Source organism: Vibrio sp. 10N.239.311.G01 (genome assembly GCF_041465805.1).
Classification (GTDB): Bacteria; Pseudomonadota; Gammaproteobacteria; order Enterobacterales; family Vibrionaceae; genus Vibrio; species Vibrio crassostreae_C.
This window is the reverse complement of the sequence record NZ_JBFSRM010000026.1, coordinates 1-56,669: the sequence shown is the minus strand read 5'-3', so window position 1 is coordinate 56,669 and position 56,669 is coordinate 1. Positions and strand designations below refer to the sequence as shown.

Below are 56,669 nucleotides of genomic sequence, written 5' to 3'. Positions count from 1 at the left end.
TGTTTGGTGCCAGTGCCAGTTTTATCTCTCCATACGGCTACCAAACCAACTTACTTGTTTATAGCGTAGGTAATTACCATTTAACGGATTATCTGCGTATCGGCATTCCAATCTCGATTGTATATTCGGGCTTGGTGCTGACCCTAATTCCTTATTTTTTCCCATTTTAATGCTGTTTATTTAAAGGACTAATTATGACCGCAGTACTCAAACCCAAAGATGAGAATGTTGTGTGGCATCAACACTCGATTGATAAAACATTTCGCGCGGATCTGAAATCACAAAAGCCAGCCGTGCTCTGGTTCACGGGGTTGTCTGGTTCTGGTAAATCGACAGTCGCTGGAGCATTAGAAAATCGTTTGGCACAGCTTGGTTACCATACTTATTTATTGGATGGTGACAATGTGCGTCATGGCTTATGTAGCGACCTTGGCTTCTCTGAGCAAGATCGTCGAGAGAACATCCGTCGTATTGGTGAGCTTGCTAAATTGATGGCAGATGCAGGCTTGATCGTGTTGTCAGCCTTTATTTCTCCGCATCAAGCTGAAAGGCAACTCGTGAGAGATTTATTGCCGGAAGGTGAGTTTCTTGAGGTGTTCGTCAATACTCCATTAGAGGTTTGCGAACAGCGTGACCCTAAAGGTCTGTATAAGAAAGCACGTGCCGGAGAGATCCCGAACTTTACAGGTATTAGTTCAGTGTACGAAGCGCCTCAGAACCCTGAGATTGATCTACCTGCAGGTGAGAAGACACTCGATGAATTGGTCGAACTGTGTATTGATGCGTTGGAGAAGCGAAATATCTTAGCCAACTGAGATCGTTGGTATGACTAAGGCTACTCAGCTGTTTATCTGTTTATTCACGACCGATAAATAGTGCAGCCTTAGTTTACCGAGACAAGAAACCTATCCTCTAGATTCTCTTTATTCCTCTCTATACTTCACTTTTTACACCGTCTATTTTAGCTCCGTCGAGTGTCTAGACGGTGTAATTTACGCTGCTTTTCACTTCTGTCTGTACTGTGAATTTCTGGCTCAATAGTGCAATCAGTTGATCGTAATACTGCGTGTTTGGCTTGTTACCGAGCAAGGTACAAAGCTCATTGCCTGTAGGGCTGAATCGGTAGTAAACCAGCTTCACGCCTTTTGATAATGGTGCCAGTGACATGCTCTTACCTTGATAGGTTAGGTGCAGGGCTGGATCGAAATCAATCTCTCCGGATTCTAATTCTGTGCCCAGAATAATCCCGAGCTCTATCAAGTGGAGCAAGCTGGAGTAGGGCAGGTTGTGCCCACCAAGGTTGATGGTGTTGGTGGTGTCCCTTTTGCCAAAGTTGAATAGCCCAGCATGAGATTTAAAGCCGAGTAAGAGCTTTCTGCTGTTATCGCTACCAAAGCTACAACCCAGTGATGCTGCCCTTTGTAGGGTTAACGCTTCTTTTGGTGTCATGTCTTTTAAGATTTGCAGTGCCTTCATCGACGTCGAGCCTGGGTTGGTGACTTCTCGTTTCAGTACTTGAGCCCATAGCCTCTGCATCGATGTATTGTGGATCTCTTGGGCCATGTCGAAGAAACGGTATAACCAGTCCTGATCCGGGTCTCCAGCCGCTTCATCCTTACATGAAGAGTGCGCCAACTTTAGAATCTGTTCTAGGTTCTTTTGGCGAAGCTCTCTACGTTTTTTCTCTCGCAATAGTGCCCGTTCGATAAGCGTACTCTCAGCTTTATCCTTTGGCTTGGCACTATGACTAATTAAGGAATCGAGGCCGAAGCTTTGTGCGATGTGCAGCATTCTGCTGGCACTGTCGGCAATATGAGGCTTTTTCTCATGCTTATGCTGTGTGTCGCTAGCATGCTCAATGATCACTGGCTGTTTGGTTTCTGACATAAGAGTACCGTTAGGAGACGACTCAAGACCAATCGTAGTAAATAATTGCTCGCTCTAGCTTGTTAAAACGCTCGATAACGGCGTTAGAACTTTTGATTGTAGAATAACTACTTATCAAAAAGCTCCGCCTTGTTCTCAAGGCTTTTTCCTACGCTATTTCTGAACACTTACTTATTGTGATTGGTATAACTGTCTAAAATGTAACTCTTTATCTTATTGGTGGCTAGATTTTGCGAGCATAGTTGAAGGTTTCAACAAAATTTTACTTTTGTTAATGATAATAAAATGTTAAATTTGTTGTAATTCTCAAGGAGGAGTTATGAATCAAGTCAATGATAACAAGCTGAAGAAACAGCTTAGTATAGGGTTATTACTCGCGATTTATGTCGCTGTTCTAGCTTACTTATCTAATTACATCGCGTAATTCAGAAGAAAATTATCGTTATTAAACTGTTATTGAATAATCACACTCGTTCAGTGACGGCAGCTCATCCTTGAGCCACCCTTCTAATGACTACATGTCGTCATACTCTTCAATCGCAGTACCTTCAATAAGATAACCGGTTTGCGCTAAGTCATGGCTGATTGACTCAGTTTTCAGCGTTCCGACCAAATAGATCACATCCCATAACTGCTGTATTGGTGCACCTTTCGGGAACTTCACGTAGATGATTTGGTTCGGTGGCGGCGGTGGCACGTGGATACATGCGCCAAAGTACGGTACCAGCAGAAACTCAGTGATCATATTCTCATCACCTTCCAATGGAATCACAAAGCCAGGAATCTTCACTGTGCTGCCATTCAGCTCTGGGCGAACAGCACCAAGTGTCGATTGTTGAGGTTTGTCCATACTATTGTGGTCAACCATCGGCATACCAAATGAATCTAGCTGAGCACGTTCTGATTCTGGAATCAAATCAATCCATTCAAGTGTTAATACCGATTCGTCATTCTGAGTGGTTTCAGCGTGAGCTGTACTGATAAATGGGAACAGAAGTAGCCCAAGTATCAGTAGGAATTTGCGTTGCATCGTAGGTTCCTATTTTAGATTCGAATCGTCATGCCATCAGACAATGACTGGCGGTAAGCCCTGAAAGCGGGAATAAAGCCGATAATGATTCCGGCAACTTGTACCAGCATAAGCAGTTTCCACTCATGCGGTGTGATTGCGGATATCGATATGTTGATACCATAACTTTGTTGCACAATAGGAGCAACCACTGCGATCAGCGCAAACAGCACTGCAACACCTAGTGTAATGCCAAGGAAGGTTAGTGCACTGGCTTCACTGATCAGTAAACCAAACACATGACGAGGTCTTGCGCCCATCGCACGTAGGATAGCCATCTCTCGACGCCTTTCTTGCAAGCTAGTGAGTAGGCTACTGAGCATACCCAATAATCCGGCGACAACAACAAACCCTGAAACAATCAGTAATGCTTGTTCTGCTACAGCCATCATTCCCCACAATTCGTGAAGCGCAATGCCCGGCATAATGGCGCTTAAAGGTTCTTGGCGGTAGTTATTGATTTCTCGTTGCAGTGCGAAGGTTTGGATCTTCGATTTAAGGCCAACCATCATCGCGGTAATCTGCTTCGGTTGGAAGTCACGTTGCTTTAGCGCTTCAGCATTCGGTGTGTGCCCGAGGTTGGCACCTGATTCCCAGCCAACATGAATTGCTTCGATTGCCTCTAGCGATACGTGTACGGTTTTGTCTACTGGTGTTCCTGTTGGCGCGAGTATTCCCACAATCTTGAAGGGCAGATTATCGTGACGGCTAAACGCAACATCACTGATACCGTGCGCAAGAATGATTTGATCACCTATTTTGTAATCTAGCTTCTTCGCGACGTCGGCACCAATCACTACGTCAAATAGCTGATTAAACTCTTTACCTTGTTGGAAAGTAAGTAATTGCTTACTTCCATAGCGATAGTTTTCAAAGTAACTATGATTTGTACCCATCACACGGAAGCCTTTGTGTGAATCGCCCAATGATATTGGTATCGCCCACTTTACTGCGTTGTGCTGGCTAAATTCTTCATAGCTTTTCCAGTCGATGTTGTTGGTCGCATTACCGATTCTAAATACGGAATAAAGCAGCAGGTTTACCTGACCAGAGCGGCCACCGACGATAAGGTCAGTACCTGAAATCGTATTGGCGAAGCTGCTCTTAGCTTCGGTTCTTACACGTTCCACACCGAGTAATAGAATGACGGATACAGCCACAGTGAGAATAGTTAGAATGGCTGTGGCTTTACGGTTGAGTACGCTTTTTAAGGCTAAGTGAGTAATTACTTTCATACGACAACCTTAGCTTGGTTAACGGTTTTTAAATCTATGGTTCGAGTGAACAACTTTTCTAGTGTTGGATCATGGCTAACAAAGATAAGAGTAGAACCTGCCTGGTTGGCTTGTTCTAACAACAGTTCGATAAAAGCTTCTCGGTTGTCATGATCCAAAGCCGAGGTTGGCTCGTCGGCAATAATGATTTTGGGTTGGCCGATCAAAGCACGAGCGGCAGCAACACGTTGTTGTTGACCGATGCTCAACTCGGTAACGGGCTTGTCCATTAAAGCTTGAGGTAGCTTTAATCGGAGTAACAACTCTCGAGCCGTCTCTTGTAAGCTTTTCTGGCTTTCAGCGACTTGCTGTTTACGAATCTGTGAAAACTGGCAAGGAAGCGTCACGTTATCGATAACTGATAGATAAGGAAGCAGGTTAAATTGTTGGAAAATATAACCAATATGATCGGCTCTGAATTTATCTCTTTGACGAGGTGTAAGCTGAGTGAGGTCTTGATCAAGGATAGAGACTTCTCCTTGCTCAGCTTGGTTGATTCCGGTCAGTAGCCCTAACAAAGTTGATTTTCCACAACCACTTGGCCCTTTAATAAAAAGGTGCTCTTGGGCTTGGATGTGAAGAGAGGGGATCTCTAGCGTTGGTGGTAATTCAGGCTTCCAACGAAAGCTGATATTTTCGAGTTTGACCACAAGTGATGAACTGTCAGAAGACATGCTAGCTCCAATAATTAAAGCGGTGTATCTACTGGACAGTAATTTGAAACATAAATTCCCAGGAACACACCGATTTGAACAGCCAAGTAAGCGATGACTTACCTGGCTGTTTATTTTACGTTTAATCCGATCTAGGAGTGATTAGAATCGGAAACTAATACGCTCTGCGTTAAGCACTTCTTGTACTTGAGCTGTGTCTGTTAGTAGGTTCACCGTCATTTTTTCAGTGTTGCTGAACTTAGAGAACCACTGAGTGCTAACTGTGTCTAGCTTAGCAACATCTGAACATTCATAGTGGTACTCAACAGTGAACTCACCGTGGCCACCTTCTGAGTGATCGTGGCCTTCATGATCGTGGTGGTCGTGACCTTCGTGGTCATCATGATCGTGCTCAGCGTGGTCATGGTCTTTGTGGTCATCATGATCGTGTTCAGCGTGGTCATGGTCTTTGTGGTCGTCATGATCGTGTTCAGCGTGATCATGGTCTTTGTGGTCGCCATGACCGTGTTCCGCATGGTCATGGCCTTCATGGTCGTCATGACCGCCTTCTAAGGTGTTTGCTACTGACTTGAACTTCAGAGTACAACTCGCATTGTTAAAACTAAACAGCTCTTCTGGCTTGTTTAATTGTGCGATAGCCTGTTCAAACACTTTCTTCTGTTCTGCAGTTTTTGGAGCATGTTCAAACCCAACCACATCTGCGCCTGGAGCTGTTACTTCAACAAGCAATTCTTGCCCATCTTGCGCGATGTTTACTTCAACTTGGCCATGTACGTGTGCATCATGAGAGCGGAATTCTTCGTTAGCTAGAGCATTTGTAGAGACAGTCATGCCGATAACAACGGCTAAAAAAGTAGGTTTCATGTTTTTTCCTGAATAAAGGTTAATTAAAAAGTAGTGGTAATTAAGCGATATTTACAGGAGGTGAGCGTGCCAAATAAGCGAAATATAGCCGCTGTAGTGAAGTTACTGACTCTGTAATAGCGACAGTAAATTCCGAATGTAACTCTGGAATCTGTGGTAGTGAGTGCGCTGTGATGAACTGATTAAGCGAAAACAGCTCACAATGGTGTGAAGTGTGGTGCTCTGGTGCGATATCCACAATGTGTGTTGCGGCTAACACGCTTAACATGAGCATAAGCCCAAGCAAGAAGCCTGTTTTTCGTTTCACATTGTTGGGTGTGTTTTGCCACATCAGGATGATTAACCACAGAATTAAAAAAAGGATACTGTTATAATATAACAATATCCTTTGGTTAGGTCTCGAAAAAGACGCGAATATCTTATTAAAGGCTCGCTTTAATCAACTCAATGACTTGAGTGACTTCTGATTCGTTTAATGCACCTTCTTTTACAAACAAGATTTTACCTTGCTTGTCTTGAACGATAATCGCTGAGCTTTCTTCTTTTAGAGCCCATGTTGACGCAACGGCGCCGTCTTCATCTAGGACCATAGAAGACCATGGAAATTCTTCTTTGCTGCTTTCGGCAGACGACTTAACAAAAGACCCAGTACCCCAAATCGCATCATCTTGGTTGATGATAGTGGTGGTTTGGTAGCTGTCTTCTGAGAATTTCGATGCGGTAATGGCTGCCATCAGTGGTGCGTTGAGCTCTTTAGAGCTGCTGCGGCCAGCGATAGCTTGAACGACGCGAACTTTTCCTAGAAGATCATTGGTTGCCCAAGCTTGATATCCAGTATTTCCGTCGTTTAGAACAATCTCACCATAGTTACTCACATCAACGGCAGGCAGGGTAGCGCCTACTGATAGGTTGTGAGCATTGGCGAAGAGTGGAGAGGCTGCGGCTAGAAAAGCCAGTAGAGTTTTGTTTTTCATTATATTTTTGTTCCGCTTATTGGTTTGCACAGGAAGTATAATATGAAATTTGAAAAATGCCTCTTTAACTTTTTTATCGTACGACGTAGAAAGAAGTTGCAGGCTTGTTACCAAAAGGTATAATGCATCAATATCAAGATGAACAATAGATTATCTTGCTGTTTGCTAAAGGAATTAGCGATTAAATGTGCTTTGAACAGCGACGCTGTTCAGGTATGTGACTGTAGTACTCAAATGGAATTGAGGTTGTATTATGTTAAGAAAATTTTCTACTTACCGTCCACGTCAGGTGGCGCGTTTCGTTAAAGTCCTGTTCAAAGGCCAATTTGCTATTGAAGGTGTTGGAGAGTTTCGCTTCGACCAAGGCAAGGTGCTACTTCCTGAAGTTTCAGACAAACAAAAGCTCACTATTTTTAAAGAAGTTAACGGCACCATTGCAGCGTTGCCGGTGTAACTGAGCTTTATCGATTTGTCTTGCACCGAATAGATTAACAATGAAAAGGGCTTCCTGATGGAAGCCCTTTTTTAATGCGTGTCGTTCACGATGGTATGTCGAACGGCACTTTATTGTGGAGGGAAGCACACACCTGTTCCACCCAACCCGCAATACCCATTCGGATTTTTAGCTAGGTATTGTTGGTGGTAGGTTTCTGCGAAAAAATATTTTCCAGCAGGCAGAACTTCCGTCGTGATCTCGTTGCCTAAAGATTCAGTCATTGCTCGTTGATATTCACGTTTAGAGTGCTCAGCGATAGATTGTTGTTCTTCACTGAAGGTGTAAATCGCAGAACGGTACTGAGTCCCTAAATCGTTGCCTTGGCGCATCCCTTGAGTTGGGTCATGACGCTCCCAAAAGGTTTCAAGTATTCGAGCTAGAGAGGTTTGTTCACTATCAAATATGACACGAACGACCTCGGTATGGCCGGTTTGCCCAGTACATACTTGTTCATAAGTGGGATTAACTGTGTATCCGCCAGCGTAACCAACGGATGTTGAAATAACGCCATCCAATTGCCAAAACAAACGCTCAGCTCCCCAGAAGCACCCCATACCAAACAGGACTTCTTGTTGAGAGCCCGTGGGTGCATCGAGCAGGTCGGTTTGATTGACGAAATGGCGCTCAGTGATTCGAATTGGGTCAGCATTTCCCGGTAGTGCGGTTGCTGCAGAAACCAGTTGTTGTTTGTTTAGCATGTTATATTCCTTTTCGCATACGTTTACCGCGCTGGCTTTTATTTAACGTGGGTTCATATTAACTGTTGGTCAATATTGAATAAGTCTTTAAATTAGACCGTGTTATTCCAGGATTTATTACAGACTCAATGCCTATTTAGCGGTATTATTTCTTTTCACTTATTAACGTATTGATAACTTCTTCACCAATTAAACATGATAAGAAAAACTTTACCAGTTCTGATTGGCACTCTATTGTCATCGACGCTTGCTTTCGCTGACGTTTCCCTTGAAATCAAAGGGCTAGATGGAGCGCTTGAGGATAATGTTGATGCTTATCTGAGTGCGATCCCTGAAGAAGAGTATTCGGTTTCACTAAGATTCCAATCCCGCTTGGAATCTATGATTAAAGAAGCCCTGAATGCGTTAGGCTACTACCACCCTAAAATCACATTTACTCACTCCGAAGATGATACCGAAATGACCGTTACGGTTGAGCCGGGAGAGCCTGTTGTTATTTATACTTCAGATATCGTTCTAACTGGTGAAGCCAAGGATGACCCAGACTTTTTAGCCTTGATAGCGAAGAGTAGCTTGTCTAAAGGTTCGACTCTGAATCATGGTAATTATGACTCTTTGAAATCGTCGATCCGCAACCTTGGCTTAGCGAAAGGCTACTTCGATGGTGCTTATGATCTTAGTAAGCTAGAAGTCGCTCCTGAATTGAACCGCGCTTATGTTCGTCTTCATTATAACAGTGGTATCCGCTATCACTTTGGTACTACTCAGGTTACTGGTAGCCAGATAGAAGAAGATAAGGTGCAGTCACTTAAACCATTTGAGGATGGCGAACCTTACTCAATCACCAAAGTCGGTGAGTACAACCAAAACCTGTCCAATACGGATTGGTTCTCCTCGGTATTTGTTGAACCAGATTTAAGCCAGTTAGGCGAAGGCCGAGAGATCCCGATGAAGGTTAGCCTTGCTCCGCAAGCTCGTAACCAAATCGAAACGGGTATCGGTGTCTCAACCGACCTTGGCGTAAAAGGCACTCTGAAGTGGAAAAAACCTTGGGTTAATGAACAAGGCCATAGCTTCAATAGCAGCCTGTCGATTTCTAAACCTGAACAGACGATTACCGCTACCTATAAAATCCCTCTGGATGACGTGCTGAACGACTACTATCAAGTTAAGTACGGTATGAAAAACTTGGATAATCGTGATACCAAGAGTTTGGAGTCAAACTTAGCGCTAGAAAGATATTGGCGACTGGATAACGGTTGGCAACGCACGGTCTTCATTCGATACTTGGTCGAAAACTATGAGCAAGGTTTGCAGGATGATTTAGCGCAATTTGTGCTGCCGGGTATCTCTTTCTCACGCACTCGAACGCGAGGCGGTTCGATGCCGATGTGGGGCGATAAACAAACCATTATGGTTGAAGCGGGTGATGATACCTTGTTATCTGAAACTAAGGTTGTTCGTTTTCAAGGTCAAACCGCTTGGATTCGAAGCATTGGCGACAATCACCGAGGCTTAACTCGACTTCAATTTGGCGGCAACTTTGCCGACGAGTTTGATAAGCTATCTCCCTCCCTAAGATTCTTTGCTGGTGGTGACAATAGCATTCGTGGTTATGGTTATGAGTCGATCTCTCCTCGAGATGAAAGTGGCGCACTAACGGGTGCCAAATTCATTGCAACCAGCTCGTTTGAATACCAATACCGCTTGGTTGGAAACTGGTGGGGTGCAGCATTCTACGACATTGGTGATGCATTTAATGACAAACCCGAATGGAAACACGGCACCGGTGTCGGCGTTCGTTGGGCGTCACCTGTTGGTCCAGTGAGTTTAGATTTTGCTTGGGGTCTAGATGCAGAAAAAGGTGATGAGTTCCAGTTACACTTTAGTTTAGGGCCAGAATTATGATCAAAGTGATGGGCAAGTGCATCAAGTGGACGTCGATCTCATTGACGTCTATTTTGCTGTTGTTGATAGCCTTGCTAGGTTTTGTTTTGTTCACCAATCCAGGGTTGAACACTGTGTTGTGGGGCGCTGAAAAAGCGTTGCCACAGCTTAAAGTGGAAAGCACTAAAGGGGCTCTGTTCCCGAGTTTTACGCTTAATAATGTTCAGTTTAAAGATGACAGCCTGCATATCGACACCAAAGTTCAAAAGCTGAACTTGGCTATTAACCCTCGCTGTCTGCTCGACCCTAAGCTGTGTGTCGATCGTTTAGCGATTCAAGGGTTGGACTTCGCATTTACTGAACTGCCTCCGGCCTCTACAGAAGAAACAGAACCGACTCCGCCCGTAACATCGGTAAAAACACCGCTGCCAATCGTAATCAACCGTATCGCTTTATCTGATATCAAGTTGAATATCTTAGGGCATGAAATTGAATGGAGCCTGTTCTCAACGGCTCTGAGCATGCAGGGAGAAACGCTGACGGTATCGCCAACCTTGTTCAATGACCTAAAAATTAAGCTTGCTGAATCGACAGAAGAACCGCAAACAGAAACGGTAGAACCAGAGGCTGCCACTAAAACGGCTATCGAGTTACCTGAAGTCTTAATTCCTTTGCAGGTTGTACTTGAGCGTTTTGATCTTAACCGTTTCACCTTAGAACAAGAAACACCAATCGTTGTTAATCACCTTGGACTAGAGGCACGCGCGGGTAAACACACGGTTGATGTTTCAACTCTCGAACTCGATATGCCACAAGTAAGCGCAAATCTAACGACGAAGGTTGAGCTTAAAGGTGATTACCCGTTAGAGCTGTCTTTGGATGCGTTAGTGAAAGAAACCGACCTTGCTGGGCAGAAGCTATCCCTGAAAGCGCAAGGTAGCGTAGCTAAACTAAACCTAGATTCCGAGTTTTCTGAATTGATTGAGGCAAAGCTGTCTGGGGATATTCAACCCTTAGAACCGACTCTGCCATTTGACCTTCTTTTAGAGGGCGGACAAGCACAGTGGCCCCTTACCGGAAAAAGCGATTACCAAGCGACAATTGAGCAATTCAAAGCTGATGGCTCACTAGATGGTTTCAATGTTCTTCTTAAAGGTGAAGCCGATGGTAAGGAAATCCCTGAATTAGCCATTGATCTACAGGGTAAAGGCACGACGGAACAAATTGAGCTCGAGCGTCTAAAGCTCAACACGCTAGGCGGTGAGCTTAACGGTGTCGTTAAAGCGAACTGGAAGAGTCTCGTTAACTGGCAAGCTGACGTGACACTCAAAGATATTCAGCCGGGTCTGCAGTGGCCTGAAGCCGAGGGCAACATTAGCGGAAGCATCGTCACCTCGGGTGAGTTGACGGAAGCGGGCGGCTGGGCGATTGAACTGCCTAAATTGGATATTGAAGGGATCTTGCGAGAATACCCTCTGGATATCGAAGGTCAGTTGTCAGCGTCGGATCGCAGCGCGAGCGGTGAACCAAAACTGAAAACCAGTGGTTTGAGCTTAGCTCACGGTGTTAACTCGATTAAGGCTCAGGGTGAGCTTGATAAGAAATGGGACATGGGTGTTGAGATTTACTTCCCTGAGCTTGTAAAAAGCGTCCCTGATTTGAAAGGTAAAGTGATTGGTAACATCCAGCTCAGTGGTCCAACGAAAAAGCCTGAAGTCGATCTCGCTCTAAATGTGGATAAGGTAGATTGGAATAACGAAGCAACACTAGAATCCTTGTCGCTTAATGGTTCTGTGGTTCCTCTGCCATTGCCTGAAGCTCAAGCTGATCTTGAATTAAAAGCTAACAACCTAACCTATCAAGATCAGAGCGTAAAAAGCATTGATCTCACGGTGAGTGGTGGTGAGAAGAAACACACAGTGACACTTGATGTGATATCCGACATCGTGTCTACAAGCTTAGCTATTTCCGGAGAGTTGATTCAAAAGCCTTCTCTTATTTGGTATGGATCGTTAGACAGAGTCAAAATCACCACTCAGCAAGGTCCTTGGGTGTTAGATCAACCTGTCGCGATAAATGCGGATGTTGATAAACAGTTTGCCGATGTTCAAGCGCACTGTTGGAAACAATCGGGTTCGAGCGTGTGTTTGGATGAAGACGTTCGTGTCGGAAAATCGGGTGAGGCCAAGGTAGCCATCAATCAATTCGATTTCGAGCAGATTAAAGCCTTTGTGCCTAAAGAGACGCAATTACAGGGCTTAGTCAATGCGACTGCTCATGCAAAGTGGTCTGAACAAGATGAGCCTGAAGTCACGGTAAGCGTTGATATGCCGAAAGGTCAGGTTGTTCAACAAGTGGGTGAGCCAATCACACTGGGTTGGGAAAGCGTTGCATTGAATGCCCAACTGAAAGACAACAAACTGGATGCCGATTTTAAGTTGGATGTTTCCGACAATGGTGACCTGTCTGGCACGGTGTCGTTACCGGATATTCTTGCCGAAGACAAAATGGTCGATGCGGCAATTAAGCTGACCACGTTCCATCTTGATTTCTTACAACCAATTCTAGGTGAATACAGCTTATTGAAAGCCGACCTTGAGAGTGATCTTCAAGTTAAAGGCTCTCTGATGCACCCTCAAGTCTTTGGTCAATTCTCTGTTGATGGTATTCAAGTCAAAGGCGATGTTACGCCTGTTGATGTGAAAGATGGCCGCATCGACCTCGACTTTGATGGTTATAGTGCAAAACTGGATGCGAATGTCGAAACACCTGATGGTCACCTTGATATTGAGGGAACCGGAGATTGGCAAGATCTTAAAGCATGGCATTCGAACGTTAGAGTTTTCGCTGATGAGTTGATGGTTGATATCCCACCGATGGTTAAGGTGAAGGTCGTACCTGATATGACTATTGATGTCACACCAGATCTGGCGAAAATCACCGGTGATATTGCATTACCATGGGGACGAATTGTTGTTGAAGATTTACCACCGTCAGCGGTTGGCGTCTCTTCTGATCAGGTTATTTTGAATAAAGATCTAGAGCCAGAAAACGAAGATACGATTCCATTCAATGTGATGACGAATATTAATATCTCCATTGGTGATGACTTTAAACTGTCTGCCTTCGGTCTTGAAGGTGATTTGGTCGGTAAGCTCAACGTGGCTCAAAAAGACCAAGGTCCATTTATTACAGGTGAAGTGAACATCGTCGATGGTACTTATCAATCATTCGGGCAAGACCTCTTGATCGAAGAGGGTAAGATCCTAATGAATGGACCACCGGATCAGCCATACGTAGCCATCAACGCGATTCGTAATCCTGATAATACTCAGGATGACGTGACCGCTGGTATTCGAGTGACTGGCCCTGCGACAGAGCCTACCATCGAGATTTATTCTGACCCAGCGATGCCACAAGCGAACGCACTGTCTTATATTTTGCGTGGCCAAGATATCGACGGTGAGTCGAGCGGTTCGATGACAACGACTTTAATCGGTTTGAGTTTAGCGAAGAGTGGTAAGGTTGTCGGCGAAATTGGTGAAGCCTTTGGTGTGCAAGATTTGCAACTGGATACCGCAGGCTCTGGCGATGACTCTCAGGTGACGGTAAGTGGTTACATCCTGCCAGGCTTACAGGTGAAGTATGGTGTGGGTATCTTCAACTCTTTAGGTGAGTTTACCGTTCGTTATCGATTGATGCAGGATCTCTATGTTGAAGCTGTGTCTGGTTTAGACAGTGCTGTGGATCTTCTCTATCAATTTGAGTTCGAGTAGAGCCGTATGGGAGGGCATATGCAGCATCTTGTTTTTGTCTATGGAACCTTGAGGCAAGGTCAGTCCAATCACCACTATTTGAAGGGCTGCGATTTATTAGGGCAGTTTGATACACCTAAAGGAATACGCACTTTTTGATTTAGGTGCCTATCCGGCGATGATTTTGGGAAAGAAAAGTGTCGCTGGTGAGGTCTATATCATTAACGACGAAATTTTAGAGTCGCTCGATCGGCTAGAAGATGTTCCTGTTGAGTATCGTCGCGAGCAAATAGAGACTATATTTGGATTAGCATGGGTATATTTGTATCAGCTTGATCTAACAGCTAATAAAGAAATACTTTCGGGTAACTGGTGTCAGCGGAACAATGATTCCTAACTAGTTAATCACCTTACGAGACAACAAAAAGCCAGCACTGAGGTGCTGGCTTTTTAATAGCGTTAGTTTGAGAATGAAATGAGAGGGTTACTCAGGGTTCAGCTCAAGAAACTCTTCTACTTTACGTACCATTTTTGTTGAACCAACGAAGAAAGGCACACGTTGGTGTAGCTCAGTTGGTTTGATATCCATGATACGCTGTGCACCGTCTGATGCAATACCGCCAGCTTGCTCCATAAGGAAAGCAATAGGGTTGCATTCATAAAGCAAACGCAATTTACCTTGAGGGTGGCTCTCTGTACTTGGGTATAAGTAGATGCCGCCTTTTAGCAAGTTACGGTGGAAATCAGACACAAGAGAACCAATGTAACGTGACGTGTAAGGGCGGTTATCGCTTGGCTCGCTTTCCTGACAGTATTTGATGTACTTCTTAACACCGGTTGGGAAGCGGATGTAGTTACCTTCGTTGATCGAGTAGATCTTGCCTTCGTCTGGAATCATCATGTTTTCATGAGATAGACAGAAAGTACCCAGAGATGGATCGTAGGTGAAACCATTTACGCCAGCACCAGTTGTGTATACAAGCATGGTTGAAGAACCGTAAATCACGTAACCCGCGGCTACTTGCTTGTGTCCGGGCTGTAAGAAATCTTCTTGTGTTGGTGGTGTACCGATCGGTGATACTCGACGGTAGATAGAGAAAATTGTACCAACCGATACATTTACATCGATGTTTGATGAGCCATCTAGTGGATCCATCAGTACAACGTATTTTGCGTTTTTGTTGAGCTCTTTATTGAAGGCGACAGCTTCGTCTTCTTCTTCACTTGCAACACCACAAACTTGGTCACGGGCTTCTAGAGCCGCTTTAAATTTGTCGTTCGCGTAAAGGTCTAGCTTTTGCTGCTCTTCACCTTGCACGTTGTCTGTACCAACAGCGCCAGTGATGTCGACTAGGCCAGCCTTGTTGATCTCACGGTTAACAATTTTTGCAGCAAGTCGAATAGACGACAAAAGGGATGATAGATCACCGCTTGCATGGGGGAAGTCACTCTGTTTCTCAACAATGAACTCACCAAGGGTGCGCATCTCAGACATGTTATTTCCTTAAACTTCTCTCAATATTAGGGGGGATTTGAGCACTGTAGATTCGGCCTCTTGAGTGGGCTTTATTCATCTAGACGCTTACCTAAATTCTAAAGGTTAGATCTTTTTAATGGTAATGAACTAAGCGACACAGATCTCACTTACTATGTCGACTCAATTTGTTTTGCATTGCCGCTCGCTTTTAATCGCCATTTAATGATAATGAGTGCAAGCCGTTTTAATTAGGCACTGTTTATTTAGCCAAGCGTTTGGAAGCAATTTATGCATATTCATATCTTAGGAATTTGTGGCACCTTCATGGGTGGTGCTGCGGTATTGGCTCGTCAATTAGGTCACAAGGTTACGGGTAGTGACGCGAATGTTTACCCACCAATGAGCACCTTGTTGGAATCACAAGGGATTGAAATTATTGAAGGGTTCGACCCTAGCCAATTAGAACCAAGGCCAGATCTCGTGGTTATCGGTAACGCAATGAGCCGCGGTAATCCGTGTGTTGAGTATGTGTTGGATAACAACCTTAGATACACCTCTGGTCCTCAGTGGTTGCAAGAGTTCTTACTGCATGACCGTTGGGTGTTAGCGGTATCGGGAACGCACGGTAAGACCACGACATCAAGCATGTTGGCTTGGATCTTGGAAGACTGTGGCTATGCACCGGGCTTCTTAGTTGGCGGAGTGTTGGGTAACTTTGGTATCTCTGCTCGCCTTGGTGAAAGCATGTTCTTCGTGGTAGAAGCCGACGAATACGACAGTGCTTTTTTCGATAAACGATCTAAGTTCGTTCATTACCACCCAAGAACCTTAGTGATGAATAACCTAGAGTTTGATCATGCGGACATCTTTGACGATCTTGAAGCGATTAAGCGACAATTTCATCATTTGGTGCGTACTGTGCCAAGCAATGGTCGCATTTTCTCACCTAAGCAAGACAGCGCTATTGAAGATGTTCTAGCTCGCGGTTGCTGGAGTGAAACTGAATCGAGTGGCGAGCAAGGCGACTGGGATGCCAAGAAACTGGTCAAAGATGGCTCTCAATTTGAGGTTTACTTCCAAAATGAATGTGTTGGAACCGTAAATTGGGATTTAGTGGGCGACCACAACGTAAATAATGCTTTGATGGCGATTGCAGCTGCACGTCATGTGGGCGTGACACCTGACCTTGCTTGTGAATCACTAGCTACCTTTATTAATACTAAGCGCCGTTTGGAGTTTAAAGGCGAGGTGGCAGGTGTGTCTGTTTATGACGATTTTGCTCATCATCCAACGGCGATTGAACTTACGCTCGGGGGATTACGTAATAAGGTCGACACTAAGAAAATCATTGCCGTTTTAGAGCCTCGTTCTGCCACCATGAAACGTGGTGTGCACAAAGAAATACTGGCTGATTCGTTGAAGCAGGCGGATTCTACCTACTTATTCCAACCGGATAACATTGATTGGTCAGTTCAAGATGTTGCAGACGCTTGTCACCAACCGGCACACGTGAGTGATGACATGGATGCATTCGTTGCTAAAATTGTCTCAGAGGCACAAGCTGGCGACCAAATTTTGGTAATGAGTAATGGTGGCTTTGGTGGCATTCATCAAAAACTGTTGGATGGATTGGCACTCAAAGGCTAACGGCATCCACGACCTTATAATTTGAAGTAATTGAGAACATGACAAAACACGATAAAGCGATAACCCTTGCTTTCACTGGCGCATCTGGTGCGCCTTATGGCCTGCGTTTACTTGAATGCCTTTTGGCAGCCGACTATCAGGTCTACTTGCTGATTTCATCGGCAGCGCGAGTGGTATTGGCGACCGAGCATGAACTTAAGTTACCTGCTGGGCCAGATGCGGCGAAACAAGCTTTGGTTAAACATCTTGGCTGCGACCCTGAAAAGCTGGTGGTGTGTGGCAAAGATGATTGGTTCTCGCCGGTTGCCTCTGGTTCAGCAGCACCTAAACAGATGGTCGTTTGTCCATGTTCAGCGGGAAGCTTGGCTTCGATTGCTCATGGTCTATCAGATAACCTGATTGAGCGAGCAGCAGACGTAGTCATGAAAGAGCGAGGCCAATTGTTGTTGGTGGTTCGCGAGACGCCATTTTCGACGCTTCATCTCGAGAACATGCACAAACTTTCGACCATGGGCGTAACGATCATGCCTGCAGCTCCGGGTTTTTATCATCAACCCAAGTCAATTGAAGATCTGGTCGACTTTATGGTGGCGCGTATTCTAGATCACCTTGGTATCGAACAAGGTTTAGTGCCACGTTGGGGTTACGATCAACGTAATTGATCCAAACTTGATAGCTTATTGTTAAAAATCAAATTACAATTCTGAACACTCATCGGGGAGCGAACCATTCAAATAATGAATGCGAGCTGAGATCAAGCAGGTGCTTGGGACCCGTAAACCTGAACCAGATAATGCTGGCGTAGGAATTGAGTTAGGAACAACCTCTACCGTTCTCCTCCCTCAAACCTGTGCCGCTCAGACCATGGAGAGCGTCCAGTGAAATTCACATTAACTACCCTTGCTGTTACTACAGCTATTTCTTTTTCTGCCTTTGCTGCAGACAACACTTTGACTGTATACACCTATGACTCTTTTGCTGCGGATTGGGGCCCTCGTCCTGCCGTTGAAAAAGCATTCGAAGAGAAGTGTGGTTGTGATGTGAATTTTGTCGCTCTAGAAGATGGCGTGTCTATTCTGAACCGTTTACGTCTTGAGGGCGGCAACAGCAAAGCCGATATCTTGCTAGGTCTCGACAACAACCTGATGGCTGAAGCGAAAGCGACGGGCTTATTGGCTGAGCATAATGTTGATACGTCATCGGTAACGCTTCCTAATGGTTGGAACGACAGCACTTTTGTACCCTATGACTTTGGCTACTTTGCTTTTGTTTACAATAAAGAGAAACTGGAAAACCCGCCGAAGAGCTTGAAAGAACTGGTTGAGCAGCGTGATGAACTTAAGGTCATCTACCAAGATCCACGTACATCAACACCAGGCCAAGGCATGATGCTTTGGATGAAATCAGTATACGGTGATGAAGCGACAGCAGCATGGAAGAAGCTTGCTCAGAAAACAGTGACTGTAACCAAAGGCTGGTCTGAAGCTTACTCTATGTTCCTAGAAGGCGAGTCGGATTTAGTGTTGTCTTATACAACGTCTCCGGCTTACCACATTATTGCTGAAAGCGATTCTAAGTATGCAGCAGCAAGCTTCGAAGAAGGGCATTACACTCAAGTGGAAGTGGCCGCTAAGGTTAAAGGCAGCAAGAACGAAAAGCTTGCTGATGAGTTTATGGCGTTTATCCTAAGTGATGAATTCCAATCGGCGATGCCAACAGGCAACTGGATGTACCCAGTGACCGATATTGAGCTTCCAAAAGGGTTCGAGCAACTTACGGTTCCTCAGAAAGCGCTAAGCTTTACGCCCGAAGAAATTGCAGCTAAGCGTAAGCCATGGATTCGTGAATGGCAGAGTGCACTTACTTTTTAATTTGCTTTTAAAAAATTAGCTTTCTAACTTTCTGTATTTAAAGGTTTGTTCGATGTTAACTGAGCGAATCATTTACGGTAAAAAATCAATCTATGATAAAGAAAACACCTAAGGTTGGGATTTGGGTAGCGATACTCATTACCGCCTTCGTGGTTTCAGCAGTTGGGGCATTGCTTAGCAATGCCCCTTCTCTTGATATCAGCCAAGTATGGTCCGATCCTTACTATTGGCATGTAACGAAATTCAGCTTTTATCAAGCGACACTCTCAACAGTGCTGAGTGTTGGCTTTGCTATACCTATTGCTCATGCGCTGTGTCGTAGGCAATTTTTTGGACGCGCTTTGTTGTTAAGGCTGTTCGCGTCGACCTTAGTCCTGCCTGTGTTAGTGGGCGTATTTGGCTTACTTGCGATCTATGGCAATAGTGGTTGGTTAGCTAAGTTTTTGGCGAGCTTCGATATTGAATTGCCATTTTCCATATACGGATTGAATGGTATTTTGCTGGCGCACGTTTTCTTTAACTTGCCTTATGCCAGTCGCTTACTTTTACAAGCGTTAGATACCGTGCCTGCCGAGCAACACAAGCTTTGTGCTCATTTGGGTATGAGTCATTGGAACAAATTCAGATGGGTTGAATGGCCACGTTTAAGACAGCAATTGCCTCATGTGTGTGGCTTAGTCTTCATGCTGTGTTTTACCAGCTTTGCTACCGTGATGGCACTAGGCGGTGGACCTAAATCAACCACTATCGAACTCGCTATTTATCAGGCGATTAAATTCGACTTTGACCTTCAAGCTGGTGCCTTGCTCGCGATATGGCAAATGCTGCTGTGTGGTGTGCTAGCAGTGAGCATTCAACGGCTATCGAAACCTATTTCAGTGACGGCCAGTCAGTTGTCTGAAGAGAAATATTTGGTTAAGGACAGCTGGTGGTCAAAAGCTTGGGATAGCTTTTGGATCATCATAGTCTCAATGCTGGTATTGCCGCCATTAGCTATGGTTATCGTCAGTGGAATTAACTCGCAGGCATTAACCGTACTCAGCAGCGAGCCGTTTTGGGCGGCGTTAATTACCTCGGTTAAAGTCGCGTCATTAGCAAGTGTTATCGCAGTTGGTATTGGTATCGCCATACTGCTGACTAGCCGAGCATGGCGTTTACAGAACAAGAATTTTCGAGCCGATAAAATCGAGCTGATTGGCACTATTATCTTAGTGACTCCGGGGCTGGTGATCAGTACGGGGATCTTCTTATTACTGCGTTCATTCACCGATGTCTTTAGTTTAGCTTTCTTTATCGTGATTGCCGTCAACAGCTTAATGGCGCTGCCTTACGTAATTAAAACCCTAGCTCAACCTATGCTGCATTTGTCTCAGCAGTATCAGTATGTGTGTGCAAGCTTGGGAATGACAGGTTTCACGCGTTTTAGGCTAGTGGAGTGGCGAGCACTGCGTAAGCCGATGGCGCAAGCCTTCTCGATTAGCTTTATGTTGGCGATGGGTGACTTAAGCGCGATTGCTTTGTTTGGTAGCCAAGATTTTAGAACTCTGCCTTTGTACCTATTCCAATTGTTAGGCAGTTATCAAATGGAAGCTGCGGCGGTGGTTTCTGTGAGCTTACTGTTATTGAGTGTCGGCAGCTTTAGCTTAATAGAATTCTTATTTACTCGAAGATCTAAGCTCGATGCTAAAGAATTAAGGAACCGATGATGTTAGTGATGAAAGATGTGGATTACCACTATCACAGAGAGTTGTTTAGCTTTGATTTTCAAGCTGAGCAGGGCGATATTGTTGCGCTTATGGGGCCGAGTGGCGCTGGTAAATCTACCCTGTTGGCGCTAATTGCTGGTTTCATCGAGCCTACATCGGGTGAGATATCAGTGGCTGGGCAGTCGCTTATTGGTAAAGAAGCACATCAGCGTCCGTTGGCGATGTTGTTTCAAGAGCACAACCTGTTTGCTCACCTTACGGTGCGAGAAAATATTGGTTTAGGTCTGCATCCAGGTTTAAAGCTTACTGCAACCCAAAAGCAAGCTGTGGAGCAAGCCGCAGCGCAAGTTGGCGTCGCTGAGTATTTGGATAGGTTGCCTGAGCACTTATCCGGCGGTCAACGCCAGCGTGTTGCGTTAGCGCGTTGTTTTGTCCAACCTCATGATATTTGGCTGCTTGATGAACCTTTCTCTGCGCTTGATCCTTTGCTGCGTGAAGAGATGCTTAGCTTAGTGAAGCGATTAGCGGCAGAGCGAAATATTACGGTCTTGATGGTGACTCACCATTTAGGTGACGCACGCAGTATCGCGAATAAGTTTGTGTTTGTGGCGCTAGGTAAGGTGTTGGTTGAAGACTCGATAGAGGCACTGACGGCGGATCATCCACAGACAGAATTAAGCTCATTTGTTAAAGCGGGTGAGTGACGATTCATCACTCTTGTTTAATCTCTCTGATATTGAGTACGTAGAAAACAAAAAGACCTAGCATGCGCTAGGTCTTTTATTGTCTTACAGAATAAAGCGACAAAGATTAGTCTTCTAGCTTTAGCTCTTTTAAGATTTGGAAGATTTCACGAGAAGCCTTTGCTGGCTTGTTCGCTGATTTCTCTTTGTTAGCTTGGCGAGCTAGCTGACGAAGACGCTGACGGTCTGCTTCAGGGTACATGTCCATGACTTCTGAAATGGCAGCATCGCCTTCAGCAACAACGCGATCACGCAGTTGCTCAAGCTTGTGCAGTTCAGCGGTTGCTTGCGAGTGCTTGTTACGTACTTTATCCAAAGCCGCTTGAATTGGCTCAGGATCAACATTGCGCATTACTTTACCAATGTATTGAAGTTGACGGCGCTTCGCTTCATTTTTAAAGCGTTGTGCATCTTTAATCGCTTGTGCCAAATCTTCAGACAGAGGAAACTTGTCTAATACAGAAGGCTTCAGGGAAACAAGTTCTTCCCCCAGTTTTTGTAGCGCTTCCATGTCGGTTTTCATTTCTGTCTTACTTACCCAGATGATTTCTTCTTCTGGTTCCCATGGGGCTTTTTGGTTTTTGCGAGCCATCTTTTCTGCCTATGTCACTATCTCAAACGAATATATTGCCTATTTTAGCAAGAATCTTGGGGAGAAAGCGAAATTCTTGTTATCCTACGTAATATTGACCTAAAAAATTAGAATAGATATGGATGTAAAACAGCAAGTCGCCCAGCAAAGAGTTGAGCTAGAAGCCGCAGTAGCTAAAGCGTTGGATATGGCATCAGTGAGTGCAGACGCAGCTGAGGTCGCTATTACTAAGTCAACGGGTTTAAGTGTTTCAACACGTATGTGTGAAGTGGAAAACGTTGAATTTAATAGTGATGGTGCGCTAGGTATTACTGTTTATCGCGGCCAGAAAAAAGGCAGCGCATCTACATCTGATCTGAGTGAAAAGGCGATTGCTCAAACCGTCGCGGCCGCACTTGATATCGCTCAGTACACTTCTGAAGACCCATTTGCCGGTCCTGCGGCAAAAGAATACATGGTAAAAGAAATTCCAGATTTGGATCTTTTTCACCCTGATGAACCAAACCCTGACTATGCCGCTGAGATTGCGATTGCTGCTGAGAAGCAAGCGTTAGCTTATAGCGATAAGATCAAACAGAGTGATGGCGCAAGCTACGACAGCCACTATGGCGTTAAGGTTTATGGTAACAGCCATGGCTTACTAGCAAGCTATGCTTCTAGTCGTCATAGCACGAGCTGCTGTGTAATTGGACAAGGCGCTAACGGTGAGATGGAGCGTGACTACAGCTACACCGTTGCACGTCACCGTGACGAGCTATGGACGCCTGAGCGTGTAGGTCAAGAAGCTGCAGAAAAGACCATTAGCCGTTTGGATGCGAAAAAGCTACCAACAGGCCAGTACCCAATTATGTTCGCTAACGATGTTGCGACAGGTCTTATCGGTCACCTTGTGATGGCGATCAGTGGCGGCAACCTTTACCGCAAGTCGTCATTCCTATTGGATCATCTCGGTCAGAAAATCCTACCTGACTGGTTTAACATTTCTGAGCGACCACATATCTTGCGTGGTTTGGCTTCAAGCCCATTCGATAGCGAAGGTGTGTTCACTCAAGATCGTGAAATCATCACTGACGGTGTGCTAGCAACTTACCTACTAACGAGCTATGCCGCACGTAAGATGGATATGACGCCAACCGGTCATGCTGGTGGTATTCATAACTGGTTCGTTAAATCGACCGGTCAAAACTTTGAGCAGATGCTAAAAGAGTTGGGTACTGGCTTCCTAGTCACTGAAGTGATGGGCCAAGGCGTAAACACCGTAACGGGTGATTATTCACGTGGCGCTGCAGGTTTCTGGGTTGAAAACGGAGAGATCCAATACCCAGTATCAGAAGTAACAATCGCAGGTAACCTAAAAGACATGTTTACTCAGATTGTTGCTGTGGGTAACGACGTAGAAACACGTTCGCAAATTCAAACGGGTTCTATCCTGCTTGAGTCGATGAAAGTCGCGGGTGAGTAATTCAATTAAAGCGAATCTGATGAATTAAAAAAGGGAGCCGTGGCTCCCTTTTTGTTTTCTGTATTTCGCCAAAAATTGGCTAACTGCTTATGCTAACTAGATCAGTATGGTCGCTAAGCCTAGGAACACCGATAGGCCAATAACATCGGTTACTGTGGTCAGTGCCATACCGCCAGCAAGGGCTGGATCGATATTCATCTTCTTCAACATCACTGGGATAGTTACACCAGCAATACCTGCGACAATCAAGTTGGTCATCATCGCCGCTGAGATGATGCCTCCCAGTATCCAGTTACCTTTCCAAGCCACCACGATACCACCAATGATAACGGCCCATAGAACGCCGTTTAGGAAGCCGATGGCTGCCTCTTTGAGTAGCAGTTCGCGTTTGTTACTGTCACCGATATGACCGAGTGCCAAACCACGAATCACCAGAGCAACGGTTTGGTTACCCGCAACACCCCCCATCGAAGGCACGATAGTCATCAGAACCGCAATCGCTGCCATTTGATCGAGCGTTGCTTCAAACATGTTTGATACAGATGCTGCCGCCAGTGCTGCGAGTACGTTAGCACCAAGCCACACACTACGACGACGAGCAGATTTTACGACCGGTGCGAAGGTATCTTCGTCATCGTCCATACCCGCCATACTCATCATTGAGTGTTCGGCATCTTCACGGATAACATCAACCACGTCATCGATGGTGATACGACCAACAAGGTGCTGGTTACTATCGATGACAGGCGCAGAAACCCAGTTACGACGTTCAAACAGGCTCGCGATATCTGACGCACTGGTTTCTACCGCGATCGCTTCGTCGGCATCATCCATCACTTCTGAAACAGGGACATCAGGTTGAGTCGTTACTAGCGTGGTAAGTGATAGGTTACCGATAAGACGTTCTTCTTCATCAATAACATACAGAGCATCAGTTGCATCCGGCAGTTCGCCACGCATACGCATGTAGCGCAATACAACGTCAACATCGACATCACCACGAATCGTGATTACGTCGGTGTTCATGATCGCACCCGCTGAATCTTCAGGGTACGACAGGGCAGTTTCAACTAATGCACGATCGACGGAGTCCATTTGAGAAAGGACTTCGCGAGAAACATCGTCGGGTAGGCTTCGAAGTACGTACGCGACGTCATCGGTTTCCATACCTTCGGTTGCTTCTGCCAAGGTCTCAGGTGCCATTTTCGACACAAGAGCATCTTTGACGTCTTCGTTTAGTTCATCAAGAATTTCACCGTAGTCTTCAGGATCGGTGAGTTGCCAGAGTACGTCACGACTTTTGCGAGGGGAGGCTTCTAAAAGGTGTGCAATATCTTCAGGCTCCATGTCCTGAAGTTGTCGGCGTACGTGAACAAATCGGCCGTTTTCTAGGGCTTCGCTGACTTCTTGGAGGGTTTGGTGAGCTTGGTCGAATTCTAATTGCTCTGCCATATTTTCCTCCTATCTCATTATTCTTACAATGCTTGGAATAGTAACTTAATTCTAGGGCTTATTTAAATCATAAACTTAGATAGAACTAAGATTTAATATTGGTTGGTTCGTTGTTTGAGTCTTAGGCGTTGTGAGTGAAGCGTTTTCGCTACTCACCCTCATCAAACTTGTCTTCAATGAGATGACAGACGGCATCCAGTGCTTGCTGTGAATCGGTACCTGCAGCTTGAATCGTAATATGTTGCCCTTGCGCTGATTCCAGCATAAGTAACCCCATTACGCTGTCTGCTGTTGCTGTTTTATCTTCTTCGCTATGGATAGTGATGGTTGCATCAAAGCTTTGTGCAAGCTCAACCAACTTTACGGCTGCTCTAGCGTGAAGACCCAAGCGATTTTGGATCAGTACAGTTCGAGTTAATTCCATGGTTAGCCCTGTTGGTGCTTCTCTAGGGAGGCGTGTCTGATTTGAACTTGATGGCCAAGTTGCTCAAAGTACTCACCAATTTTCTGGGTTAGATAAACCGAGCGGTGTTTGCCGCCAGTACAGCCAATCGCGACCGTTAGGTAACTGCGATTGTTCTTCTCTAACATTGGTAACCACTGTTCAACAAAGCCTTGGATCTGTTGCTTGAGTTCCAGAACTTCTGAGTGTTCTTCTAGAAAGGAGTGAATTGGTGCATCTAGCCCGGTTAGTGGTCGTAGTGCAGGTTCCCAGTGAGGGTTCGGCAAAAAGCGAACATCAAACACGTAGTCGGCATCACTTGGCAAGCCATACTTAAAACCGAAAGATTGAAAGACGATGATCAGCTCTTGCTTCTCTTTGCCTTCAACTTTAAATCGAACCTTTTCACTCAATTCGTAGAGGTTGCAGTCACTGCTGTCGATCACAATGCTGGCGTGCTCTGCGAGAGGTGTCAGAAGTGTCTTCTCTAAATCAATCGCTTGCTCAAGAGATAGCTTTTCTTGGCCAATTGATAAAGGGTGGATTCTGCGGGTTTCGCTGTAGCGCTTAAGGAGTGTCTGCTTGCTGGCATCGAGGAACAATACATCAACATCGATGTTTGTAGCTGACTCGAGTTGCTCGAGCGTGTCGGTGACTAACTGAGGCTCTTTCGGTAGGTTACGTATATCAATACTTACCGCAACGTTTTGGTTGCTTTCGCGTACCGATTCGACAAAGTTGTTGAGCAGGTTTACTGGTAGATTATCGACACAGTAATACCCCAAGTCTTCTAGGACTCGTAACGCAACACTTTTACCGGCCCCTGATTGGCCACTAACCACGATTAATCGCATGTTATTGCTCGCAAGTTGGCACTTGAATCATGATGTCGTAAAGCTCTTGATCGCTCTGAGCATTACGCAGCTGTTTAAGAGTCTGCTTGTCGTTTAGTCGTTCTGCCATACAAGAAAGGGTTTTTAGATGCTCTTTGCATTGTTCGCTAGGAACAAGCAGGGCAAATAGTAGGTCGACAGGACGATTATCAATCGCATCAAATTCGATAGGATCTTGGCATTGCAGTAATACAGCTATCGCTTTATCACTGACATTCATACGAGCATGGGGAATCGCGATACCATTACCAATACCGGTACTGCCCATCTTCTCACGGCTCAACATACACTCAAATAGCTCTGTTGAATCTTGACCGCAGCTCTCAGCTGCTATCTGGCTGATGAGCTCAAGGGCTCTTTTTTTGCTTGTGCATTGGACTGCACTTTTGGTGCAGTCCAATGAAAGTACTTCGCTTAATTGCATGTTAGTGACTACTTAGCTTTTCTTTGTGCTTGTTGAGTTGGCGGACGAGTTTATCAACCAATGAATCAATCGCGGCATACATGCTTTCATCTGTTGCTGTCGCATGGATTTCCCCCTGATTTATATGCAGGGTAGCTTCTGCGATTTGATTGATTTTCTCAACTTTTAAAACAACCTGAACGCTATTGATATGATCAAAGAAGCGCTCAAGTTTGTCGAATTTGGTGTGAACATAGTCTTGCATTGAATCGGTAAGATCAACGTGATGGCCTTGAATATTGATTTGCATAGACTTTCCTTTTCAGTTGGTTGCCTGATCATAGTTGCTAAGTAACTAGCGACTAAATGAGCTTATAGCAGGCGTTTACGCTGACTCGATGGGGCAATGCCCAGAGACTCACGGTATTTCGCTATGGTACGTCTAGCTACCTGAATTCCTTGGTCAGCCAGTAAAGCAGCAATCTTACTATCACTTAGAGGCTTCGCGGTATTTTCCGCTGCGACAAGCTTCTTGATGAGTGCGCGAATTGCTGTAGATGAACATTCACCGCCATTGTCAGTGCTGACATGGCTTGAGAAAAAGTATTTGAGCTCGAAGATGCCACGTGGCGTATGCATGAATTTTTGAGTCGTCACACGAGAGATCGTGGATTCGTGCATATCAACAGCTAACGCAACATCATTAAGAACCATTGGCTTCATCGCTTCTTCGCCATGTTCGAAGAAATCACGCTGATGTTCAACAATGCATCGCGCAACTTTGAGTAGCGTCTCATTTCGGCTCTCTAGGCTTTTAATTAACCACTTTGCTTCTTGCAAATTTGAGCGGATGTATTGATTGTCGGCGCTGTTGCCTTTACTGCCCAGATCAGCGTACTGCTGATTCACTTTCAACTTAGGCACGCTATCAGGGTTAATGGTCACTAACCATTTGCCAAGGTCTTTGAAGACAGATACATCTGGAACCACATACTCAGTTTCATCCGGAGTAATCTTACTGCCAGGACGAGGGTCCAGCTGTTGAATCAGTTGCAAAACTTCACGTAGTTCTGCTTCTTTCAACTTGGTCTCTTTGATAACCAGTTTGTAATCGCGATTGCCGAGTTGGTCGATATGGCTAGTAAGTACTAACTTAGCTTCGTTAAGCCAAGGCGTATCTTGGGGAAAGGTTGCCAGTTGCAGTAACAAGCAATCTTGCAGGTTGACTGAACCGACACCTAGCGGATCAAACTGCTGAATTCGTTTACGTACCGCTTCAATTTCATCAAGCTCGATCTCTTCATTGTCGAAGTTTTCAAGGATGTCTTCACAAGTTACAGTGAGGTAGCCGTAGTCGTCGATGGCATCGATTAATGCAAAAGCGATGCTTCGGTCGGTGTCAGTGAATGGCGTTAAGTCGAGTTGCCAAAGTAGGTAATCGTGCAGGCTTTGAGTGGTTTCGCCTTGATAAACCGGCATGTCGTCATCAATCGCAATACCCGTGTTACCGGTGTTCGCGCTGTAGACGTCTTCCCAAGTTGTGTCGATTTCTAGTTCGTTGCCAATCTCTGATTTTTCGATTAAGTCTGAGCTATCAGGTAAGTCTTGCTCTGTGGCTTCAACAGTTTCTTTTTCGTCACTGCTAGGTTTTTCTTCCGATGTTGGCGTATCTTCATTGCCTTCTTCGACATCGAGTAGTGGGTTAGATTCAAGTGCTTCTTGAATCTCTTGCTGCAAATCTAAAGTAGACAATTGCAACAAACGAATCGCTTGCTGCAATTGAGGAGTCATTGCTAACTGTTGGCCTAGCTTAAGTTGTAATGAGGGTTTCATTCAGTGTGACTTACCTAGTTATTATTCTTAGAACTCTCGATACTCTCTATATAATCATAGACGGAATTGTTCGCCTAGATAAACTTGTTTAACTTGTTCGTTATTGAGAACATCTTCAGGAGTACCCTCAGCGATCAGGTGTCCTTGGCTTACGATGTAAGCTTTTTCACACACGTCTAATGTTTCACGAACGTTGTGGTCGGTAATCAAAACGCCCAAGCCGCGATCACGCAGGTGAACAATGATTTTTTTGATATCGATTACTGAGATCGGGTCAACACCGGCGAATGGTTCATCCAATAGAATGAACTGCGGGTTTGCTGCTAGTGCACGAGCAATCTCTACACGACGACGCTCACCACCCGACAGAGCCATACCATTGCTGGTGCGGATATGTTGGATGTGGAACTCTTCTAGCAGGTCTTCCAGCTTATCTTGGCGTTGTTCGTTGGTCATTTCATCACGGGTTTGTAAAACCGCCATGATGTTGTTCTCTACGGACAACTTACGGAAAATCGATGCTTCTTGAGGCAGGTAACCGATACCAAGACGAGAGCGGCTGTGCATTGGTAAGATACTGATGTCTCGGTCATCAATGCTGATGGTACCTTCATCACGCGCCACCAAACCAACAATCATATAGAAAGATGTGGTTTTACCTGCACCGTTAGGCCCAAGCAGACCGACGATCTGGCCTGACTCTACCTGTAAGCTTACATCGGTAACAACCTTACGTTTACTGTAGGTTTTCGCTAGGTTTTTTGCTTTAAGAACAGCCATCGTTACTTATTCACTTCCGTTGGTTGTAAAACCGTTGACACTCGTTTGTTTTCACCACTGTCAGCGACTAATTTCTGAGAACCGATCTGGTAAGTGATCTTAGAACCGCGAATGATGCTGCCATCTTGAGATAACATCGCATTCTTAGTCATGATCAGTCGGTCGGCAACAAGCTGGTAGTGCAGGTCGTCAGCTTCACCGTAGAGTGTCTTACCGTCGTCAGTAAGCTGAGAGAAGGTTGCTGGCTTACCGAAGCCTTGAATTTCTTCAATCTCACCGTTTACGGCGTTACGAGTAACAATAACCTTATCGGCATTGATATTGATGCTGCCTTGTTTAAGGTTCACATCACCAAGGAAAGTCACTTGGTTACTTTTCATATCCAATTGCTGGCTGTCTGAGTCAATGTAGACAGGTTGCTCACTATCCGAAGACAGAGCATAGACATTAGGTGCCGCAAGGGTCAAAGCGAATAAACTAAGGTGTAAGAGTTTCATATCTACCTTGAACAGAATTAAAGAGGGTTGCATTGTTGGTACCGAAGTTACCTTTCATTGCTTGTCCCTCAGTTTCAAAAAATGTACCGATCATATGGACCGGAGTCTCTGAATAAAAATCTCGGCTAGGCAGCTCAACAACCATTTTATCTGTGGTCATTGTATCGAAGCTGGCTTCTGGCAACAGGTTCTTTGCCACGACGTTGTCATAAAACGTGACAACTTGATTCTCATCCATAATCGCGCGATCAGCGGTGACTTGCCATTCAATCGTGTGCCCTTCACGGAATACCGAAAGAACTGGGTTTTGAAAGTGCGTATCGCCAACTACTGAGTAGTGTTCTAAATACGTCGATTCAACCTGATAGCTGCGAATACCGCTTTCGTCGTAGCTAATGTTGTTCAGGCTTTTGCCACTAAACGCGGGCAGCTCCAAATTTGGAGCCACTTGTATCGTTGATGTTTGCTCTTTGTCGTACAAGTAATAGGTCGACCAAGAGGCAATAAATATGAGTATTAAATAGATAATACGAGTAAAACTCATATGCTTAAACCTTTATGCACGTCGAGTTCATTTCTTGCTTGTAAAATAAGGTCACAGACTTCACGTACCGCGCCATGACCACCGTTAATGGTTGTCACGTAGTTTGCACGCTTTGCAAGTAGCGGGTGCCCATCTGCCACACAGACCTTCAAGCCAACTTTTTCCATTACAGGCCAGTCAATCAGATCGTCTCCGATGTAACCTGTATTTTCAGGGTTTACAGAAAGCTTATCGCAAATATCTTGGTATGCCTTAACTTTATCGTCTTGACCTTGATAAATCAGCTTAATGCCTAGAGCGGTCATACGATTCTCAACAATTTGAGATTTGCGACCCGTGATGATCGCGATTTCAATGCCTGCGTTCATCAGTGATTTGATACCGTAACCGTCACGAGTGTGGAAGGTTTTCAGCTCTTCACCGTTGTTGCCCATGTAGATGCGACCATCAGAGAAGACACCATCGACATCGCAAATCAGCAGTTTGATCTCTTTTGCAATTGCAAATACATCTGAATTAACAGTGCCGTATAGAGTTTCGACTGTCTGTGTCATTACATTACTCCTGCTTTCAGTAAGTCATGCATGTTTAACGCTCCGACTAATTTACCTTCTTGGCATAACATCAGGCCATTGATGCTCTTCGCTTGCATCAAGTTTAAGCCCTCAACCGCGAGCATGTTTGGCTCGGCTACCGTCGGGTTTAGCGTCATCACATCACCGATCTGCGTGTTATGGATATCAACGCGTTTGTCTAAGATACGGCGTAAATCACCATCGGTAAAAATACCGGCCATTTGGCCATCTTCACCAACGATTGCTGTCATGCCTAAGCCTTTCTGAGATATCTCTAGTAGAGCGTCTCTTACTAGTGCGTCGGGTGCTACAACAGGAAGTGAATCGCCTGTGTGCATGATGTCGTCGAGCTTCAACAGCAACTGACGACCTAAAGCGCCACCAGGATGAGACAGGGCAAAGTCTTGAGCGGTGAAGCCTCGAGCCTGCAAAAGTGCAACGGCTAATGCATCACCCATGACCAAAGTCGCCGTGGTGCTTGTTGTTGGTGCTAAGCCCAGCGGACAAGCTTCTTCCGGTACTGAAATTTGTAAATGGATATCAGACAGGGTTGCCATGTTTGATGCTGGCTTGCCTGTCATGCTGATGATCTTGATGCTCAGACGCTTTAACACAGGAAATAGGCTGAGGATTTCTCCCGATTCGCCGGAGTTGGATATTGCAATCACAATATCACCAGGTTCGATCATGCCTAAGTCGCCATGCGCCGCTTCGCCTGGGTGAACAAAGAAAGCCGATGTCCCGGTACTTGCCAATGTTGCTGCGATTTTGTTGCCAATGTGGCCTGATTTACCCATGCCCATCACAACGACTTTGCCTTTGTTGTTCAGGATAAGGTCGCAAGCTTTACAAAAATCATCATTAAAATATTGGTCTAATTGAGTGAGACCTGCAACTTCGGTTTCCAAAACTTGTTTTGCAACGCTGCGGTAATCAAATGGCTGAGACATCAAATACTCCAAGTACGGGAAGTTAAATCAACAATTAAGCCGACATGTTCATTAATAGGTAACTTTGGTAGGCCACGAACGTCACAATTAACACGCCGCCTTCAATACGATTCACACTACGAGATTTTCCTAGTGCCATCACAACAAGTAGTAGCGATACGCCTAGCATTACCCAGAAGTCACGACCCATAGCGAACTCGCTCAAGATCGAAGGGTTTAGGATGCCCGGGATACCCATAACAGCAAGGATGTTGAATACGTTTGAACCAATGATATTACCTACAGCCATATCATCTTCACCCTTCATAACGCCGGCTAGTGATGCTGCAAGTTCAGGAAGGCTAGTACCAACAGCAATGATGGTTAAACCAATGACAAGGTCGCTCATGCCGAAGAACTTCGCGATGATCACAGCGTTATCTACCAGCATATCAGCAGCTAAAGGTAGGACGATTAGACCAATCACGACCCACATTGCAGCCTTAGGGTTACTTACGCCTTCAGGGATCTCTGATTCTTGCTCATCAAGGAAAGCATCGCCGTTCTTTTTCTCGCTGTGGCTGATTTGCAACATAGCAAACAAAAACGCGGCAAAAAGAACAAACAACAACACGCCTTCATAGAAGCCTAAATGGTTATCCCACAATAGGGCGCCCGCTAGCAGAGTGACACCGATCATTAATGGTAGTTCACGACGAATCACGCCTGAGCTAATCGATAACGGCTTGATAAGGGCTGTAATACCTAAAATCAGCGCGATGTTGGCGATGTTAGAGCCCAGTACGTTGCCTACAGCTGTATCTGTTTTGCCATCAAGGGCTGCTGTCGCAGAAACCATCATTTCAGGAGCCGAAGACCCCATTGCTAAGATCGTCATACCGATAACTAGTGGTGAAATACCGAAGTTGCGAGCAAGAGCAGCGGCACCGTAAACCAGCTTATCTGCACTCCACACCAAAAAACCTAGACCGATAATAAGAAACGCAATCGCTTCAAGCATGATGATTCCTAAAAAATTAATAAAAACGGAGAATTAACCGCTAATTTTGACCTGTTGCTAGATAAAAGGGAAGTCACTCGGCAAATTAATTACCAGTTAGCAGGCAAGAAAGAGAGATCAATAGATAATTTCCTAATGCTTTCAAATCCCTGCATAGATTCCTGTTTAATATGAATTAATTGAACAGTGCTTTTAATTCTAAAGTAGACTCATTATTATTGCAGCCATAATTGGCGTTTTTTAAAGCAAGGAAACAACAAAAATATGTTGAACACTGAGCTTGTGAAAGTTAAGAACCTCAGCTTCTCACGTGGTGAGCGCGTTATCTTTGATGACATCAGTTTAGAGGTGCCTCAAGGCAAGATAACCGCAATCATGGGGCCGTCTGGGATTGGCAAAACGACTTTACTGCGTTTGATTGGTGGGCAACTGCCGCCAGATGAAGGCGAAATTTGGTTTGATGGCGACAATGTCCCTGCATTATCACGTCGAAAGCTGTATCAAGCACGTAAGAAAATGAGCATGCTATTTCAATCGGGTGCGCTTTTTACGGATCTCAATGTCTTTGATAATGTGGCGTTTCCGCTGCGAGAGCACACTGAACTTAATGAAAAATTCATTCGTACCATCGTATTACTTAAGCTTGAAGCGGTAGGATTACGTGGTGCTGCGCAATTGATGCCGAGTGAGTTGTCTGGCGGAATGGCTAGGCGTGCCGCACTGGCGCGCGCAATCGCACTGGATCCAGAACTTATCATGTACGATGAGCCGTTTGTTGGCCAAGATCCCATCACCATGGGCGTATTGGTTGAATTGATCCGAAATCTCAATCAAGCCTTGGGCTTAACCTCGATTGTTGTTTCTCACGATGTGCCAGAGGTGATGAGTATTGCTGATTGGGTTTACCTCATGGCAGATAGCAAGATTATTGCCGCTGGAACACCTGATGAGTTGTACAACAATAGCGATCCGAGAGTGCAGCAATTTTTGCAAGGCGAAGCCGATGGTCCAGTACCATTTAGATTCCCTGCGAAGAGCTTAGAAAAGGATTTGTTTTAATATGATTGTTAAAACTATTGCGGGTGTCGGTAAGCGTACACTTGCGAGCTGTGAGTCATTTGGTCGAGCAAGCCTGATGTTATTTGGGGCTTTGTTTGGCATCCCGCGACTAAAAAACTTCCCCTTATTAGTAAAACAACTTTATAGCGTTGGCGTTCAGTCATTGGCTATTATTTTAGTTTCGGGTCTGTTTATCGGCATGGTGCTCAGCCTGCAGGGCTATGTCGTGTTAATTGACTACGGCGCTGAGGGAAACCTTGGTCAAATGGTCGCGCTTTCACTGTTGCGTGAGTTGGGGCCTGTGGTGACTGCGTTATTATTTGCAGGTCGAGCCGGTTCAGCACTCACGGCAGAGATTGGGTTAATGAAGGCAACAGAGCAGATCTCAAGCCTTGAGATGATGGCCGTTGACCCTCTTAAACGCATTATTGCACCACGTCTTTGGGCCGGGCTTATCTCAATGCCATTGCTTGCTATGATTTTTATGGCGGTAGGTATTTGGGGCGGTCAACTGGTTGGTGTTGATTGGAAAGGCATTGATCACGGCAGTTTCTGGTCTGCGATGCAGTCTTCAGTAGAACTTGGCCGAGATATTGGTAACAGCATGATCAAATGTATGGTCTTCGCTATCACCGTAACTTGGATCGCACTTTTCAATGGTTATGACGCAGTACCGACTTCAGAAGGTATCAGTCAGGCAACCACACGCACTGTAGTGCACTCTTCTCTAGCGGTACTAGGGCTAGATTTTGTTCTTACCGCATTGATGTTTGGGAATTAATCATGCAACAAACTCGAAAATTAGAATTATGGGTCGGCACCTTTGTTATTGCCGGAATTTGCGCAATCTTAATCATGATCTTTCAAGTCGCTGACGTAAAAGGCATAGGTTCGAACCATACTTACAATCTAAAAGCGACCTTTGACAACATTGGCAGCCTAAAAGTTCGTTCTCCAGTGAAAGTGGGTGGCGTCGTTGTTGGACGAGTTAAAAGCATTGAGCTTGATACCGAGAGCTACCTTCCTGTCGTTGAACTGTCTATTGACGGGAAGTACTCACAATTTCCAGATACCTCTAGTGCTCAAATTTTAACATCTGGCTTAATTGGTGAGCAGTACATTAGTCTGGTTCCAGGCTTCATTTTTGATGATGAAGAGATGTTGGTCGATGGTGATTCAATTGAAGACACTAAGTCAGCATTGGTACTAGAAGATTTGATTGGCCAAGTGCTGTATAGCGTTGGTGGTTCTAATGACAGCGAAGCTAAGGAATAAGATAATGTTGAAAACTATTAGTTATTTAAAAGCTATTGGTTACTTGAAATCAATGTTTATGGCGGCAATGGCGTTGCTTATTTCTACCCAAGCCTTTGCTGCAGAATCGATTGACCGTACTCAGCCTTACCAGATGATGACTCAAGTTGCCGAAGTGGCATTTGAGCGTTTGAAGAGTGAACAAGACAACATCCACCAAGATCCAGAGTTATTGAAGGTCATCGTGGAAGAAGAGTTGATGCCTTATGTGAATGCACAATATGCAGCTCTTAAGTTACTTGGACCAAACTTGAAAGGCGCGGATAGAAAAGACGTGGGCGTGTTTATCGATTCATTCCGTAAATACCTTGTTTCTTCTTATGCCCAAGTGCTGACTCAATACACAGATCAGACGATTGAATTTGGTCCAGAACCAAAAATCAAAGCGGATAGCCGCATTACCAGTATCAAGGTCGACATCATCGATACGCCGCGACCAAACATTAAGCTTGAATTTAAGCTTCGCAAAGACAAGAAATCTGGCGAGTGGAAAGCATTTGATATGGTTGCCGAAGGTATTAGCTTGTTGTCGAGCAAGCAATCGGAGTGGAATACTAAGATTCGTCAAGAAGGCATCTTACAAGTTGCAGACGAACTAGAGAAATTAGCCGCACAACCGATTCGTTTTGAGAGTAACAAATAATGAGCCATTCTCAATGGCAAGCACTAAGCTCTAAAGAGTATCAACTGTTCGGTGATTTAGACCGAGACAGTGTCCCTGCAATCTGGCGTATATTGGAAAAGTGGCAAACGACGGAATCGAGCGTTGAAATTGACCTTAGCCATATAAATCGAGTCGATTCAGCAGGAATGGTGATGCTAATTCACTTATTAGAGCATGCAAAAAATCAAAACTGTCATATAATGCTCAGTTTCGTGCCAGAACAATTACGAACGTTGTTCCAATTGAGCAATATCCAGCCAATGATGGCAGAACACATAAAAAATTAGGCAGGAGCTATTTGTGGACAGCACAAAAGTACAAGAATTATTAGCAGAAGCACTGAACCTTCAGGAAATTTTCGTGAAAGGGGAAGGCAGTCATTACGAAGTTGTTGCGGTTGATCCATGTTTTGACGGCATGAATCGAGTTAAGAAGCAGCAACTAATCTACGGCCCACTAATGGAATACATTCAACGCAATGACATCCATGCTCTTTCTATTAAGGCTTTCACGCCGGAAGAGTGGGAACGTGATAAGAAACTGATGTCACTTTAAGGTTTATGATGGAAAAGTTTCGAGTTATTGGATCGGATAAGCCGCTAAGCGGTGAAGTGACGATCTCAGGCGCAAAAAATGCAGCGCTACCTATCTTATTTGCTTCAATTCTTGCTGAAGAGCCAGTGGAAGTAAGTAACGTTCCTCACCTACGTGACATCGATACTACGATGGAACTGCTTAAGCGTTTAGGCGCAAAAGTATCGCGTAATGGTAGTGTTCATGTTGATGGCAGCGAAATTAATGAATTTTGTGCGCCTTACGATTTAGTGAAAACAATGCGTGCTTCTATCTGGGCTTTAGGTCCTCTAGTCGCTCGTTTTGGTGAAGGCCAAGTGTCACTTCCAGGCGGTTGTGCAATTGGTGCTCGACCTGTTGATCTGCATATCCACGGCCTAGAGCAACTAGGTGCGACCATTAAGTTGGAAGATGGTTATGTGAAAGCAAGTGTTGATGGCCGTCTGAAAGGCGCGCACATCGTGATGGATAAAGTAAGTGTGGGTGCCACCATTACTATCATGTGTGCAGCAACGCTAGCGGAAGGAACAACAGTACTCGATAACTCAGCGCGTGAGCCTGAGATTGTTGATACGGCTGACTTCCTAAACAAACTGGGTGCTAAAATTTCTGGCGCAGGTACAGATACGATTACTATCGAAGGCGTTGAACGTCTTGGTGGTGGCCAACACTCTGTGGTTGCTGACCGTATTGAAACAGGTACTTTCCTGGTTGCTGCTGCTGTTTCTGGCGGTAAAGTGGTTTGTCGCAACACCAACGCTCATCTTCTTGAAGCTGCATTAGCGAAGCTTGAAGAAGCGGGTGCGAAGGTTGAAACGGGCGAAGACTGGATCAGCCTTGATATGACAGATCGTGAGCTGAAAGCGGTGAAAATCGTAACAGCACCTCACCCAGGTTTCCCAACCGACATGCAAGCACAGTTTACTCTGCTCAACATGATGGCGAAGGGCAGTGGTGTTATCACTGAGACTATCTTTGAAAACCGATTTATGCACATTCCTGAGTTACAGCGAATGGGTGCAAAAGCAGAAATCGAAGGCAACACGGCTATCTGTGGTGAAACTGAGAAGTTAAGCGGCGCTCAAGTAATGGCAACGGATCTTCGTGCATCTGCGAGTCTAGTTATTGCTGGCTGTATTGCCCAAGGCGAAACTATCGTTGACCGTATTTATCACATCGATCGTGGCTACGATAAGATTGAAGATAAACTTTCAGCTTTAGGCGCAAACATTACACGATTTAGCGAGTCGAACTAACTTAGGTTAGTGGATTCATGAATCAGTAAGATGAAAACATAAAAGTCGGAACCTTGGTTTCGGCTTTTTTATAGTTGTATTTACCGCAAGTGAATCTATTGCCTATTTTGTGTGAATAGATGAATCAACTTGGCGGTTGTGAGGAGCAAAATGATAGCAATATTACGTATTTTCGCAGTGGCGATATTTGCGATTCTTATGTTTGTATTTGGTTGTGGCTATTGTCTATTAAGCCCACGTAACCCGAAACACGTATTTACCTTTGGCCGTTATTTCGGTCGCATGTCGAAAATCTTTGGCATGAAGTTAGAGCTTCGCATCCCGGAAGATGCTTACTCTCGTGGCCAACATGTTTATGTTGCAAACCACCAAAACAGCTGGGATCTATTTACGATTTCATCAGCGGTAACACCTAAAGTTGTGACAGTAGGTAAGAAAAGCCTAGCGTGGATGCCTCTTTTTGGTCAGTTGTACTGGTTGACGGGTAATATCCTAATTGACCGAGCTAACCGCAGCAAAGCGGTAGGTACGATCGATCAAGTGGTTACTAGTCTAAAAGAGAGTGATGTTTCGGTTTGGATGTTCCCTGAGGGGACTCGTTCTCGTGGTCGTGGTTTGTTGCCATTCAAAACGGGTGCTTTCCATGCTGCGATTGGCGCTGGCTTACCTATTATCCCTATCGTGTGCAGCTCAACAGGTGGCGTGAAGCTGAACCGTTGGAATAATGGTCATGTGATTGTTGAAATGTTGCCACCAATCAGCACTGAAGATTACGATAAGTCTAATGTTCGTCAACTGGCTAACTTAGCCCGTGAGCAGATGGCTGCTAAGCTTGAAGAGTTAGACAAAGAAGTGGTTGAGCTTAATAAGAAGTAATCATCTAAGTGAAACGATGAACAATAAAAAAGGTTGCCAATTGGGCAACCTTTTTTGTATCTGATAAACGCTCAGCTTTATGTCTGCTCATTTACTAGAAACCGTTTATTCTAGAGGTAAAAATCTATTTGCGAACCGCAATAGCTTCGATCTCGATACCTACATCTTTTGGTAGACGAGCTACTTCAACACATGAACGTGCAGGGTAGTTTGCAACACCGTGCTCATCAAAGAACTTACCGTAAACTTCGTTTACTGTGCCGAAGTCGTTTAGGTCTTTAACGAATACCGTTAGTTTTACGATGTCTTTTACAGTCAGGCCAGAAGCTTCAACAACCGCTTGAACGTTGTCTAGAGATTGGCGAGCTTGCTCTGCGATATCAGCAGATACTTCACCAGTTGCTGGGTTTACTGGGATTTGACCAGAAGTCAGAACCATATTGCCAAGGTCAACACCTTGTACGTATGGGCCGATTGCAGCTGGAGCAGATTCTGTGTGAAGTACTTTAGTCATTGGTTATTCCGTCAGTTATTGGATAAAAAGCAATTTTTAGTGTGCCTTCAAACTCAGGATAGGTAAAGAGCAAAATACCCCGCACAGGCGAGGTATTGAATAGTTTTTGCGTTCGATCGGCGTTGCCGTATGACGTTATCTTTCTGTCACGATCTCACGAGAGAATACTTTTTCGCAGTACTTACACTTCAATCGAATATCTTCTTTCTTTTCAAAGATCTTAAAGCTGCTTTCTACGGGCTCATTGTGAGTAATACAGTTGGTGTTTGGACACTCAAACACATCATTGATTTGCTCAGGAAGTTCTAGTGGTAGCTTCTTAACCACTTCGTAATCTTCGATTTGGTTTACCGTTGCGTGAGGTGCGTAAAGTGCTAACTTGCTCGCCTGTTCTTCAGTGATAAAAACATTCTCTATCTTGAGTAAGTCTTTGCCGCCTAGAGCAGAAGATGGCAGGTTTAGGCCAATCGTTACTCGCTGATTTGAGTTATGCATGTCGAACAGTTTGAGTACCTTGATCCCGATGTTGGCTGGGATATGGTCGATAACCGTTCCGTTCTTGATTGCTTCAACTTTTAATTGAGTCTCTTTAGACATGATATCTCTCCTCTACAGCGTTTCGTTAAGAACAAGGGCTAGCAGTGCTTCACGTGCGTAAACACCGTTCTCTGCTTGCTGGAAGTAGTAAGCGTAAGGTGTTTTATCGACATCGACAGTAATTTCATCAACACGAGGAAGAGGGTGAAGAACCTTTAGGTTATCACGTGCATTTTCCAGCATCGGAGCAGTCAGGATGTACGCTGATTTGATGTGCGCGTATTCCGATTCATCGAAGCGCTCTTTTTGAACTCGAGTCATGTACAAGACATCAAGCTCTGGAATGACATCTTCCATGTCTGTCAGCAGTTGATACTTGATACCCGCTTCATCAAGTTCTTCGCAAATGTAGTCTGGCATCGCCAATGCTTCAGGTGCCACGAAATAGAAACAGATGTTATCGAACTTCGCTAGCGCTTGAGTCAACGAGTGAACCGTACGGCCGTACTTAAGGTCACCAACGAATGCAACGTTGAGGTTGTCTAGGCGACCTTGTGTCTCAGCGATAGAGAATAGGTCTAATAGCGTTTGTGTCGGGTGTTGGTTTGCGCCGTCACCCGCGTTAATAACCGGTACACCGTTAGAAAACTCAGAAGCCAGACGCGCTGCGCCTTCTTGAGGGTGACGCATCACGTAAGCGTCAACGTATGAAGAGATAACCTGTACCGAGTCCGCTAGCGTTTCGCCTTTCTTTGCCAAAGAAGTGTTACCACCACTGTCGAAACCAATCACATCACCACCGATGCGTTGAATCGCAGTTTCAAAAGAGAGACGAGTTCGCGTAGAAGGTTCGAAGAAGCAGCTGGCAACAACTTTGTTCTTGATGAGTTCTGGGTTTGGCTCAGCCTTTAGCTGACCTGCCGTTTGAACAATTAATTCTAGCTCTTCACGAGAAAGCTCTGGAATTGAGATGATGTGCTTTTGATAGAGCGAATTCGCCATGATCTTCTTCCCCACAATAATGTATTGGCCATAAAAAAGCCCCCCATAATGGGAGGCTTTAAAAAAGTGCTGAAAAGCAGAATAGACGGCCTGGTAAGCATCTTAGCTTACGAGCAATATTTGGTGTTTTCACAATATCATTATGTTTTATCAAAACATTGCTTGGCGTCATTTTAACTACTCTCAGACAAATTGCCGAGAATTATACGCTTTCAATTTGTGAGCGCAAGCGATTACATCAAGCTTTTGTTTACTTTCATTATTGTCTATTGACCAAGCGTCGCGACCATCACCGCCTTGATGGTGTGCATGCGATTTTCAGCTTCATCAAATACAATCGAGTAGTCAGATTCAAACACTTCGTCAGTCACTTCCAAGCCGTTCATTCCATACTTGTCAGAGACTTGCTGACCAATCACAGTTTCATTGTTGTGGAAAGCGGGTAGGCAGTGCATGAACTTCACTTGAGGGTTACCAGTTAGCTTAATGACATCCATATTCACTTGGTATGGTTTCATTACCGCCACACGTTCGTCCCAAGCTTCAGGGGCTTCGCCCATCGAAACCCAAACATCGGTGTATAGGTAATCACAACCTTTCACGCCTTCAGCAACGTCTTCAGTTAACGTGATTTTTGCGCCAGTGTTTTGCGCAATGGTTTGGCACTCTTCAACAAGCTGCTCTTCTGGCCAAAAGGCTTTTGGCGCGACAAGGCGAATATCCATGCCCATCTTCGCGGCTCCGACTAACAGAGAGTTACCCATGTTATTGCGTGCATCGCCTAGATAAGCAAAGCTGATTTGGTGTAGATGCTTCCCGCGGGCATGCTCAAGCATAGTGAGGAAATCAGCCAAGATCTGAGTAGGGTGGAACTCATCGGTTAAGCCATTCCAAACCGGCACGCCCGCATAAGCGCCTAAGTCTTCAACGATACTTTGGCCAAAGCCACGATATTCAATGCCATCGTACATGCGTCCCAATACACGCGCCGTATCTTTCATTGATTCTTTTTGACCAATCTGAGAACCAGAAGGGCCAAGGTAAGAGACTTGAGCACCTTGATCAAAGGCGGCCACTTCAAACGCACATCGTGTTCGAGTTGATGCTTTCTCGAAGATCAAAGCAATGTTTTTGCCGTTGAGTTTCTTCTGCTCAGTGCCTGCATACTTAGCTTTTTTTAGGTCAGCAGACAGGTCGAGTAAAAACTGAATCTCTTTAGGAGTAAAGTCGAGAAGTTTTAGAAAGTTACGATTGCGAAGATTAAAGGCCATCTCTCGCTCCTTGCGTATATAGAATCAATGAAGAACTTAGTTAAACATAAAAATGCTATATTTGTGAATATTTATTTTATTAATTTGATAAAAAAGGCCAGTAAATGAATACTGGCCTAGATAAGATTATTGAGTCTGTTTAACTGAGCTCTTTGACTTAGATACCATCTCTTTCGATAGGGCAACTCATACAGCGCGCGCCGCCACGACCACGGCCTAGCTCGTTGCCAGGAATCGTTAGAACTTCGATACCCGCTTTGTCGTATTTCTCATTGGTGTAAACATTACGTTCATAACCAATCACGGTACCTGGTTTCACTGTCAGTACGTTGTTAGCGTCATTCCACTGTTCACGCTCAGCTTCGTAGTTATCACCGCCGGTAGTGATGATCTTCAGTTGATCAAGGCCTAATGCGCCTTCAATCGCTGACAGGTAGTTTTCAGCTTTCTCGACACGCATTTCGCCGTTTTCTTTTGGCGTTAAGCGCCAAGTGTCGAGGTCTTTACGAACGATCTCTGGATAGACAGAGAACGTGTCGATATCCATGTGTGTCATCACCGTATCAAGGTGCATACAAGAGCGGTGTTTTGGTAGATCGATCGCAATCACTTCGCTCGCTTGGCCTGATCTAAATAGGCTAGCCGCTAGGTTTTCGACACCTTGTGGTTTCGTACGCTCTGAAATACCAACCAGTACCGCACCTTTACCGATAACCAGTACGTCACCGCCTTCAATGTTAGCGTTGTCGTAGTGAAGGTCTTCGTCACCAAAGTACTTAATGAAATCTTGGCCTGCGAACACTGGGTGCCAGCGGTAGATAGCACGCAGGTGGTTCGTTTCACGTTGACGTGCAGGCTTCATCATTGGGTTAAGCGATACACCACCGTAAACCCAGCAAGAAGTATCTCGCGTAAATAGGTGGTTAGGCAGTGGCTCGATAACGAAATCGAGTGGTCGATGCATTTTAGGCAGCATCGATGATGATTTGATAGGAAGCTCAGAGTAGGCCAAGCCACCGAGTAAGATCGTTGCTAGATGCTCATTATCCATTTGAGCAAGGTAGTTTCTTAAGTCACGGGCGAAAGTCGGCCCATAACGGAAATCTGAGATTTGAGTATTCAGCAACCACTCACGAGCCTGAGATACGGCAAGCGTTTCTACTAGCAGGTCATGCAGCAGTAGTACTTCTACGTCTTGGCTGCGCAGCGTTTCTGCAAAGGCATCATGTTCTTCACCAGCGGCTTCAACGGCAAGTACATCATCAAATAGAAGATCATGACAGTTTGAAGGGGTGAGGTGGGTGAGTGCTCTTTCAGGTCTATTTAGGAGAACTCGTCTCAATTGACCGACTTCGGAGCCAACGTACAGCTTACTCATTTTGCATCCTTACTATTAATCCAGCGTCTATTTATGACAAGCTTGTCCGTAATATGCAAGTTTTGTAGATTGAGTTAATACAAGGTATTTGGGTAATAATTGGTCATAAAACCTGTGATTTTTAAGTTTATACAGATTAAATTCCAACTAACTGGCTATCGAACGGAACAACGTTTTTGAGGATCTATGCTCAATTCGTGGCTTGTTAGAATTGAATTTTGCTTATTAATCGTGATTTTTTATTCACTATTATGCACTTTTTGATAACAAGCTGAGGATTTATGCACCCCAAAAGCGGTTTAGCGTATGCACCTAACGTGACTAATCACGCAAGTTTTATTCAATAAGCCCTAAAGTGGCCACAAAAACGAAATGCTAAAATACGGCGCAGTTAATAAAATGTTGAAAATTTGTTTCTGTGATTTTGATTTCACTTTTGAATTGATATTGGCGCTGCGATCTCGCGATAAACTTACCTTTCTAGGCCTGATCTGGGTGGCTTTTCTGGACGATCCGTGCCATATTTCGTGACAATCAAATTTGATCTTTTCATAGTCAACACTCTGGAGCAGACACATGTCTCACGAAGATGAATATCTATCAGTAGCGGAATTAATTGAATTTCAAAAGGAAGAGACTCGCGACATCATTACAGCATTAATTGAAGATGGTAGCGATCCTGAAGCTCTATACGATATCGAGCATCACCTATTTGCTGAAGATTTCGATGTGCTTGAGAAAGCGGTTGTTGAAGCATTCAAAATGGGCTTTGAAGTGCTTGAAGCTGAAGAGACAGAAGACGAAGATGGCAATAAGCTACTTTGTTGTGATGCAACGATGCAATGCACTCTGAATGCAGAAGCGATTGATGAGCAAGTTGAGAAGCTTGTAAACCTTGCAGAGAAGTTTGACATTATCTACGACGGTTGGGGCACTTACTACGAAGGTGAAGATGCTATCTACCCAGACGAAGATGATGAAGGCGAAGAGTAATTCTTTCCCAATTTTAAAAAATGCCAGCCTCGAGCTGGCATTTTTTTACCCTCAGAAAAATAAATGTCTTTATATGCATTCATTCATTATAATGCGGTCAAAATTGATCTAGCTCAAGGAATGATATGCGGTTGCTTCTCGATGGTCTTTGGCAAATTTCGCCACTGACGGATCTCTCTATCCCACAAGATGACATCACCTTTCCGGCTCCGTTAAGCTCAAAGCTCCCTGATAGCTTGAGTGAAAGTCAAATTGCAGAGCAAGAGTGGCACCTGATGCACGACATCGAAGTGGATGACGCTATGTTAGCGTGTCCATTTGTTGAGTTAGTGATGGCTGGAGTCGATTATTTTGCTGAAGTTCGACTTAATGGTGTGGCTGTTTTTGATTGTGATGGTAGCCAAGCTGAATACCGTAAAGATATCCGTCCTTATATGCAGTCCGGCCGAAACCGTTTCGAGATCCTTTTCCTTGAAGAAGAGGAGAGCCTATTGCTTGAAGAAGACATGGATGACTCTGTATCTTCACAGGCTATCGCTAAATCTGATTCACGCATCGGGATTTGGCAAGCGCCATACCTGCAGTTCGTTCGAAACGTCAAGCTAGAGCAAGTTGTCACAGAGCAGATCTGGCACCACGGTGGTGGCTGTGAGTTTAAAGTGGATGTTATCTATCAAACGCTAAAGGCGGGGGTAGTATCGGCATCCATCAAGTTTAATGGTATGACTCTCGTGATGCCGATTGATGTACGCGCTGAACATACTGGCGTCGTGTTCCAGGTCGAAGCTCCTATCATTTTTGATATTGAGAATCCTAACCCCAAGTATCTATACCCATTAGAAGTGGTACTTGATGGGCAAGAAGAGAGTTCTTTTGTTGCCTTGAACCCAACTTCTTGCGTCAGTAACTTTCTACGTTAACTCCGTATATTTTAGCGTTATCTTCTTTCGCTATAGCGGCGCATTCTGCTTATAACGACTTGGCCATGACAACCTCACAAGCGTCGTGGCCTGTTTCTCCCCAAGCTGACTCAAGATGCTCAAACTCAAGCTTCTCATAGAGTTTGACCGCAGCACCCAAGCACTTCGTCGTTTCTAAATACATGTGTTGATACCCAAGTTGCTTGGCTTGCTTTAAGCTCAAAGCGACAATTCGCTTGGCTAGGCCATGCCCTCGAGTTTGCGGTAAGAAGTACATCTTTTGTAGCTCACACACATTGGGTTTACCTGCTAGAGGGGCAAAGCCACCGCCTCCGACGATCTTTCCGTTGTGTTCGATAACCCAGTACATTGCATTCGCTTGGCTATAGACAGAGTACATATCATCGAGTGTTGGGTCGGCTACGCCATAACCTTTATCTTCTGTGAGTCCATGCTCAGCCGAAACTTGGCGAATGATTTGTGCGATGCTTGGGTTGTCTTGCGGTGTAATGGGTCTAAGGGTGAACTCAGCAATTTGTTCCATGATCTGCCTATGAAAGGGTCACTAATATGTGACCCAATATATGGTGACTAAGCATGTTGGTGCAAACAGAATTGTTGTTGTGCCATTTGGTCGCCTGATTTACGTAACCAGACTTTCTCGTGGAAGTAGTAAGCAACGGTATTTAAAGTTGGCTCTAGCAAAGCCATCACGCCGCCTATGAAAGCATCTCCAGTCAACAAGTAGACAACGGTAAAGGCAACACTAAAGTGGATGGTAGCAAAGCTTGCTGTTTTTAATTTGGTCATCCACTGGCGAGCTTTAAGAGCTGGAACTTGAGCCCACGCCTTTTCATGAAAATAGAAGGCAACAGTATTCACAGAGGGCTCAATCATAGCGATTAAGCTACCAATTAAGATGTCGCCTGTTAGTACATAAGCGACACTAAATGCGATAGTAAAATGTAATGCAGCAAAGGTTAGTGTCTTTTTCATGATAATTACTCAGTCGTTGTGTTGTTTTGATAGGTCTATTATTGAGAATTATTATCATTAAGTATAATGGGAAGTAGAGATTAATTTGATAGATGAAACCTATCAATCAGTGCGGCTAGAGTGAGAAGCATTGGAATATTGGAATCAGGGACATAAAAAAAGGCTGGTCACCAAGACCAACCTTTCTATTTAGACCGAGAAGTTTGAAGCCTTCTCGTTCACTCGGTTTTAAAGCGCAGCGATTGTCGCTTTTTGCTCTTCAAGCTTAACAAGAGTTTCCTTGTAGCCTTCAAGCTTTTCACGCTCTTTCGCGATAACTGCTTCTGGTGCTTTAGCAACGAAACCTTCGTTACCTAGCTTACCTTCGATACGTTTAATCTCGCTGTGAGTCTTAGCGACTTCTTTATCTAGACGAGCAAGCTCTGCATCTTTGTCGATAAGACCCGCCATTGGGATCATCAACTCAGATTTGCCAACCAGTTTAGTTGCACAAGCAGGAGTCTCTTCACCATCAGCTAGAACTTTAATATCGTCTAGCTTAGCTAGAGAAGTAAGAACGATCTTGTTCGCTTCGATACGAGCGGCATCTTTCTCATCAGCAACCTTGATCATTACTTCTAAGCCTTGGCTTGGTGCAATGTCGTATTCCGCACGTAGGTTACGGATAGCAGTGATGAAAGTCTTAACCCATTCGATGTCGTCAACGATCTCAGCATTGAAGTTAGCTTCATTAAACTGAGGAAGCGCTTGAGTCATGATTGTCTCGCCTTCAACGCCGTCTACTAGCGGCTTAACGCTCTGCCAGATAGATTCAGTGATGTAAGGAAGAACAGGGTGAGCAAGACGCAGAGTCTTCTCAAGAACCGTGATAAGCGTGTAACGAGTCGCTTGTTGTTGAGCTTCAGTACCTTTCCAAAGAACAGGTTTAGTTAGCTCTAAGTACCAGTCACAGAATTGGTTCCAGATGAATTCGTAAAGCGTGTTTGCTGCCATGTCTAGACGGTAGTTGTCTAGGTGAGCATTAAACTCTTTCACTGCAACTTCAAACTGAGACTCAATCCACTTATCGGCTAGAGAGAATTCCATGTTTGCACGGTCTTCTACAGACAGTGACATGCCACAGTCGTGCTCTTCTGTGTTCATCAGTACGTAACGGCTTGCGTTCCATAGCTTGTTACAGAAGTTACGGTAACCTTCAAGACGCTTCATGTCCCAGTTGATGTCACGGCCAGTTGAAGCCATAGCAGCAAGAGTGAAACGCAGTGCGTCAGTACCGTAGGGTTCGATACCGTTTTCGAATGTTTTACGTGTGTTCTTTTCGATCTTAGCAGCCAGTTTAGGTTGCATCATGTTGCCACAACGCTTCTCTACTAGCTCTTCAAGGCCGATGCCGTCAATCATGTCGATTGGGTCAAGTACGTTACCTTTCGACTTAGACATCTTATCGCCGTTTTCATCACGGATAAGACCTGTCATGTAAACAGTTTTGAAAGGTACTTGAGCCTTGCCATCTTCGTCTTTCACGAAGTGCATGGTCATCATGATCATACGAGCAACCCAGAAGAAGATAATATCAAAACCAGATACTAGTACTTCAGATGGGTGGAATGTTTTCAGTGCTTCAGTATCTTCAGGCCAGCCTTGTGTGCCGAACGTCCAAAGTGCAGAAGAGAACCAAGTATCCAGTACGTCGTCGTCTTGCTTAAGCACAACAACAGGCGCTAGGTTGTTCTTTTCACGAACTTCTTCTTCAGTGCGACCTACGTAAACTTTACCATCGTTGTCGTACCATGCTGGGATACGGTGGCCCCACCAAAGTTGACGAGAGATACACCAGTCTTGCACGTCACGCATCCACGCGAAGTACATGTTTTCGTACTGCTTAGGTACGAATTGGATTTGACCATCTTCAACCGCTTTAACTGCAGGTTCTGCAAGAGGTGCTGTGCGCACGTACCATTGGTCAGTCAGCATTGGTTCGATAACCACGCCACCACGGTCGCCGTAAGGGACAGTCAGGTCGTGATCTTTGATCTCTTCAAGAAGACCAAGCTCATCGAATTCAGCAACGATAGCTTTACGTGCAGCAAAACGCTCCATACCTTGGTACTTAGCAGGGATACCTGTTGAGTAAACATCGCTTTCTTCGCCGTTAGTCGTGAAGACTTCAGCAGCATCACGGATATCAGCATTGAACGTTAGGATGTTGATCATCGGTAGGTTGTTGCGCTTACCCACTTCGTAATCGTTAAAGTCATGAGCTGGAGTGATCTTCACACAACCCGTGCCTTTTTCCATGTCTGCGTGCTCATCGCCTACGATAGGGATAAGACGGTTTACAACAGGAAGTAGGATTTCTTTGCCGATAAGATCTTTGTAACGAGGATCTTCTGGGTTAACAGCAACACCAGTATCGCCAAGCATGGTTTCAGGACGAGTAGTCGCAACAACGATGTAGTCTTTACCATCTGCCGTTTTAACACCGTTCGCTAGCGGGTAGCGGAAGTGCCACATGAAACCTTTTTTGTCTTTGTTTTCAACTTCAAGATCCGAGATTGCAGTGTGCAGTTTAGGATCCCAGTTTACTAGACGTTTACCACGGTAGATTAGGTCTTCTTCGTATAGACGAACAAACACTTCTTGAGTCGCAGCCGATAGGCCGTCATCCATAGTGAATCGTTCACGATCCCAATCTACAGATGCACCAAGACGACGAAGTTGTTGAGTGATCGTGCCACCTGATTCGCCTTTCCATTCCCAGATCTTGTCGATGAAAGCTTCACGGCCGTAGTCGTGTTTTGTTTTGCCTTCTTCGGCAGCAATCTTACGCTCAACAACCATTTGAGTTGCGATACCTGCGTGGTCAGTACCCACTTGCCAAAGCGTGTTTTTGCCTTTCATACGTTGAGCACGGATAAGCGTATCCATGATCGTATCTTGGAACGCGTGACCCATGTGTAGGCTGCCAGTGACGTTCGGTGGCGGGATCATGATGCTGTAAGCTTCTTTTGATGTGTCACCGTGTGGCTTAAAGTAGCCTTTCTCTTCCCAAGTCTTATACAGAGCTTGTTCGATTGATGTTGGGTTGTATGTCTTTTCCATAGTGCTCTTAAACGGATACTGTGAATGGTTAATCGTGGTCAAACTTCATAAGTGAAGCTTCTTGAATCTAAATCCAAAGATAGCTTTAACTATGAGGTTTGACTATGGATGTTGAATCTCGATAGTTTGTAGCTGATATCTAGCTTGACGGTAAATTTTATACCTTTCTCGAGCGAGTTGCTTAGCTTTTTCTTCGCAAGGGACGAAGTCTATCACCTGAGCAAAGGCGTTCGCAAAGGTTGTATGATTATCGGCCAGATTAATTACTAGCTGACGATTCCAATTATGTTTTACGCCTTGATAGCCAATTTCGATGTTGGTTGAATACTTCGGGCCTTCGCCAACCAAGTTGTGCGCAATAAAATCACAGGGTTCGACTTGCCAGAAAACTTCAGCAATACGCTCGGCATGCTCTTTGTCATTACAGTTGAGATAAAGTTTAGCGCCTTGTTTTGCAAAGTGCTGAGCAAGAAACAGCACATAGTGAGCAAAACCATCTTCGCTGGCTTGCGGGCTGTCTGAAGGCACAATGTAAAATGTAGCAGTCTGCATACTTAATACTCGAACTGAAAATCGTGGATATCAATGTTACTTGGTTAACAGGGTCTAACAAATAGCGCTTATTAAAAAAGGGCCCGTAGGCCCTTTTTATTATTTTGAAGATTGCTCTTCAGTCTCTTGGCCGCTGCGGTTCAATAAGAATTGGACTAGCATTGAGACAGGACGACCTGTCGAGCCTTTCGCTGCGCCTGACTTCCAAGCTGTACCAGCACTGTCGATGTGTGCCCAGTGGTACTTCTTAGTGAATTTAGACAGGAAACAACCAGCAGTGATTGTGCCGCCAGGACGGCCACCGATGTTCGCCATATCAGCGAATGGGCTGTTTAGCTGCTCATGGTACTCGTCTGCCATTGGTAGACGCCATGCACGGTCACTTGCTTGCTCTGAAGCATTAACAAGTTCGTGAGAAAGTGGGTTGTGGTTCGATAGAACGCCACTGATGTGGTGACCTAGAGCGATAACACATGCGCCAGTTAGCGTAGCAACATCGACAACACAGTCAGGTTCAAAACGCTCAACGTAAGTTAGAGCATCACATAGAACCAAGCGACCTTCAGCATCAGTGTTGAGTACTTCAACCGTTTGGCCTGACATTGTCGTTAGGATATCACCTGGACGGTAAGCATTGCTGCCCGGCATGTTTTCACAACCGGCTAGGATACCAACCACGTTAATAGGCAGGTTCAGCTTAGCCAGTGCTTTCATTGTACCGAATACAGACGCCGCACCACACATGTCGTACTTCATCTCATCCATGCCTTCACCAGGCTTAAGCGAGATACCGCCTGAATCGAAAGTCAGACCTTTACCTACTAATACAATCGGCTTCGCATCTGGATCCGGAGCGCCTTTGTATTCCATGATAGACATCATCGATTCATTTTTAGAGCCACGGCCAACTGCTAGGTATGATGTCATACCCAGTTTTTCCATCTCTTCTTCGCCAATGATCTTAGTCTTCACTGTCTCGTAATCGTCGGCTAAACGACGAGCTTGAGAAGCAAGGTAAGCAGGGTTTGCGATGTTTGGTGGCATGTTGCCTAGATCTTTAGACGCTTTTACACCTGAAGCAATAGCAAGGCCGTGAGAGATTGCTTTCTCACCCAGGCTCAATTCGCGACGTGTTGGTACATTGAATACCAATTTACGTAGTGGGCGACGAGTCTCTGGCTTGTTGCTCTTGAATTGGTCAAATGTGTAAAGACCATCTTTAGTCGCTTCTACCGCTTGGCGAACTTTCCAATAAGTGTCGCGACCTTTAACGTGAAGTTCTGTAAGGAAACATACAGCTTCCATAGAACCTGTTTCGTTTAGTGTACTGATGGTTTTTTGGATAATTTCTTTGTATTGACGCTCGCCTAGCTCACGTTCTTTACCACAGCCTACCAGTAGAACACGTTCTGAAAGTACACCAGGTACTTGATGCAGTAGTAGCATCTGGCCAGGTTTACCCTCTAGATCACCGCGACGAAGCAGTGAACTAATGTAGCCATCGCTAATCTTATCTAATTGCTCGGCTACTGGAGAAAGGCGGCGCGGTTCGAATACACCGACAACGATACATGCGCTGCGCTGTTTCTCTGGGCTGCCACTTTTTACACTGAACTCCATGCGTACTCCTACATCCTGAAGACAAATCGAACTAAATGTTAGATAATGGGTTCTTACTTGTTGGATCCTATAATGGAACTAACCTTAAAGAAGAACGCTAACACTTAGCTAAAAATTTAAAAAAATAAAAGGTTCAACGGGAAATTATAGTGATTCAATCAAAAAAACAAGTTTTGTATAGGTAATTTGAGCGTGATTATTGTTAGATATTTGATCCGCGAGACAATCAAGAGCCAATTTGCGATCTTTTTTGTTCTCTTTCTCGTGTTTCTCAGCCAAAAATTCATCAGTGTTTTAGCGGATGCCTCTGATGGTGATATCCCTGCGAGTCTTATATTGTCGATTGTTGGCTTAAATATGCCAGCGATGGGCCTATTGATGCTTCCACTCAGTATCTATATTGGTATTTTGCTTACTTTTGGCCGCCTTTACGCTGAAAGTGAAATAGTGGTCATGAACGCCACCGGTATCGGTAATAAATTCCTGATCCAATCTGCGCTTTACCTCGCTTTAATTACGGCATCTGTTGCAGCCTTTAACTCATTTTGGTTATCTCCTTGGTCACAAGACAAAGTTGAACAAATGTATGAAGAAGTAGCTGCAGAGAACAGCGTTGATTTGCTACCAAAAGGTAAGTTTGAAGGTACGCCGGATGGCTCTTCTGTCGTGTTTATTGATGATATCGACGGTAATAAGTTAGAAAACGTGTTCGTAGCTCAAATGCGTCCGCGTGATTCTGTACTGCCAAGTGTGATGTTCTCGAAGTCAGGTGATGTAAAAGAGCTCAGTGATGGTCGCCAAGTGATCGTAATGTACGATGGTACTCGTCATGAAGGCATTCCGACTCGCCTCGACTACAGGGTGACGCACTTTGAAGAATACGAAGGCCTGATTGGTCAGCGTGAAGTTGAGAAGAAAGGTCGAGACTGGGAAGCGATCCCTACGCTTGAACTGATTGGTAACTCAAATAATAGTGCGAAAGCAGAGTTGCAGTGGCGTATTTCTTTGGTACTTTGTATTCCATTGTTGACCATGCTTGTCGTGCCACTGTCTGCGGTAAACCCTCGACAAGGTCGTTTTGCGAAAATCGGCCCAGCAATACTGATTTATCTCACCTATTTCTTAGCAATCAGTGCAACCAAGTCTTCAATCGAAGAGGGGAGCATTCCTGCGGTAATCGGCATGTGGCCAATCAATGCGTTATTGTTATTTGTCGCGATTGGTGCCAACTTTATGGATAGCGTGCCAGTAAGGCGTTTGAAAGAAAAATTCAAGAATAAGAGGTTGGCTTAAGCCGTGTTTAAGATTCTCGATTTATATATAGGCAGAACCATCATCGCAACGACGTCACTGGTATTGGTGACGTTTGTTGGTCTCTCTGGGATCATCAAATATGTAGAACAGCTAAGAAAAGTTGGCCGTGGTACATACGATCTATTACAAGCGCTGTATTTCGTTTTATTGAGTATCCCTCGTGATATCGAAATGTTCTTTCCAATGGCTGCATTGCTTGGCGCATTGATAGGGCTTGGTATGCTTGCTGCAAGTTCTGAGCTTGTCGTTATGCAGGCAGCTGGTTTCTCTAAGTTAGATATCGGCCTATCAGTACTTAAAACAGCTATTCCACTGATGATCGTGGTGACATTGCTTGGTCAATGGGGAGCACCGCAAGCGCAGAAAATGGCTCGTGATTTAAGAACTATCTCGATTGCTGGTGGTAATATTATTTCGACGCAAAGTGGTGTCTGGGCTCGTGATGCCAATGACTTCATCTTCATTGTCAAAATCGATGACCAGAAGCTATATGGAATGAACATGTGGCGCTTTGATGAAAACAAGGCACTTAAAACCGCTATTTATTCTGACGAAGTTGATTACGTTGGAGACAACGTGTGGACGATGAAGGATGTAGAGATCACGTCTTTTGAAAACGAACTTCAAATTACTAAAGAAAGTTTACCGACTTACTCTTGGGAAACGTCATTAGCTCCAGATAAGTTGGCGATAGTAACGGTTAAACCAGAAGAGCTATCGTTAAGTGGGTTGTATGATTATGTTTCTTATCTGAAGGCGTCAGAGCAAGATGCATCACGCTATGAATTGGCGCTGTGGAGAAAGATAACCCAGCCAATTTCGATCGCGGTTATGATGTTGATGGCACTGTCGTTTATCTTTGGTCCTTTGCGTAGTGTGACCATGGGTGCGAGGATTTTGTCAGGTGTTATTGCTGGCTTTACCTTCTATATATCCAGTGAGTTCTTTGGCCCAGTGAGTTTGGTTTATCAAATACCACCCGCCTTTGGCGCAATAGCCCCGAGCGTGGTGTTCCTTGGAATTGCCATCATGCTCTTGAGGCGGAAACTGTAAATAGTAAAAAGGAAGGCATAACGCCTTCCTTTTTTGATCTTGATTGGAGCTAACTTAAATCACATTATCGTGCTTGTGGTAACACAACGACTTCGGTCTTTGCCCAGATATCGTGAAAGCCACGTTTTTCAGGATCGAATGGAACACATAGGTTTGCCAGTCCAAAACCTGAAGTACCTAAACGAATCAGCGCCTGAGTTACTGTGATCGCTGAGCCATCTTTGTTTTGAACGCGCAGCTTCCAAGCTCTCATGCCGAGAGTTTGACCAGCTCTAGTCCAGAAGAACACGAAGAAATATACCCAAACGGCGACTAAGTAAAAGGTATATGCAGGGCTCCAAATCGGATGGTTGGTTAAGAAGTCACTAACATCGGCATAACCGCTGTGGTTAAAAATGCCGAGAGCCATGAGCGCGTGCAGTAGAGCGACAATGACGCCAGCCGCCAACATTTCAATAGCGATTACGATCAGAGCGTCGTAGAACAAGGCACCAAATCGGCGCATGACTCCTGCTGGTGGCAGAGTGTTTGTTGATGTCATGTGTTATTACTTCTTTAAAAATTAAGGCGTCAGAATATAGTTTAAGGCTTAGCCTGAAAAGAGACATGACGCACAGCTTATGACTTAGTGGCGAAATTATCGGCAAACACACATGAATTCAAGTTTTTATACTTGCCACATCAGTTCGCATACGTATAATGCCAAACATCGAAAGGGCAATGCCCCAAGATAATGCCGGTATGGTGAAATTGGTATACACGACGGATTCAAAATCCGTTGCCTTCGGGCGTGGCGGTTCAAGTCCGCCTACCGGTACCATATTTAAATGACAAAGCCTCGACGAAAGTCGGGGCTTTGTTGTATCTGGGATATAGGAAGCGTTGCCTTCGCGGTGACGGCAGGAATGCCTGTCCAATCAGTCCGCCTACCGGTACCAAACATAGAAAGGTCGCTTTTATAGCGACCTTTCGTCGTTTTGGGCGTTTGTGAATTTTAAATCCAGCGTGTCGGCTTGGATGCAAGCCCAGTCAAGTCACCTACCGGCACCATATTTAAATGACAAAGCCTAGATGAAAATCGGGGCTTTGTTGTATCTGGGGTATAGGAAGCATTGCCTTCACGGTGGCGGCAGGTATGCCTGTTCAATCAGTCAGATCTTGATGTTTCATTCCTAAATTTCATCATTTCTCTTCGTAATCTAATGTGCCAATGAATTAATTATCTTAAATCAGAATGTTACCTTTAATTCTCACATCTATTGTCTATGTTTAAGATAGATCATAAAGGAGAGAGATATGCTGAAAGTAACCCCTTACTTATTTTTTGATGGTCGTTGTAATGAAGCATTGGACTTTTATCACAAGTGCTTTGGTGGTGTAGTTTTATCAAAACAACTATTTAGTGACGCACCACAGGTAATAGAGGGTGCTCAGCCTGATTGGGTTATGCACGCAGAGTTTGAAGCATTCGGTATGAAGCTTATGATGTCAGATGGCGTCAAAGCGAAAGAATTAGAAGGAAACAATCTTGCACTCTCCCTTGTTACTGAGGATACGACGACTCAAGAGCAAATCTTTGAAAAGCTCAAGAAGGGAGGGCGGATAATGACTCCACTCGCAGATACTTTTTGGGGGGCTCGATTTGGCAAAGTAGAAGATAAATTCGGTATACGCTGGATGGTGCACTGCGACTCTTTAAGTTGAGCCTGTGAAATTGGATAGTGAAATTGCTGCTTGGTTTTATTAGAATTATAAATAGAGATTAATCATCAATATTATATATAAAATGGGCAGCATAAAGATTACCGTAGATCGCATTCAGCCCGGTCTGCATATACGACTCCCCGTAAAATGGAATGAACACCCATTTTTATTCAACAGCTTTAAAATCAAAGATGACGCTCAAGTAAAAGTAATTCGACATCTTGGGATTAAGCACGTCTATATAAACCTGAGTCAAAGTGATACCTCACCTTTACCTGTTAATCACGTAGGTGAACAAGAAGTCGATATTGATTCACAGGTAAGCCTTGAAACGGAAAGAATGTGGAAAGATAAGCATGAGCGTATCGAAACCCTTAGCTCTTACCGCCGCAGGGTGAGTCATTGTGAGAGAGAGTTTGAACGTTCGCTTGCTCGAATGCGATCTGTGATGACCAAGATCCGTAACAGACCTTTAGATGCGGTAGGGGAGGTTAAGGCTCTTGTTGATGATATCGTTGAAACTCTAGTGAGCGATGATAACGTCACCTTGCACCTTATGAATGCTAAAGCGGATTTCGAAGATATTTACTTTCATACTCTAAATGTTTCGGTTGTTGCACTGATGATAGGTAAGGCCAAAGGCTATAACACACAGCAATTGAAAGACCTCTCATTCGCAGCGTTGTTTCACGATGTAGGCAAGATCAAAATACCAGTCGCGATACTAAGAAAGCAGAGTGCACTAACGGTGCCAGAAGAGAACTACCTGAAGCTTCATACTAAATACGGTGCGGATATTGTATCGGCAATTGATGACTTTCCTGAAAGTGCTAAAAAGGTGATCGCTCAACATCATGAGATGAATGATGGTTCTGGCTACCCCGAGGGCTTAAAAGAACATGAGATTGATGAATTTGCCAAGATAGTCGCCGTGGCTAATGCATTTGATAACCTTTGCCATGGTAAAACGCAATCTCAACAAATGATCCCGTATTTGGCACTGTCCCACCTATATAAGAGCTGCAAGCATCTATATAGCCAAGATAACTTGGGGCTGTTAGTTAAGTTCATGGGAGTCTATCCACCAGGAACTGTAGTACAGCTTTCAAATGATTCTATTGGGATTGTGATATCCGTTAACGCTAAACATATGCTTTATCCAAATGTACTTATCTATGATCCTAGCGTGCCAAGAACCCAAGCTCCGATCATTGACCTCTTTATTAAAGAGATCAAAATCGTTAATGCCGTTCATCCAAGCAAATTACCTGAACAAGTTCGAGAGTATCTAAACCCTAGGGCTCGTTTATCTTACTTTTTTGATAGTGGAGAGTAGTTACCCACAGGTTGTTGTGGGTAATTTGTTCGAAACTTGGGGTGAAAGTGGTATAAATAAGCCCTTGGTTGAAATGTCTTCGCTTAACCTCTTTTTTTAATAAAAAACGCATTTATTGCTTGCCAATATGAGCGGCATCTCTATAATGCCGCCTCACTGACACGGCAGACGCCACAAGGCTTCAGCGAGA

58 protein-coding genes, 1 tRNA gene, 1 pseudogene and 1 riboswitch (1 of these 61 running past the window's edge) are annotated in these 56,669 nt (G+C 44.7%); of the genes and pseudogenes, 27 read left to right on the top strand and 33 right to left on the bottom strand.

Features of this window, described 5'->3' with window-relative positions:
* Nucleotides 1-170, top strand: partial view of an SLC13 family permease gene (locus AB6D06_RS18285; protein ID WP_017067554.1) — the final stretch only. 1,555 nt of this gene lie to the left of the window's left edge; the window shows 170 of its 1,725 coding nt (coding positions 1,556-1,725); its start codon lies off the left edge, out of view; it ends in the stop codon at nt 168-170.
* A 24-nt stretch (nt 171-194) separates the two neighbouring features.
* On the top strand, nt 195-815 hold the full coding sequence (gene cysC, locus AB6D06_RS18280; protein WP_017067555.1) for an adenylyl-sulfate kinase: 621 nt from the start codon (nt 195-197) through the stop codon (nt 813-815).
* 163 nt (nt 816-978) lie between these two features.
* Here the strand turns inward: cysC and AB6D06_RS18275 are convergent, their stop codons facing one another.
* The 7 genes from AB6D06_RS18275 to AB6D06_RS18245 all read right to left on the bottom strand — a co-directional run bounded on the left by AB6D06_RS18275 (nt 979) and on the right by AB6D06_RS18245 (nt 6,742).
* Nucleotides 979-1,887 carry a TIGR03899 family protein gene (locus AB6D06_RS18275; protein ID WP_372100553.1) on the bottom strand — a complete coding sequence of 303 codons (909 nt, stop codon included), beginning with the start codon at nt 1,885-1,887 and terminating at the stop codon, nt 979-981.
* Between the two features lie 514 nt (nt 1,888-2,401).
* Nucleotides 2,402-2,917 (bottom strand): DUF3299 domain-containing protein, encoded by a 516-nt coding sequence (locus AB6D06_RS18270; protein WP_017058892.1) that lies wholly within the window; start codon nt 2,915-2,917, stop codon nt 2,402-2,404.
* 14 nt (nt 2,918-2,931) lie between these two features.
* Nucleotides 2,932-4,191, bottom strand: a complete 1,260-nt coding sequence (locus AB6D06_RS18265; protein WP_017067558.1) for an FtsX-like permease family protein — start codon at nt 4,189-4,191, stop codon at nt 2,932-2,934.
* Nucleotides 4,188-4,904: an ABC transporter ATP-binding protein gene (locus tag AB6D06_RS18260; protein WP_017058894.1), complete on the bottom strand. Its 717-nt coding sequence runs from the start codon at nt 4,902-4,904 to the stop codon at nt 4,188-4,190. The genes AB6D06_RS18265 and AB6D06_RS18260 overlap by 4 nt, the downstream gene beginning before the upstream one ends.
* Before the next feature lie 141 nt (nt 4,905-5,045).
* Nucleotides 5,046-5,768 (bottom strand): DUF2796 domain-containing protein, encoded by a 723-nt coding sequence (locus AB6D06_RS18255; protein ID WP_065584315.1) that lies wholly within the window; start codon nt 5,766-5,768, stop codon nt 5,046-5,048.
* Nucleotides 5,769-5,808: 40 nt separating this feature from the next.
* On the bottom strand, nt 5,809-6,099 hold the full coding sequence (locus AB6D06_RS18250; RefSeq protein WP_372100555.1) for a DUF2607 family protein: 291 nt from the start codon (nt 6,097-6,099) through the stop codon (nt 5,809-5,811).
* Nucleotides 6,100-6,190: 91 nt separating this feature from the next.
* Nucleotides 6,191-6,742 carry a YtfJ family protein gene (locus tag AB6D06_RS18245; protein WP_017063723.1) on the bottom strand — a complete coding sequence of 184 codons (552 nt, stop codon included), beginning with the start codon at nt 6,740-6,742 and terminating at the stop codon, nt 6,191-6,193.
* A gap of 253 nt (nt 6,743-6,995) precedes the next feature.
* On the opposite strand from AB6D06_RS18245, the gene AB6D06_RS18240 reads away from it, so the two are divergent.
* Entirely contained in the window at nt 6,996-7,196 is a 201-nt protein-coding gene (locus AB6D06_RS18240; RefSeq protein WP_017058898.1) for a DUF1107 family protein, read from the top strand.
* Nucleotides 7,197-7,306: 110 nt separating this feature from the next.
* Here the strand turns inward: AB6D06_RS18240 and msrA are convergent, their stop codons facing one another.
* Nucleotides 7,307-7,936 carry a peptide-methionine (S)-S-oxide reductase MsrA gene (gene msrA / locus AB6D06_RS18235; protein WP_017058899.1) on the bottom strand — a complete coding sequence of 210 codons (630 nt, stop codon included), beginning with the start codon at nt 7,934-7,936 and terminating at the stop codon, nt 7,307-7,309.
* A gap of 195 nt (nt 7,937-8,131) precedes the next feature.
* On the opposite strand from msrA, the gene AB6D06_RS18230 reads away from it, so the two are divergent.
* The 3 genes and pseudogenes from AB6D06_RS18230 (at nt 8,132) to AB6D06_RS18220 (ending at nt 13,975) form a co-directional block, all read left to right on the top strand.
* The gene (locus tag AB6D06_RS18230) at nt 8,132-9,844 is read left to right on the top strand and encodes an autotransporter assembly complex family protein (protein WP_017063725.1); all 1,713 of its coding nucleotides are present in this window, start codon (nt 8,132-8,134) and stop codon (nt 9,842-9,844) included.
* Nucleotides 9,841-13,599: a translocation/assembly module TamB domain-containing protein gene (locus tag AB6D06_RS18225; RefSeq protein WP_372111282.1), complete on the top strand. Its 3,759-nt coding sequence runs from the start codon at nt 9,841-9,843 to the stop codon at nt 13,597-13,599. The genes AB6D06_RS18230 and AB6D06_RS18225 overlap by 4 nt, the downstream gene beginning before the upstream one ends.
* An 18-nt stretch (nt 13,600-13,617) precedes the next feature.
* Nucleotides 13,618-13,975, top strand: a pseudogene (locus AB6D06_RS18220) (gamma-glutamylcyclotransferase).
* Nucleotides 13,976-14,062: 87 nt separating this feature from the next.
* Here the strand turns inward: AB6D06_RS18220 and fbp are convergent.
* Nucleotides 14,063-15,073 (bottom strand): class 1 fructose-bisphosphatase, encoded by a 1,011-nt coding sequence (gene fbp / locus AB6D06_RS18215; protein ID WP_008220458.1) that lies wholly within the window; start codon nt 15,071-15,073, stop codon nt 14,063-14,065.
* 270 nt (nt 15,074-15,343) lie between these two features.
* On the opposite strand from fbp, the gene mpl reads away from it, so the two are divergent.
* The 5 genes from mpl to thiQ all read left to right on the top strand — a co-directional run bounded on the left by mpl (nt 15,344) and on the right by thiQ (nt 20,983).
* Nucleotides 15,344-16,702: a UDP-N-acetylmuramate:L-alanyl-gamma-D-glutamyl-meso-diaminopimelate ligase gene (mpl, locus tag AB6D06_RS18210; RefSeq protein ID WP_065584318.1), complete on the top strand. Its 1,359-nt coding sequence runs from the start codon at nt 15,344-15,346 to the stop codon at nt 16,700-16,702.
* Nucleotides 16,703-16,740: 38 nt separating this feature from the next.
* Entirely contained in the window at nt 16,741-17,364 is a 624-nt protein-coding gene (locus AB6D06_RS18205) for a flavin prenyltransferase UbiX (protein ID WP_016787846.1), read from the top strand.
* 43 nt (nt 17,365-17,407) lie between these two features.
* Nucleotides 17,408-17,527, top strand: a riboswitch (TPP riboswitch).
* A 53-nt stretch (nt 17,528-17,580) separates the two neighbouring features.
* A complete protein-coding gene (thiB, locus tag AB6D06_RS18200) occupies nt 17,581-18,573 on the top strand; it encodes a thiamine ABC transporter substrate binding subunit (protein ID WP_102333028.1) in 993 nt (330 codons plus the stop codon).
* Nucleotides 18,574-18,665: 92 nt separating this feature from the next.
* Nucleotides 18,666-20,279 carry a thiamine/thiamine pyrophosphate ABC transporter permease ThiP gene (gene thiP, locus AB6D06_RS18195; protein ID WP_136973684.1) on the top strand — a complete coding sequence of 538 codons (1,614 nt, stop codon included), beginning with the start codon at nt 18,666-18,668 and terminating at the stop codon, nt 20,277-20,279.
* Complete coding sequence (gene thiQ, locus AB6D06_RS18190) at nt 20,279-20,983, top strand: thiamine ABC transporter ATP-binding protein (protein ID WP_372111277.1); 705 nt, start codon at nt 20,279-20,281, stop codon at nt 20,981-20,983. Before thiP ends, thiQ begins: the two co-directional genes overlap by 1 nt.
* A gap of 106 nt (nt 20,984-21,089) precedes the next feature.
* Here the strand turns inward: thiQ and yjgA are convergent, their stop codons facing one another.
* Nucleotides 21,090-21,614, bottom strand: coding sequence for a ribosome biogenesis factor YjgA (gene yjgA, locus AB6D06_RS18185; protein ID WP_017069408.1), 525 nt, complete (start codon nt 21,612-21,614; stop codon nt 21,090-21,092).
* A gap of 118 nt (nt 21,615-21,732) precedes the next feature.
* Here yjgA and pmbA point away from each other — a divergent pair, with 118 nt between their 5' ends.
* Nucleotides 21,733-23,076 (top strand): metalloprotease PmbA, encoded by a 1,344-nt coding sequence (pmbA, locus tag AB6D06_RS18180; RefSeq protein ID WP_017058910.1) that lies wholly within the window; start codon nt 21,733-21,735, stop codon nt 23,074-23,076.
* Between the two features lie 96 nt (nt 23,077-23,172).
* Here pmbA and mgtE read toward each other — a convergent pair whose 3' ends face one another.
* The 12 genes from mgtE to AB6D06_RS18120 all read right to left on the bottom strand — a co-directional run bounded on the left by mgtE (nt 23,173) and on the right by AB6D06_RS18120 (nt 32,445).
* On the bottom strand, nt 23,173-24,528 hold the full coding sequence (gene mgtE, locus AB6D06_RS18175) for a magnesium transporter (RefSeq protein ID WP_017058911.1): 1,356 nt from the start codon (nt 24,526-24,528) through the stop codon (nt 23,173-23,175).
* 148 nt (nt 24,529-24,676) lie between these two features.
* Nucleotides 24,677-24,952, bottom strand: a complete 276-nt coding sequence (locus AB6D06_RS18170; RefSeq protein ID WP_017066670.1) for an HPr family phosphocarrier protein — start codon at nt 24,950-24,952, stop codon at nt 24,677-24,679.
* Between the two features lie 2 nt (nt 24,953-24,954).
* Nucleotides 24,955-25,824: an RNase adapter RapZ gene (gene rapZ, locus AB6D06_RS18165; protein ID WP_017063735.1), complete on the bottom strand. Its 870-nt coding sequence runs from the start codon at nt 25,822-25,824 to the stop codon at nt 24,955-24,957.
* Nucleotide 25,825: 1 nt separating this feature from the next.
* Nucleotides 25,826-26,287: a PTS IIA-like nitrogen regulatory protein PtsN gene (gene ptsN, locus AB6D06_RS18160; protein ID WP_004738707.1), complete on the bottom strand. Its 462-nt coding sequence runs from the start codon at nt 26,285-26,287 to the stop codon at nt 25,826-25,828.
* A gap of 1 nt (nt 26,288) precedes the next feature.
* The gene (gene hpf / locus AB6D06_RS18155) at nt 26,289-26,576 is read right to left on the bottom strand and encodes a ribosome hibernation promoting factor (protein WP_009847742.1); all 288 of its coding nucleotides are present in this window, start codon (nt 26,574-26,576) and stop codon (nt 26,289-26,291) included.
* A 62-nt stretch (nt 26,577-26,638) separates the two neighbouring features.
* The gene (locus AB6D06_RS18150; protein ID WP_017058913.1) at nt 26,639-28,099 is read right to left on the bottom strand and encodes an RNA polymerase factor sigma-54; all 1,461 of its coding nucleotides are present in this window, start codon (nt 28,097-28,099) and stop codon (nt 26,639-26,641) included.
* Between the two features lie 54 nt (nt 28,100-28,153).
* Nucleotides 28,154-28,879, bottom strand: a complete 726-nt coding sequence (gene lptB, locus AB6D06_RS18145) for an LPS export ABC transporter ATP-binding protein (RefSeq protein WP_004735304.1) — start codon at nt 28,877-28,879, stop codon at nt 28,154-28,156.
* A 2-nt stretch (nt 28,880-28,881) separates the two neighbouring features.
* Complete coding sequence (lptA, locus tag AB6D06_RS18140; RefSeq protein ID WP_017058914.1) at nt 28,882-29,376, bottom strand: lipopolysaccharide transport periplasmic protein LptA; 495 nt, start codon at nt 29,374-29,376, stop codon at nt 28,882-28,884.
* Nucleotides 29,357-29,920, bottom strand: coding sequence for an LPS export ABC transporter periplasmic protein LptC (gene lptC / locus AB6D06_RS18135; RefSeq protein ID WP_004735306.1), 564 nt, complete (start codon nt 29,918-29,920; stop codon nt 29,357-29,359). The genes lptA and lptC overlap by 20 nt, the downstream gene beginning before the upstream one ends.
* Nucleotides 29,917-30,474 carry a 3-deoxy-manno-octulosonate-8-phosphatase KdsC gene (gene kdsC / locus AB6D06_RS18130; protein WP_017058916.1) on the bottom strand — a complete coding sequence of 186 codons (558 nt, stop codon included), beginning with the start codon at nt 30,472-30,474 and terminating at the stop codon, nt 29,917-29,919. The genes lptC and kdsC overlap by 4 nt, the downstream gene beginning before the upstream one ends.
* Nucleotides 30,474-31,445 carry an arabinose-5-phosphate isomerase KdsD gene (kdsD, locus tag AB6D06_RS18125; protein WP_017058917.1) on the bottom strand — a complete coding sequence of 324 codons (972 nt, stop codon included), beginning with the start codon at nt 31,443-31,445 and terminating at the stop codon, nt 30,474-30,476. Before kdsD ends, kdsC begins: the two co-directional genes overlap by 1 nt.
* Nucleotides 31,446-31,479: 34 nt before the next feature.
* The gene (locus tag AB6D06_RS18120) at nt 31,480-32,445 is read right to left on the bottom strand and encodes a calcium/sodium antiporter (RefSeq protein ID WP_372111271.1); all 966 of its coding nucleotides are present in this window, start codon (nt 32,443-32,445) and stop codon (nt 31,480-31,482) included.
* Between the two features lie 264 nt (nt 32,446-32,709).
* On the opposite strand from AB6D06_RS18120, the gene mlaF reads away from it, so the two are divergent.
* The 8 genes from mlaF (at nt 32,710) to AB6D06_RS18080 (ending at nt 38,187) form a co-directional block, all read left to right on the top strand.
* Nucleotides 32,710-33,504, top strand: a complete 795-nt coding sequence (gene mlaF / locus AB6D06_RS18115) for a phospholipid ABC transporter ATP-binding protein MlaF (protein WP_171733232.1) — start codon at nt 32,710-32,712, stop codon at nt 33,502-33,504.
* Nucleotide 33,505: 1 nt separating this feature from the next.
* Nucleotides 33,506-34,285, top strand: a complete 780-nt coding sequence (gene mlaE / locus AB6D06_RS18110; RefSeq protein WP_017058920.1) for a lipid asymmetry maintenance ABC transporter permease subunit MlaE — start codon at nt 33,506-33,508, stop codon at nt 34,283-34,285.
* Nucleotides 34,286-34,287: 2 nt separating this feature from the next.
* Nucleotides 34,288-34,779 carry an outer membrane lipid asymmetry maintenance protein MlaD gene (gene mlaD, locus AB6D06_RS18105; protein WP_017058921.1) on the top strand — a complete coding sequence of 164 codons (492 nt, stop codon included), beginning with the start codon at nt 34,288-34,290 and terminating at the stop codon, nt 34,777-34,779.
* Nucleotides 34,780-34,831: 52 nt separating this feature from the next.
* Complete coding sequence (locus AB6D06_RS18100) at nt 34,832-35,461, top strand: phospholipid-binding protein MlaC (RefSeq protein WP_120459707.1); 630 nt, start codon at nt 34,832-34,834, stop codon at nt 35,459-35,461.
* Nucleotides 35,461-35,769: a lipid asymmetry maintenance protein MlaB gene (locus AB6D06_RS18095; RefSeq protein ID WP_017058923.1), complete on the top strand. Its 309-nt coding sequence runs from the start codon at nt 35,461-35,463 to the stop codon at nt 35,767-35,769. The genes AB6D06_RS18100 and AB6D06_RS18095 overlap by 1 nt, the downstream gene beginning before the upstream one ends.
* A gap of 13 nt (nt 35,770-35,782) precedes the next feature.
* Complete coding sequence (ibaG, locus tag AB6D06_RS18090) at nt 35,783-36,037, top strand: BolA family iron metabolism protein IbaG (RefSeq protein WP_017058924.1); 255 nt, start codon at nt 35,783-35,785, stop codon at nt 36,035-36,037.
* Between the two features lie 8 nt (nt 36,038-36,045).
* Nucleotides 36,046-37,311: a UDP-N-acetylglucosamine 1-carboxyvinyltransferase gene (murA, locus tag AB6D06_RS18085; RefSeq protein WP_372100561.1), complete on the top strand. Its 1,266-nt coding sequence runs from the start codon at nt 36,046-36,048 to the stop codon at nt 37,309-37,311.
* A 150-nt stretch (nt 37,312-37,461) separates the two neighbouring features.
* Nucleotides 37,462-38,187 carry a 1-acylglycerol-3-phosphate O-acyltransferase gene (locus AB6D06_RS18080; protein ID WP_004735318.1) on the top strand — a complete coding sequence of 242 codons (726 nt, stop codon included), beginning with the start codon at nt 37,462-37,464 and terminating at the stop codon, nt 38,185-38,187.
* Nucleotides 38,188-38,311: 124 nt separating this feature from the next.
* Here AB6D06_RS18080 and AB6D06_RS18075 read toward each other — a convergent pair whose 3' ends face one another.
* The 5 genes from AB6D06_RS18075 to arcA form a co-directional block, all read right to left on the bottom strand.
* Complete coding sequence (locus AB6D06_RS18075; RefSeq protein ID WP_004735319.1) at nt 38,312-38,701, bottom strand: RidA family protein; 390 nt, start codon at nt 38,699-38,701, stop codon at nt 38,312-38,314.
* A 135-nt stretch (nt 38,702-38,836) separates the two neighbouring features.
* Entirely contained in the window at nt 38,837-39,298 is a 462-nt protein-coding gene (gene pyrI / locus AB6D06_RS18070) for an aspartate carbamoyltransferase regulatory subunit (protein ID WP_004735320.1), read from the bottom strand.
* A gap of 12 nt (nt 39,299-39,310) precedes the next feature.
* Complete coding sequence (gene pyrB / locus AB6D06_RS18065; protein ID WP_004735321.1) at nt 39,311-40,240, bottom strand: aspartate carbamoyltransferase; 930 nt, start codon at nt 40,238-40,240, stop codon at nt 39,311-39,313.
* A gap of 266 nt (nt 40,241-40,506) precedes the next feature.
* On the bottom strand, nt 40,507-41,511 hold the full coding sequence (locus AB6D06_RS18060; RefSeq protein WP_372111265.1) for an ornithine carbamoyltransferase: 1,005 nt from the start codon (nt 41,509-41,511) through the stop codon (nt 40,507-40,509).
* A gap of 157 nt (nt 41,512-41,668) precedes the next feature.
* The gene (arcA, locus tag AB6D06_RS18055) at nt 41,669-42,889 is read right to left on the bottom strand and encodes an arginine deiminase (RefSeq protein ID WP_017069412.1); all 1,221 of its coding nucleotides are present in this window, start codon (nt 42,887-42,889) and stop codon (nt 41,669-41,671) included.
* Nucleotides 42,890-43,465: 576 nt separating this feature from the next.
* Between arcA and rraB the strand changes: the two genes are divergently transcribed.
* Nucleotides 43,466-43,882 (top strand): ribonuclease E inhibitor RraB, encoded by a 417-nt coding sequence (gene rraB / locus AB6D06_RS18050; RefSeq protein WP_017058930.1) that lies wholly within the window; start codon nt 43,466-43,468, stop codon nt 43,880-43,882.
* 125 nt (nt 43,883-44,007) lie between these two features.
* Nucleotides 44,008-44,802 (top strand): glycosyl hydrolase 2 galactose-binding domain-containing protein, encoded by a 795-nt coding sequence (locus tag AB6D06_RS18045; RefSeq protein WP_372111262.1) that lies wholly within the window; start codon nt 44,008-44,010, stop codon nt 44,800-44,802.
* 49 nt (nt 44,803-44,851) lie between these two features.
* On the opposite strand, the gene AB6D06_RS18040 is transcribed toward AB6D06_RS18045, so the two are convergent.
* The 5 genes from AB6D06_RS18040 to pepA form a co-directional block, all read right to left on the bottom strand.
* Entirely contained in the window at nt 44,852-45,346 is a 495-nt protein-coding gene (locus AB6D06_RS18040; protein ID WP_372111259.1) for a GNAT family N-acetyltransferase, read from the bottom strand.
* Between the two features lie 47 nt (nt 45,347-45,393).
* The gene (locus AB6D06_RS18035; protein WP_017058933.1) at nt 45,394-45,798 is read right to left on the bottom strand and encodes a DUF2061 domain-containing protein; all 405 of its coding nucleotides are present in this window, start codon (nt 45,796-45,798) and stop codon (nt 45,394-45,396) included.
* 228 nt (nt 45,799-46,026) lie between these two features.
* A complete protein-coding gene (locus AB6D06_RS18030) occupies nt 46,027-48,900 on the bottom strand; it encodes a valine--tRNA ligase (protein WP_372100564.1) in 2,874 nt (957 codons plus the stop codon).
* Between the two features lie 102 nt (nt 48,901-49,002).
* Complete coding sequence (locus tag AB6D06_RS18025) at nt 49,003-49,452, bottom strand: DNA polymerase III subunit chi (protein WP_017066664.1); 450 nt, start codon at nt 49,450-49,452, stop codon at nt 49,003-49,005.
* Between the two features lie 99 nt (nt 49,453-49,551).
* On the bottom strand, nt 49,552-51,072 hold the full coding sequence (gene pepA, locus AB6D06_RS18020) for a leucyl aminopeptidase (protein ID WP_017058936.1): 1,521 nt from the start codon (nt 51,070-51,072) through the stop codon (nt 49,552-49,554).
* Between the two features lie 192 nt (nt 51,073-51,264).
* On the opposite strand from pepA, the gene lptF reads away from it, so the two are divergent.
* Entirely contained in the window at nt 51,265-52,365 is a 1,101-nt protein-coding gene (lptF, locus tag AB6D06_RS18015) for an LPS export ABC transporter permease LptF (RefSeq protein ID WP_017058937.1), read from the top strand.
* 3 nt (nt 52,366-52,368) lie between these two features.
* Entirely contained in the window at nt 52,369-53,439 is a 1,071-nt protein-coding gene (gene lptG, locus AB6D06_RS18010) for an LPS export ABC transporter permease LptG (protein WP_017058938.1), read from the top strand.
* A 64-nt stretch (nt 53,440-53,503) separates the two neighbouring features.
* Here lptG and AB6D06_RS18005 read toward each other — a convergent pair whose 3' ends face one another.
* Nucleotides 53,504-53,980 carry an RDD family protein gene (locus tag AB6D06_RS18005; RefSeq protein WP_017058939.1) on the bottom strand — a complete coding sequence of 159 codons (477 nt, stop codon included), beginning with the start codon at nt 53,978-53,980 and terminating at the stop codon, nt 53,504-53,506.
* Nucleotides 53,981-54,174: 194 nt separating this feature from the next.
* On the opposite strand from AB6D06_RS18005, the gene AB6D06_RS18000 reads away from it, so the two are divergent.
* The 3 genes from AB6D06_RS18000 (at nt 54,175) to AB6D06_RS17990 (ending at nt 56,479) form a co-directional block, all read left to right on the top strand.
* Nucleotides 54,175-54,259, top strand: a tRNA-Leu gene (locus AB6D06_RS18000).
* Nucleotides 54,260-54,735: 476 nt separating this feature from the next.
* On the top strand, nt 54,736-55,143 hold the full coding sequence (locus tag AB6D06_RS17995) for a VOC family protein (RefSeq protein ID WP_102320265.1): 408 nt from the start codon (nt 54,736-54,738) through the stop codon (nt 55,141-55,143).
* A gap of 82 nt (nt 55,144-55,225) precedes the next feature.
* Entirely contained in the window at nt 55,226-56,479 is a 1,254-nt protein-coding gene (locus tag AB6D06_RS17990) for an HD-GYP domain-containing protein (protein ID WP_017063746.1), read from the top strand.
* Nucleotides 56,480-56,669 lie beyond the last annotated feature (190 nt).

Coding starts and splice junctions, on each gene's coding strand:
- AB6D06_RS18095 (WP_017058923.1), top strand. CDS start 35,461: ATGAGCCATTCTCAATGGCAAGCACTAAGCTCTAAAGAGTATCAACTG.
- hpf (WP_009847742.1), bottom strand. CDS start 26,576: ATGCAAATCAATATTCAAGGCCATCACGTTGATCTTACCGATTCAATG.
- thiP (WP_136973684.1), top strand. CDS start 18,666: ATGATAAAGAAAACACCTAAGGTTGGGATTTGGGTAGCGATACTCATT.
- pmbA (WP_017058910.1), top strand. CDS start 21,733: ATGGATGTAAAACAGCAAGTCGCCCAGCAAAGAGTTGAGCTAGAAGCC.
- AB6D06_RS18035 (WP_017058933.1), bottom strand. CDS start 45,798: ATGAAAAAGACACTAACCTTTGCTGCATTACATTTTACTATCGCATTT.
- AB6D06_RS18120 (WP_372111271.1), bottom strand. CDS start 32,445: ATGCTTGAAGCGATTGCGTTTCTTATTATCGGTCTAGGTTTTTTGGTG.
- lptB (WP_004735304.1), bottom strand. CDS start 28,879: ATGGCTGTTCTTAAAGCAAAAAACCTAGCGAAAACCTACAGTAAACGT.
- AB6D06_RS18205 (WP_016787846.1), top strand. CDS start 16,741: ATGACAAAACACGATAAAGCGATAACCCTTGCTTTCACTGGCGCATCT.
- AB6D06_RS18025 (WP_017066664.1), bottom strand. CDS start 49,452: ATGCAGACTGCTACATTTTACATTGTGCCTTCAGACAGCCCGCAAGCC.
- AB6D06_RS18225 (WP_372111282.1), top strand. CDS start 9,841: ATGATCAAAGTGATGGGCAAGTGCATCAAGTGGACGTCGATCTCATTG.
- AB6D06_RS18100 (WP_120459707.1), top strand. CDS start 34,832: ATGTTTATGGCGGCAATGGCGTTGCTTATTTCTACCCAAGCCTTTGCT.
- arcA (WP_017069412.1), bottom strand. CDS start 42,889: ATGAGTAAGCTGTACGTTGGCTCCGAAGTCGGTCAATTGAGACGAGTT.
- cysC (WP_017067555.1), top strand. CDS start 195: ATGACCGCAGTACTCAAACCCAAAGATGAGAATGTTGTGTGGCATCAA.
- AB6D06_RS18075 (WP_004735319.1), bottom strand. CDS start 38,701: ATGACTAAAGTACTTCACACAGAATCTGCTCCAGCTGCAATCGGCCCA.
- AB6D06_RS18040 (WP_372111259.1), bottom strand. CDS start 45,346: ATGGAACAAATTGCTGAGTTCACCCTTAGACCCATTACACCGCAAGAC.
- kdsD (WP_017058917.1), bottom strand. CDS start 31,445: ATGTCTCAGCCATTTGATTACCGCAGCGTTGCAAAACAAGTTTTGGAA.
- AB6D06_RS18270 (WP_017058892.1), bottom strand. CDS start 2,917: ATGCAACGCAAATTCCTACTGATACTTGGGCTACTTCTGTTCCCATTT.
- AB6D06_RS17995 (WP_102320265.1), top strand. CDS start 54,736: ATGCTGAAAGTAACCCCTTACTTATTTTTTGATGGTCGTTGTAATGAA.
- mgtE (WP_017058911.1), bottom strand. CDS start 24,528: ATGGCAGAGCAATTAGAATTCGACCAAGCTCACCAAACCCTCCAAGAA.
- AB6D06_RS18005 (WP_017058939.1), bottom strand. CDS start 53,980: ATGACATCAACAAACACTCTGCCACCAGCAGGAGTCATGCGCCGATTT.
- AB6D06_RS18150 (WP_017058913.1), bottom strand. CDS start 28,099: ATGAAACCCTCATTACAACTTAAGCTAGGCCAACAGTTAGCAATGACT.
- mlaE (WP_017058920.1), top strand. CDS start 33,506: ATGATTGTTAAAACTATTGCGGGTGTCGGTAAGCGTACACTTGCGAGC.
- thiQ (WP_372111277.1), top strand. CDS start 20,279: ATGTTAGTGATGAAAGATGTGGATTACCACTATCACAGAGAGTTGTTT.
- mlaF (WP_171733232.1), top strand. CDS start 32,710: ATGTTGAACACTGAGCTTGTGAAAGTTAAGAACCTCAGCTTCTCACGT.
- msrA (WP_017058899.1), bottom strand. CDS start 7,936: ATGCTAAACAAACAACAACTGGTTTCTGCAGCAACCGCACTACCGGGA.
- AB6D06_RS18170 (WP_017066670.1), bottom strand. CDS start 24,952: ATGGAATTAACTCGAACTGTACTGATCCAAAATCGCTTGGGTCTTCAC.
- yjgA (WP_017069408.1), bottom strand. CDS start 21,614: ATGGCTCGCAAAAACCAAAAAGCCCCATGGGAACCAGAAGAAGAAATC.
- murA (WP_372100561.1), top strand. CDS start 36,046: ATGGAAAAGTTTCGAGTTATTGGATCGGATAAGCCGCTAAGCGGTGAA.
- fbp (WP_008220458.1), bottom strand. CDS start 15,073: ATGTCTGAGATGCGCACCCTTGGTGAGTTCATTGTTGAGAAACAGAGT.
- ptsN (WP_004738707.1), bottom strand. CDS start 26,287: ATGCAATTAAGCGAAGTACTTTCATTGGACTGCACCAAAAGTGCAGTC.
- AB6D06_RS17990 (WP_017063746.1), top strand. CDS start 55,226: ATGGGCAGCATAAAGATTACCGTAGATCGCATTCAGCCCGGTCTGCAT.
- AB6D06_RS18080 (WP_004735318.1), top strand. CDS start 37,462: ATGATAGCAATATTACGTATTTTCGCAGTGGCGATATTTGCGATTCTT.
- AB6D06_RS18240 (WP_017058898.1), top strand. CDS start 6,996: ATGTTAAGAAAATTTTCTACTTACCGTCCACGTCAGGTGGCGCGTTTC.
- AB6D06_RS18255 (WP_065584315.1), bottom strand. CDS start 5,768: ATGAAACCTACTTTTTTAGCCGTTGTTATCGGCATGACTGTCTCTACA.
- AB6D06_RS18245 (WP_017063723.1), bottom strand. CDS start 6,742: ATGAAAAACAAAACTCTACTGGCTTTTCTAGCCGCAGCCTCTCCACTC.
- pyrI (WP_004735320.1), bottom strand. CDS start 39,298: ATGTCTAAAGAGACTCAATTAAAAGTTGAAGCAATCAAGAACGGAACG.
- kdsC (WP_017058916.1), bottom strand. CDS start 30,474: ATGACACAGACAGTCGAAACTCTATACGGCACTGTTAATTCAGATGTA.
- AB6D06_RS18030 (WP_372100564.1), bottom strand. CDS start 48,900: ATGGAAAAGACATACAACCCAACATCAATCGAACAAGCTCTGTATAAG.
- AB6D06_RS18230 (WP_017063725.1), top strand. CDS start 8,132: ATGATAAGAAAAACTTTACCAGTTCTGATTGGCACTCTATTGTCATCG.
- rapZ (WP_017063735.1), bottom strand. CDS start 25,824: ATGCGATTAATCGTGGTTAGTGGCCAATCAGGGGCCGGTAAAAGTGTT.
- pepA (WP_017058936.1), bottom strand. CDS start 51,072: ATGGAGTTCAGTGTAAAAAGTGGCAGCCCAGAGAAACAGCGCAGCGCA.
- AB6D06_RS18265 (WP_017067558.1), bottom strand. CDS start 4,191: ATGAAAGTAATTACTCACTTAGCCTTAAAAAGCGTACTCAACCGTAAA.
- mlaD (WP_017058921.1), top strand. CDS start 34,288: ATGCAACAAACTCGAAAATTAGAATTATGGGTCGGCACCTTTGTTATT.
- mpl (WP_065584318.1), top strand. CDS start 15,344: ATGCATATTCATATCTTAGGAATTTGTGGCACCTTCATGGGTGGTGCT.
- pyrB (WP_004735321.1), bottom strand. CDS start 40,240: ATGGCGAATTCGCTCTATCAAAAGCACATCATCTCAATTCCAGAGCTT.
- lptC (WP_004735306.1), bottom strand. CDS start 29,920: ATGAGTTTTACTCGTATTATCTATTTAATACTCATATTTATTGCCTCT.
- AB6D06_RS18260 (WP_017058894.1), bottom strand. CDS start 4,904: ATGTCTTCTGACAGTTCATCACTTGTGGTCAAACTCGAAAATATCAGC.
- lptA (WP_017058914.1), bottom strand. CDS start 29,376: ATGAAACTCTTACACCTTAGTTTATTCGCTTTGACCCTTGCGGCACCT.
- rraB (WP_017058930.1), top strand. CDS start 43,466: ATGTCTCACGAAGATGAATATCTATCAGTAGCGGAATTAATTGAATTT.
- AB6D06_RS18060 (WP_372111265.1), bottom strand. CDS start 41,511: ATGGCCTTTAATCTTCGCAATCGTAACTTTCTAAAACTTCTCGACTTT.
- AB6D06_RS18250 (WP_372100555.1), bottom strand. CDS start 6,099: ATGTGGCAAAACACACCCAACAATGTGAAACGAAAAACAGGCTTCTTG.
- AB6D06_RS18275 (WP_372100553.1), bottom strand. CDS start 1,887: ATGTCAGAAACCAAACAGCCAGTGATCATTGAGCATGCTAGCGACACA.
- AB6D06_RS18045 (WP_372111262.1), top strand. CDS start 44,008: ATGCGGTTGCTTCTCGATGGTCTTTGGCAAATTTCGCCACTGACGGAT.